Source organism: Streptomyces sp. NPDC033178 (assembly GCF_055577685.1).
The window spans coordinates 413,411-471,081 of sequence record NZ_JBVIPT010000006.1 but is presented as its reverse complement, the minus strand read 5'-3'; the positions used below and the strand labels follow the sequence as shown (position 1 = coordinate 471,081).

General features: G+C 69.5%; 41 protein-coding genes, 1 other RNA gene and 3 pseudogenes (2 of these 45 running past the window's edge). 24 read left to right on the top strand and 21 right to left on the bottom strand.

What is annotated here, in order from left to right:
• The 3 genes in view from ACZ5VQ_RS18360 to ACZ5VQ_RS18350 are tightly spaced (at most 43 nt apart) and all read left to right on the top strand, a layout consistent with a single transcriptional unit that may run on beyond the window.
• Positions 1 to 697, top strand: partial view of a putative T7SS-secreted protein gene (locus tag ACZ5VQ_RS18360; protein WP_469105785.1) — the final stretch only. 881 nt of this gene lie to the left of the window's left edge; only the last 697 of its 1,578 coding nucleotides appear in the window; the start codon falls outside the window, past its left edge; it ends in the stop codon at positions 695 to 697.
• 28 nt (positions 698 to 725) lie between these two features.
• A complete protein-coding gene (locus tag ACZ5VQ_RS18355; RefSeq protein WP_469105784.1) occupies positions 726 to 1,127 on the top strand; it encodes a hypothetical protein in 402 nt (133 codons plus the stop codon).
• 43 nt (positions 1,128 to 1,170) lie between these two features.
• Positions 1,171 to 1,773, top strand: coding sequence for a hypothetical protein (locus ACZ5VQ_RS18350; RefSeq protein WP_469105814.1), 603 nt, complete (start codon positions 1,171 to 1,173; stop codon positions 1,771 to 1,773).
• A 58-nt stretch (positions 1,774 to 1,831) separates the two neighbouring features.
• Here ACZ5VQ_RS18350 and ACZ5VQ_RS18345 read toward each other — a convergent pair whose 3' ends face one another.
• The 3 genes from ACZ5VQ_RS18345 to ACZ5VQ_RS18335 form a co-directional block, all read right to left on the bottom strand.
• Positions 1,832 to 2,089, bottom strand: a complete 258-nt coding sequence (locus ACZ5VQ_RS18345; RefSeq protein WP_469105783.1) for a hypothetical protein — start codon at positions 2,087 to 2,089, stop codon at positions 1,832 to 1,834.
• Positions 2,086 to 3,945 carry a DNA/RNA helicase domain-containing protein gene (locus ACZ5VQ_RS18340; RefSeq protein ID WP_469105813.1) on the bottom strand — a complete coding sequence of 620 codons (1,860 nt, stop codon included), beginning with the start codon at positions 3,943 to 3,945 and terminating at the stop codon, positions 2,086 to 2,088. The genes ACZ5VQ_RS18345 and ACZ5VQ_RS18340 overlap by 4 nt, the downstream gene beginning before the upstream one ends.
• A 111-nt stretch (positions 3,946 to 4,056) precedes the next feature.
• Positions 4,057 to 5,073, bottom strand: coding sequence for a protein NO VEIN domain-containing protein (locus ACZ5VQ_RS18335; protein ID WP_469105782.1), 1,017 nt, complete (start codon positions 5,071 to 5,073; stop codon positions 4,057 to 4,059).
• A gap of 617 nt (positions 5,074 to 5,690) precedes the next feature.
• Between ACZ5VQ_RS18335 and ACZ5VQ_RS18330 the strand changes: the two are divergent.
• The 3 genes and pseudogenes from ACZ5VQ_RS18330 to ACZ5VQ_RS18320 all read left to right on the top strand — a co-directional run.
• Positions 5,691 to 6,212 (top strand): annotated as a pseudogene (locus ACZ5VQ_RS18330) (HD domain-containing protein); the annotation flags it as partial.
• A gap of 270 nt (positions 6,213 to 6,482) precedes the next feature.
• Positions 6,483 to 8,375 carry a DNA/RNA helicase domain-containing protein gene (locus ACZ5VQ_RS18325; RefSeq protein WP_469105781.1) on the top strand — a complete coding sequence of 631 codons (1,893 nt, stop codon included), beginning with the start codon at positions 6,483 to 6,485 and terminating at the stop codon, positions 8,373 to 8,375.
• Between the two features lie 339 nt (positions 8,376 to 8,714).
• Positions 8,715 to 9,077 carry a hypothetical protein gene (locus ACZ5VQ_RS18320; RefSeq protein ID WP_469105780.1) on the top strand — a complete coding sequence of 121 codons (363 nt, stop codon included), beginning with the start codon at positions 8,715 to 8,717 and terminating at the stop codon, positions 9,075 to 9,077.
• A 12-nt stretch (positions 9,078 to 9,089) separates the two neighbouring features.
• Here the strand turns inward: ACZ5VQ_RS18320 and ACZ5VQ_RS18315 are convergent, their stop codons facing one another.
• Positions 9,090 to 10,145 carry a beta family protein gene (locus ACZ5VQ_RS18315; protein ID WP_469105779.1) on the bottom strand — a complete coding sequence of 352 codons (1,056 nt, stop codon included), beginning with the start codon at positions 10,143 to 10,145 and terminating at the stop codon, positions 9,090 to 9,092.
• 268 nt (positions 10,146 to 10,413) lie between these two features.
• On the opposite strand from ACZ5VQ_RS18315, the gene pglW reads away from it, so the two are divergent.
• A complete protein-coding gene (gene pglW, locus ACZ5VQ_RS18310; protein WP_469105778.1) occupies positions 10,414 to 15,138 on the top strand; it encodes a BREX system serine/threonine kinase PglW in 4,725 nt (1,574 codons plus the stop codon).
• Positions 15,139 to 15,250: 112 nt separating this feature from the next.
• A complete protein-coding gene (gene pglX, locus ACZ5VQ_RS18305; protein ID WP_469105777.1) occupies positions 15,251 to 18,931 on the top strand; it encodes a BREX-2 system adenine-specific DNA-methyltransferase PglX in 3,681 nt (1,226 codons plus the stop codon).
• Between the two features lie 249 nt (positions 18,932 to 19,180).
• Here pglX and ACZ5VQ_RS18300 read toward each other — a convergent pair whose 3' ends face one another.
• Positions 19,181 to 19,636 carry an ATP-binding protein gene (locus ACZ5VQ_RS18300; protein WP_469105776.1) on the bottom strand — a complete coding sequence of 152 codons (456 nt, stop codon included), beginning with the start codon at positions 19,634 to 19,636 and terminating at the stop codon, positions 19,181 to 19,183.
• Positions 19,637 to 19,825: 189 nt separating this feature from the next.
• Between ACZ5VQ_RS18300 and ACZ5VQ_RS18295 the strand changes: the two genes are divergently transcribed.
• The 4 genes from ACZ5VQ_RS18295 (at position 19,826) to pglZ (ending at position 28,336) form a co-directional block, all read left to right on the top strand.
• A complete protein-coding gene (locus ACZ5VQ_RS18295; RefSeq protein ID WP_469105775.1) occupies positions 19,826 to 20,698 on the top strand; it encodes a helix-turn-helix domain-containing protein in 873 nt (290 codons plus the stop codon).
• The gene (locus tag ACZ5VQ_RS18290; RefSeq protein WP_469105774.1) at positions 20,695 to 20,898 is read left to right on the top strand and encodes a DUF397 domain-containing protein; all 204 of its coding nucleotides are present in this window, start codon (positions 20,695 to 20,697) and stop codon (positions 20,896 to 20,898) included. Before ACZ5VQ_RS18295 ends, ACZ5VQ_RS18290 begins: the two co-directional genes overlap by 4 nt.
• Positions 20,899 to 21,204: 306 nt before the next feature.
• Complete coding sequence (pglY, locus tag ACZ5VQ_RS18285) at positions 21,205 to 25,194, top strand: BREX-2 system ATPase PglY (protein ID WP_469105773.1); 3,990 nt, start codon at positions 21,205 to 21,207, stop codon at positions 25,192 to 25,194.
• A gap of 94 nt (positions 25,195 to 25,288) precedes the next feature.
• Positions 25,289 to 28,336: a BREX-2 system phosphatase PglZ gene (gene pglZ, locus ACZ5VQ_RS18280; protein ID WP_469105772.1), complete on the top strand. Its 3,048-nt coding sequence runs from the start codon at positions 25,289 to 25,291 to the stop codon at positions 28,334 to 28,336.
• Between the two features lie 79 nt (positions 28,337 to 28,415).
• Here the strand turns inward: pglZ and ACZ5VQ_RS18275 are convergent, their stop codons facing one another.
• Both ACZ5VQ_RS18275 and ACZ5VQ_RS18270 read right to left on the bottom strand, forming a co-directional pair.
• On the bottom strand, positions 28,416 to 29,465 hold the full coding sequence (locus tag ACZ5VQ_RS18275) for a CBS domain-containing protein (RefSeq protein ID WP_469105771.1): 1,050 nt from the start codon (positions 29,463 to 29,465) through the stop codon (positions 28,416 to 28,418).
• The gene (locus ACZ5VQ_RS18270; protein WP_469105770.1) at positions 29,462 to 31,276 is read right to left on the bottom strand and encodes a GmrSD restriction endonuclease domain-containing protein; all 1,815 of its coding nucleotides are present in this window, start codon (positions 31,274 to 31,276) and stop codon (positions 29,462 to 29,464) included. The genes ACZ5VQ_RS18275 and ACZ5VQ_RS18270 overlap by 4 nt, the downstream gene beginning before the upstream one ends.
• Positions 31,277 to 31,512: 236 nt before the next feature.
• Between ACZ5VQ_RS18270 and brxD the strand changes: the two genes are divergently transcribed.
• Positions 31,513 to 32,847 (top strand): BREX system ATP-binding protein BrxD, encoded by a 1,335-nt coding sequence (brxD, locus tag ACZ5VQ_RS18265; protein WP_469105769.1) that lies wholly within the window; start codon positions 31,513 to 31,515, stop codon positions 32,845 to 32,847.
• On the top strand, positions 32,844 to 35,003 hold the full coding sequence (locus tag ACZ5VQ_RS18260) for a DEAD/DEAH box helicase (RefSeq protein ID WP_469105768.1): 2,160 nt from the start codon (positions 32,844 to 32,846) through the stop codon (positions 35,001 to 35,003). The genes brxD and ACZ5VQ_RS18260 overlap by 4 nt, the downstream gene beginning before the upstream one ends.
• A 363-nt stretch (positions 35,004 to 35,366) precedes the next feature.
• Here the strand turns inward: ACZ5VQ_RS18260 and rnpB are convergent.
• The 5 genes and pseudogenes from rnpB to ACZ5VQ_RS18235 all read right to left on the bottom strand — a co-directional run bounded on the left by rnpB (position 35,367) and on the right by ACZ5VQ_RS18235 (position 38,773).
• An RNA gene (gene rnpB / locus ACZ5VQ_RS18255) (RNase P RNA component class A) lies at positions 35,367 to 35,773 on the bottom strand.
• Positions 35,774 to 35,901: 128 nt separating this feature from the next.
• Positions 35,902 to 36,621, bottom strand: a pseudogene (locus ACZ5VQ_RS18250) (DMT family transporter); the annotation flags it as partial.
• A gap of 82 nt (positions 36,622 to 36,703) precedes the next feature.
• Entirely contained in the window at positions 36,704 to 37,528 is an 825-nt protein-coding gene (locus ACZ5VQ_RS18245; protein ID WP_469105812.1) for an AraC family transcriptional regulator, read from the bottom strand.
• Positions 37,529 to 37,695: 167 nt separating this feature from the next.
• Positions 37,696 to 38,205, bottom strand: coding sequence for a TetR/AcrR family transcriptional regulator (locus ACZ5VQ_RS18240; RefSeq protein WP_469105811.1), 510 nt, complete (start codon positions 38,203 to 38,205; stop codon positions 37,696 to 37,698).
• 100 nt (positions 38,206 to 38,305) lie between these two features.
• A complete protein-coding gene (locus ACZ5VQ_RS18235; protein ID WP_469105767.1) occupies positions 38,306 to 38,773 on the bottom strand; it encodes a DUF4260 family protein in 468 nt (155 codons plus the stop codon).
• 231 nt (positions 38,774 to 39,004) lie between these two features.
• Here ACZ5VQ_RS18235 and ACZ5VQ_RS18230 point away from each other — a divergent pair, with 231 nt between their 5' ends.
• Positions 39,005 to 39,784 carry a MerR family transcriptional regulator gene (locus tag ACZ5VQ_RS18230; protein ID WP_469105766.1) on the top strand — a complete coding sequence of 260 codons (780 nt, stop codon included), beginning with the start codon at positions 39,005 to 39,007 and terminating at the stop codon, positions 39,782 to 39,784.
• Complete coding sequence (locus tag ACZ5VQ_RS18225) at positions 39,781 to 40,500, top strand: hypothetical protein (protein WP_469105765.1); 720 nt, start codon at positions 39,781 to 39,783, stop codon at positions 40,498 to 40,500. The genes ACZ5VQ_RS18230 and ACZ5VQ_RS18225 overlap by 4 nt, the downstream gene beginning before the upstream one ends.
• On the opposite strand, the gene ACZ5VQ_RS18220 is transcribed toward ACZ5VQ_RS18225, so the two are convergent.
• Complete coding sequence (locus tag ACZ5VQ_RS18220; protein WP_469105764.1) at positions 40,451 to 41,902, bottom strand: RNB domain-containing ribonuclease; 1,452 nt, start codon at positions 41,900 to 41,902, stop codon at positions 40,451 to 40,453. The genes ACZ5VQ_RS18225 and ACZ5VQ_RS18220 overlap by 50 nt on opposite strands.
• A 126-nt stretch (positions 41,903 to 42,028) precedes the next feature.
• Here ACZ5VQ_RS18220 and yaaA point away from each other — a divergent pair, with 126 nt between their 5' ends.
• Both yaaA and eda read left to right on the top strand, forming a co-directional pair.
• On the top strand, positions 42,029 to 42,811 hold the full coding sequence (yaaA, locus tag ACZ5VQ_RS18215; RefSeq protein ID WP_469105763.1) for a peroxide stress protein YaaA: 783 nt from the start codon (positions 42,029 to 42,031) through the stop codon (positions 42,809 to 42,811).
• 138 nt (positions 42,812 to 42,949) lie between these two features.
• On the top strand, positions 42,950 to 43,606 hold the full coding sequence (gene eda, locus ACZ5VQ_RS18210; protein ID WP_469105762.1) for a bifunctional 4-hydroxy-2-oxoglutarate aldolase/2-dehydro-3-deoxy-phosphogluconate aldolase: 657 nt from the start codon (positions 42,950 to 42,952) through the stop codon (positions 43,604 to 43,606).
• A gap of 111 nt (positions 43,607 to 43,717) precedes the next feature.
• Here the strand turns inward: eda and ACZ5VQ_RS18205 are convergent, their stop codons facing one another.
• The 4 genes from ACZ5VQ_RS18205 to ACZ5VQ_RS18190 all read right to left on the bottom strand — a co-directional run bounded on the left by ACZ5VQ_RS18205 (position 43,718) and on the right by ACZ5VQ_RS18190 (position 47,809).
• Positions 43,718 to 44,965 carry a bifunctional RNase H/acid phosphatase gene (locus ACZ5VQ_RS18205; RefSeq protein ID WP_469105761.1) on the bottom strand — a complete coding sequence of 416 codons (1,248 nt, stop codon included), beginning with the start codon at positions 44,963 to 44,965 and terminating at the stop codon, positions 43,718 to 43,720.
• Between the two features lie 51 nt (positions 44,966 to 45,016).
• Complete coding sequence (locus ACZ5VQ_RS18200; RefSeq protein ID WP_469105810.1) at positions 45,017 to 45,760, bottom strand: zinc ribbon domain-containing protein; 744 nt, start codon at positions 45,758 to 45,760, stop codon at positions 45,017 to 45,019.
• Positions 45,757 to 46,605 carry a Nif3-like dinuclear metal center hexameric protein gene (locus ACZ5VQ_RS18195; RefSeq protein ID WP_469105760.1) on the bottom strand — a complete coding sequence of 283 codons (849 nt, stop codon included), beginning with the start codon at positions 46,603 to 46,605 and terminating at the stop codon, positions 45,757 to 45,759. The genes ACZ5VQ_RS18200 and ACZ5VQ_RS18195 overlap by 4 nt, the downstream gene beginning before the upstream one ends.
• A 160-nt stretch (positions 46,606 to 46,765) precedes the next feature.
• Positions 46,766 to 47,809 carry an ABC transporter substrate-binding protein gene (locus ACZ5VQ_RS18190; RefSeq protein WP_469105759.1) on the bottom strand — a complete coding sequence of 348 codons (1,044 nt, stop codon included), beginning with the start codon at positions 47,807 to 47,809 and terminating at the stop codon, positions 46,766 to 46,768.
• A 287-nt stretch (positions 47,810 to 48,096) separates the two neighbouring features.
• On the opposite strand from ACZ5VQ_RS18190, the pseudogene ACZ5VQ_RS18185 reads away from it, so the two are divergent.
• Together ACZ5VQ_RS18185 and ACZ5VQ_RS18180 are read left to right on the top strand one after the other, a co-directional pair.
• Positions 48,097 to 49,293, top strand: a pseudogene (locus ACZ5VQ_RS18185) (hypothetical protein); the annotation flags it as partial.
• Positions 49,294 to 50,076: 783 nt separating this feature from the next.
• Positions 50,077 to 50,253 carry a hypothetical protein gene (locus ACZ5VQ_RS18180; protein WP_362074999.1) on the top strand — a complete coding sequence of 59 codons (177 nt, stop codon included), beginning with the start codon at positions 50,077 to 50,079 and terminating at the stop codon, positions 50,251 to 50,253.
• Positions 50,254 to 50,335: 82 nt separating this feature from the next.
• Here ACZ5VQ_RS18180 and ACZ5VQ_RS18175 read toward each other — a convergent pair whose 3' ends face one another.
• From ACZ5VQ_RS18175 to ACZ5VQ_RS18165, 3 genes are all read right to left on the bottom strand, one after another.
• Positions 50,336 to 51,289, bottom strand: a complete 954-nt coding sequence (locus tag ACZ5VQ_RS18175) for a 3-oxoacyl-ACP reductase (protein WP_469105758.1) — start codon at positions 51,287 to 51,289, stop codon at positions 50,336 to 50,338.
• A 67-nt stretch (positions 51,290 to 51,356) separates the two neighbouring features.
• Positions 51,357 to 52,433: a Zn-dependent alcohol dehydrogenase gene (locus ACZ5VQ_RS18170; protein ID WP_469105757.1), complete on the bottom strand. Its 1,077-nt coding sequence runs from the start codon at positions 52,431 to 52,433 to the stop codon at positions 51,357 to 51,359.
• 109 nt (positions 52,434 to 52,542) lie between these two features.
• Positions 52,543 to 53,418 (bottom strand): MaoC/PaaZ C-terminal domain-containing protein, encoded by an 876-nt coding sequence (locus ACZ5VQ_RS18165; RefSeq protein WP_469105756.1) that lies wholly within the window; start codon positions 53,416 to 53,418, stop codon positions 52,543 to 52,545.
• 267 nt (positions 53,419 to 53,685) lie between these two features.
• On the opposite strand from ACZ5VQ_RS18165, the gene ACZ5VQ_RS18160 reads away from it, so the two are divergent.
• The 4 genes from ACZ5VQ_RS18160 to ACZ5VQ_RS18145 all read left to right on the top strand — a co-directional run bounded on the left by ACZ5VQ_RS18160 (position 53,686) and on the right by ACZ5VQ_RS18145 (position 57,593).
• Positions 53,686 to 54,711: an ABC transporter ATP-binding protein gene (locus tag ACZ5VQ_RS18160; protein ID WP_469105755.1), complete on the top strand. Its 1,026-nt coding sequence runs from the start codon at positions 53,686 to 53,688 to the stop codon at positions 54,709 to 54,711.
• Positions 54,711 to 55,430 carry an ABC transporter permease gene (locus ACZ5VQ_RS18155; protein WP_469105754.1) on the top strand — a complete coding sequence of 240 codons (720 nt, stop codon included), beginning with the start codon at positions 54,711 to 54,713 and terminating at the stop codon, positions 55,428 to 55,430. Before ACZ5VQ_RS18160 ends, ACZ5VQ_RS18155 begins: the two co-directional genes overlap by 1 nt.
• A 45-nt stretch (positions 55,431 to 55,475) precedes the next feature.
• Entirely contained in the window at positions 55,476 to 56,747 is a 1,272-nt protein-coding gene (locus ACZ5VQ_RS18150; RefSeq protein ID WP_469105753.1) for a sensor histidine kinase, read from the top strand.
• Between the two features lie 213 nt (positions 56,748 to 56,960).
• Entirely contained in the window at positions 56,961 to 57,593 is a 633-nt protein-coding gene (locus ACZ5VQ_RS18145) for a response regulator (RefSeq protein WP_469105809.1), read from the top strand.
• 66 nt (positions 57,594 to 57,659) lie between these two features.
• Here the strand turns inward: ACZ5VQ_RS18145 and ACZ5VQ_RS18140 are convergent, their stop codons facing one another.
• Positions 57,660 to 57,671, bottom strand: partial view of a DHA2 family efflux MFS transporter permease subunit gene (locus ACZ5VQ_RS18140; protein ID WP_469105752.1) — the 3' portion only. Its footprint extends 1,425 nt past the window's final position; only the last 12 of its 1,437 coding nucleotides appear in the window; the start codon falls outside the window, past its right edge — the gene reads right to left on this strand; the stop codon is at positions 57,660 to 57,662.

Genomic DNA, 57,671 nt, shown 5'->3' with positions numbered 1-57,671 from the left:
CTGCATCCCAGCCGCCAAGGGCTTCACCAGCCTGGCAAAGCTGGGCAAGCTCTGGAAAGCGGGCGGGCTGAAAGCCCTCGGAGCCGGCTTCATGGGCGGCATCGGCGGCGGTCTGAAGAATCTTGCCAATGGCATCAGAAATGGCGGCCAGGGCCTCAAATCCCTTTTCCTGCGGACCATGGGTAAAGGGCATCCCGAACGAACCGGCTCCAAGATCCCCGCACCGCCCAAGCACCCTGGTGACGACGCCCTACACTCAGGAATGCCGATCTACCACGGGGACAGAATTTCAGCGATTGGCTACGACGGTGCCACCCTGCGGAACTTCGAAGTGGCGGAGCGACTGCCCGGGCATCACGACGCGGTTATTCACGGAAAGCGGGACGGAACGTTCTTGGCCGGAAACGAGAACCTGTCCGGCTTCAGGGCAGCCGGCGAAACAGTCAACCCCAACCAGGTCGCGGACGCCATCCGCAGGTCGCCTGGGTACGATGGGGGCCCGGTACGCTTGCTATCCTGCCATTCTGGCGCAATACCCCCCAACGGAATCGCCCCCGCTCAAGAGATGGCGAACATACTCGGAACCACAGTGCGGGCACCCACCAATGCCGTAGGAGTTCCCCCTATAGGCAACGGCCCCTTCACCCCGACCATCCGCGGCAACGGAACCTGGCGAACCTTTCTGCCGATTATGTGACGAATCACCCTAGGTGCAAGGAAATTCAATGATTCGGACAGTTGGATTCTTCCGAGAGCAGCCAGCTCAGTGGGGGATCAAGAACGAAGAATCCATCCATGGGTTCGTACGAAAGAGCGGAGAAACCGACGAGAACGAGATCGCCGCGTACCTCGTAAATGGGGCCGACATCTTCAGCGAGATGGGCGCCGAAGCCGATGTCCTTTCGGCAGAAGGGTTTCTGATCGCAGGAGGGGCCTCCCTCAAGACGGATGGGGAGTGGGTCTGGCGATATGACCTCCCTCACTATGTCACCGAATACCATCTCGCCCTTCCGGAGGAATTTCTACGGAGGATCAGAGACCTCAACTATGTCGTTCCACAGCTCGACGAAGACACCTTGTTCACCATTCTTGAGGAAGTGACAGGAATTGACTTCCGGAACCAGTGAGCCGACGACAGAGACCGGATCGGCCGATATCGGTGGCACGCCCATTGGAATCGCCCTGTCGGTACCGGAGTCCTGGTGGGAGTTCGACATCCGCCCCGAGGGGCGTGAATCGACGATCCGCTCCCTCGTCGATGAGCGGACCCACGAGACACCCGAACTCGCGCCGTACCGGGCCGACTTGACGAACATGCTCCGCAAGATGGCCAAGGATGCCCACGACTCCGGCGCAATCTACATGGGCTGTATGGCGGAGAACTTCGACGGCGTGCCGCTGTCCGCGACCGTTACCGTGAGCGTGCTGGGGTCGAAGACCAAGCAGGGAGTGACTCTCTCTACCGACCCGCGCGCCATCGCCAAGAGCCTTCGTGCGATCAAGCCCCGCCGCGAGGGCGACGCCTGGCGAAAGGTGACGACCGTCGACATCCCCGAAGTCGGCCCCGCTGCCCGCACGTTCGGCGTCGAGGACGTACCCGTCGCGAAGGATGACAGCCGCACCCTGCGCATGGCCTTGACCCAGACGTACATCCCCGTCCCCGGAGCCGCCGATCAGGTCGCCCTCGTCTCCGGGGCCAGCCCGGTCCTGGACCTGGCCGAGGCATTCCACGACATCTTCGATGCCGTGACTGGCACGTTCCGCTTCGTATAGGTGCACGCGCAACGACAGGAGCAGAGGCAACAGCGGCCAAAGGCCCGCTCAGTAGGTTTCACGGCTCGGCCACGGCGAGGGCGGTGGGATGTTGCTGGGCGGGAATGACGCCCGTCTGCACGGGCGCCAGCTCGGCAGCTCGGAACAGCTCCGCCGCCGACAGCCCCGCCGCCTGTTCGACACCAATGACCCCACACGTCCACTTGCCCGTTGCCGTGCGATACCGATGCAGCAGCTCTCCTATGCGCAGGTAGGCGTCACCTGGCTCTTTGGGGGGACCGGCGAACCAAGTGGGTGGCGAAGGTCCCCCACTCACGGGCTCTGCTTTATCCCAGCCGGGACCAGGCCAGCCAGCATGGCCCGAGTCTCGGGATCGGTTGAGTAGAGTACGGTACCGACCATCCCCCGCGTGAGTAGCACTTTGTAGGTATTTCGAATAAGGCGACCGAAGGCTTCTGGCTCCGCCTTTTTCACGGCGAGGTCCTTGCTCTCTCCAGGAACGGCACGCCACTCATTTCCGCGCCACACCAGGTCGGGACCGAAGATCATTCCGTTCCAGGCGTACTCGAATCCTTGGGCCGTGTAAATGCACCCGATCTGCCCGAAGCCTGACGGATCAGTGGCCCACAGCGAGGAAACGGGTGCCCCTCCTACAGGCTGCTCACCTCTAAGGTTCCAGGGCCTGCACCATTCCCCAATAACCACGTCGTCGACGAGGCTTCCGTCAATCCGCGGGTCGCTCCACTGCCAGCAGAATCCTGCCGTCATACGAGAGGTGTAGCCGGATTCCTGTCGGCCGCGTAGGTAGCTCTCCATCCCTTGGGGCGATTCGGCGACGAGCAACTCGAAATCTTCCTCGGGCTGCCACTGAATCGGACCACCGGGCTCAAGGCCGAGGAGACGGAGGACCCAATGTTCGTAGGCACGGCTCCCGCCGCACCGGAACTGGCTGTTGAGATCGACATGGCGAACAATGCACCCGCGCGTGTGAGCAGCCTCGTCGATGGTCTCGACACTTCCCATCTCCCCGGGCCTCACGACCTGATGCTCGTCGATCAGAAAGACGGGGACCCTGGCTGCGTCGATGAGTTCCTCCACTTGGCTTCGACCGCTGCGATGCCCGGCGTACGCGCCCTGCCTCGATGACCGCCGGCGAATACGATGGGCTTCATCACAGATCAAGACGTCCAGCCCGTTTCGTTCAGCACTTGTGAAGTCAAAGAAATAACGGAAGAGCTTTGGAATTCGGCCGTTCTTAGTGCCGACGACGTGCCGGAGAGTGGTGGTGAAGGACTTGGATCCGGTGGCGTGGACAACGCTTCGCCCGTTCCTCCCGAGGTGCCCCATCAGGTGCAGCGCAATGATGCTCTTACCCGAACCAGGACCCCCGGATATCACTATGACTTCCTTTTGGTCAGACTGTCGCGACAGGTCCGCCGCCCGCTTCACCAAACGAGCCGCCACCTCTTGCTCATCCATCAGGAGGAACTCACCTCCGTCAATTATCTCGGCAGCAGCGGCACGCATTAGTTGACGACCGGGAGCACGGGGACTGTTCAGAAGATAATCAGCCTCTGATGAGCCATCCAGGGCAGAAAGGCGGGTCTGCAGATACTTGATAAGTTCTCCGCGGGATGTATCCGTGAAGAGTTGCGCCCTCGCGTCGGGTAATCTTAGTAGTTCACTGACATCCCGATCGACTGCGTAGTGCAGATAGGCCACGCCGGCGACTGCGTCTTCCTGATCGCTCAGCACATTGGTGAAGTCCTGCAGGTAGTCGCAGTAGCGGCGCACCTGGGCCACGGGATGCAGAGCCGGCCGATTTCCCATTCTCGCTACTAAACATAAATTGTCAGTGCCAGGAACGAGGCGCGCTTCGCTCCATTGCTTGAGCTCGACGATGACGTAGGACGGTCTGCCCGTCCTGGGATGGGAGCCGGCAAGGACAATATCTGCGCGCAGGCTGGTAAGGGGTAATCGCTGCTCGATCAGCACCTCGATGTCATCCAGCCCCGCGTCGCACAGAACCTCTGCCAGGGCCGGGAGACTGTTCTCCCATGAGCGGCGTTCACTGGACGAAGGGTGCTGGAAAAGCACCGAGCGGTACTTATGGGTGAGCCGCTCGAAGAGGGCTCCATCACTGCACTGATCGAACAGCGCACGTGCGGACATGCGAAGAAGAGGCACGGACCATCTCCATATGGGCTGTGGACTCGGTGGACTCGACGGCAAGGGGGCCAGCGGGGGCTTGCTCCCGGAGACCCTGGAGGTGCGTCTGGGCAGTCAGGCGAGCGGTAGGCGGTACTCGAAGCTCCGCGGCCTCAGGTCCGCCTCAGCCGGCGCCCAGTCATGGAGGTGCAACACCCTGCCGCCACTCGCTGTGTAGTTGTCGGTCCGCAAGTCCACCTTGATGTCACTGACCACAAATAGGTCTACGGTGTTCTGCGGGTCCCGGGCATGCTCGACCTCGTTGATCGTCAGGTCGACGCTCGTGGCCGCTCCCGTTGTCCCCTTCACCTCTACGCGGCGTTCTTCCCTGTCACGGGTGCAGTGGAGGTCGTACGGCTTGCCAAGGCGTTCGACCGTCCAGCCCTCCCCCTCGTAGTGAGCGGCCGCCATGTCCTCCGCGTGCAGTTCGATGGCCTTGCGCTTCTTGGGGTCGGAGACGAAGCCCGCCCCCCTGGAGGGCCGCTTTGGTTGCCTGGGCGGCTTCACCTGCTCCGCGGTGAAGCCGGGCGTGTGGTTCAGGGCCACCGTCTGCTGTTCGGACCAGTTCGCCGGGATCCCGGCCGCATCGAGCAACGGCTGCGGGTCCATGTCGACGACCATGCCTATGCCTCGTTGAGTCCCCGAAACACGGATGGCGTCACTGGCGGCCATTCCAAGCGGCCCGTCCTCATCGAGACGGACGTCATGGAGTACAGCCAATGGCTCGATGCCAAAACGCACCGGGTACTTGATGGTGTTCCCGGCTTCCTCGTCCGGCCAGTGAGGGGCCTCTGCCTCGTAGAAGTTCTCACGTACTTCGAACAAGTACAGAGTGATCTTCCTGGTACTCCATACGTCGAGTTGTACGCGCGGACCCACTCCCGTGGCCAGCACGGCGAAGCGTGGACGCGCGGACCGGTACTCGGGCCTCCACACCGGGAACCCCCACGACCGGGTTTCGATCCCGTACCGCAGGTTGCGCTGGGCTCCGGACGATTGACCTACGTGGACCATCACGAACGAGGCTGTCCGCGAGGGACCGTGGAGGGGAACAGGATCGTCGCCCTTGCGGCTGTCCTCGTGCCTTGCCAAGTGCCTTCCTCCGTGACCGCCGGCCTCTGCGCCGATCGCAAACGATCGACTGAGCGCCATGACCATGGCACATGTCGATCAGATTTTCATACAACTAAAGCCAAGGGTTGGCGAGTTGGCAACACAAATCGGACACAGGTCGGGAGGGCGCCTCAGTGCTCCCCTAATGCCCGCTCAGAGCACGCTGCTCAACAAAATGGCGCCCCGCGTCCACACACGCCCAGTGGCTCAACGGACGACGCCCACCTGCCGGGCAGTGTTAGGGCTGTCCTCAGGCGTTGTGCACGCCTTCGCAGGCGACGACCAAGGCTGCACCTCCTGGCCGTACTGGAACGCGTCGCCGAGCCGAACGTGGCGTGGGATCGGGTCACGACGCTTTCCGTGGCGCCTTCCTGTACGCCGACACAACACCGGACGGAGCGAACGCGGCGTGACGCGATCCGCTGCCCTACTCGACGGCACCCTGGTTCTCGACAGCGAAGGACTCGCCACGGCCGTACGCGAGACCGCGCGGTCACCGAATGACTTGCCCTGGCCCGCGCCGACGTCCGGGTGATCCCCGGCACCGCCACCCGTGTGAATGTGGCCCACTCGCAAAGCAGTCGGCCAGCGTTGGTACCGCTCGCACCGGGTGGTAGATGGCCGCCATACAGAACCCCGAGTAGGTCGCCGAGCACTCGTGGCGCACAGCCCTCATCGCGACGATCATCGCGATGCTGGAAGGCGCCGACCCGGCCCGGGCCGCGTTCCTCGCCGTCTGGCACGACTCCCAGGAGACCGGCACAGGCGACGTCAATCACCTCGGCAAGAAGTACACCGGCGGAGAGGCCGACCCCCGCGACATCACGGCCGACCAAGTCACCGGCATGCCCGAACTCCTCGCCGAAGCGGTACGCGACCTGGTCGCCGAGTGCGAGGCCAAGGAGTCCCCGGAAGCGATCTGCGCACGCGCCGCCGACAAGTTGGAGTGCATGATCCAAGGGATCGAGTACAAGGCACAGGGCTACCAGCACGCACAGCGCTGGATCGACAACAGCCGCAGCCCGCCTACCAAGACCGCCAACGCGCTGGCGGATGCCGTACTGGAGACCGGCTCCCTGGACTGGCTCCGCACGGCTCTCGGCGAGAAGCAGAGCTGACGCCAACTGCCGTGCAGCACGGCCCAGGTGCTGATGGTCGAAGGGCGACCGTCCCGTTGCCAGCAGACCACGCCCAACCTTCGCTTCGCGCGCCGTTGCACCACCTACCCGAACCCTCCCCAGCACCCTCCACGTGATCGACACGCTCACCTAGGATGGCGAACACCATCTCAGCGGCCCGACGGGCTTCCTGATCCGCCTGCCCGGCGGACATCGGAGGACATGCCCCCGCCCGCACGAGTCTTCTTCGTGCTGCCTGGGGGCATTTTCTTGCTGTTCCGTGAGTCCGCGGCGTCCGTGGCCGCCCGCCTCCTCGAAGGGTCGCTGGCGCTGCATCTGACCGAGAACTTCCGTCACCAGCACGGCCGGAGGCCCGCCCCGACGGAGATACGGTCCTGGGAACGCAGCCTTCCGGCGCTCGTCAACGCACTCGTGGAGGCCGGGCTCGACGATGTCGAAGTCCTCATCGAGTACAGCCTGCCTCTCACCAGCAAGCGCGCGGACGCCCTGCTCGCCGGTGTGCACCCGACAACCGGCGAGCCTTCGTACGTCGTCGTCGAACTCAAGCAGTGGAGCGCGGCCCACCCGGAGGAGGACGAGCCGCTGCTGTGCCGCATCGACGCGTACACGCAGCCCGTGCTCAACCCGATCGAGCAGGTGCGGGGCTACTGCGAGTACCTGCTGTCGTTCAACGGGGCGTTGGAGCGGATGCCCAACTCGCTGGCCGGCGTGGCATTCCTGCACAACGCGACCGAGTTCCAGATCGCGGGGCTGAGGGGCGTAGAGGAGAACCAGTACGGTCGGATGTACACGGGAGAGCAGCGCGGCGCCTTCCTGGACTTCCTGCGCTCGCGGCTCGCCGGGAAGCCCGGCGCACACGTGGCCGACGTACTGCTCGACGCCAAGGTACGGCCGTCGAAGCAGCTGATGTCCGTCGCGGCGGCCGAGATCCGCGACCGCGAGCAGTTCGTGCTCATCGCCGAGCAGCGGGTCGCGTACGAGAAGGTGATGTCCGCCGTCCGCAAGGCCAAGCGTGGCAACCACAAGCAGGTGATCGTGGTGACCGGCGGTCCTGGATCCGGCAAGAGCGTGATCGCGCTGTCGGTCCTGGGCGAGTTGTACCGGCGCGGGGTGCCCGCGTTGCACGCGACCGGGTCAGCGTCGTTCACCAAGACGATGCGCAGGATCGCGGGGGCCAAGAAGCGTGAGGTCCAGCAGCTGTTCAAGTACTTCAACAGCTTCATGGACGCAGAGCCGAACGACCTCGACGTACTGATCTGCGACGAGGCCCACCGCCTCCGCAAGACGTCCGCCAACCGCTACACCAAGGCGGCGCTGCGCACCGGACGACCCCAGGTGGCGGAACTGATTGACGCGGCCCGGGTCCCCGTGTTCCTGCTCGACCAGCACCAGGTGGTGCGGCCCGGCGAGATGGGGACCCGGCAGGAGATCGAGCGCGCCGCCGCCGAGCAGGGCCTCGACTGCACAGTGGTGGAACTGAACGGCCAGTTCCGGTGCGGCGGCAGCGACGCGTACGAGAAGTGGGTCATCGACCTTCTCGGCCTGGACGGCGGCACACCCAGCCAGTGGGAGCCCGACGGCAAACTGCAGCTGCTGACCGCCGAAACGCCGCAGGAGTTGGAGGGCTTCCTCATCGCGCGCCGGGAGGAGGATTTCGGCGCCCGCATGTCGGCCGACTACTGCTGGAAATGGACCACGAAGGTCACCCCCGACATGGCGACACTCCCCGCAGACGTCGTGATCGGCCAATGGTCCCGCCCCTGGAACGTGTACGGCGACCGATCCGTGCTCGGCGCACCGCCCGCGCCTCTCTGGGCCACCGACCCGGCCGGCTTCGGCCAGGTCGGCTGCGTCTACACGGCGCAGGGCTTCGAGTACGACTGGTCGGGCGTGATCATCGGCCCCGACCTGGTCTGGCGCACGGACCACTGGGTCGTCGACCGCTCGGCTTCGAAGGACCCGTCCTTCACCAAGGCGACACCCGACGACGACGTCGACCGGCTCATCCGCAACACGTACAAGGTGCTGCTGACACGGGGAATGGTCGGAACGATCCTCTACTCGACGGACGCGGAGACCCGCGAGAAGCTGCGGTCGCTCATTCATCCGGCATCCCGGGCCGAGGTGCCGGCGCCTGTGTAGTCCCACGTGCGCCAGAGGCACTCATGCGGTGTCACCGGGCGGTCCAGCGCCGGGATTGCGTGGTCGCCCGCCGTCCGTGACGTCGTCCGGTGTCATTCCGCCCAATGAGAGCGGTGCGCTTCCGGACGACGCGGCCCTACTCCCCGGACTCGGACGGGTCCCTCAGTTCCACCCTGATTCAGCAGGCACCCGGCAACGCACCTGCTTCCCAATCGCCGATCTCCGCACGTGCCATCCCGGCGCAAGCAGGTCGATCAGGCCCAGCCCGCGCCCGGCTTCGGCCTCCGCACTGTCGAGCGGCGTAGCCCGGCGCCTCGGCAGCGCGCCAGGGTCCGGGTCGTGGACATTCACCGTGACGCCGTACGCCGTCACGTACACCTCCCCGTTCGGATGCTGGAGGCATGGCTGCTGCTCGACCAGTCAGCGATCCGCGAAGTGGCAGGCAACCCCAACGGCAGGATGGCACTCGACCTTCCGAGACCGGCAAGGGCGGAATCGGTGACGGACCCCAAGGCACTGCTCAAACAGGCGATCGCCACAGCCAGCGGGGAAAAGGGGCGCGGTCTACAGAAGCTCCAGACCCGCTTCTCGGCGAATCGCGCGCGGCTCCTGCAGATGCTGGATCGTGAAGGGCCCGTCAGACAGCTCGCGTCCTGGCGGTCGTTCACGAACGACCTGCGCCAGGCGCTGGGCAGTCACTGACCGCTGCCGCCCTCAGGGACGCTCCGCGTCCCCGGCCAAACAGCGGACGATGTACGTCATGTGCTGGACGTTGCCGACCTGGTTCCACGTCCCGGCGTTACCCGTGCCCTTGGAACCCGTGGTCCGGGCGCACTGCTGATACCAGCGGTCGCCCGCGCTCGCCCCCTCGCCCCGGAAGTCCGGGAACTCGGTGATCCACCGCGCCGCTTCCCTCGTGGCACCGGTTTCGCCCCGGTTCTCGGCCCAGAAGCGGGCGAGCAGGAAGGAGCGTTCCGCCGTGTACCGGAGCAGTCCGAACCGCGACCGATCACTGTCGTCCGACGCCCTGCCGAGATTGCGGGCGGGAAGCGTGCCGTAGTCGCCGTAACGAACGAACTCCGCATACGACCTCCCGCTCGCGCGTATCTCGTGCCACGTGTCCCAGTCGGCGCGGTCAGCCTCGCCCCGGTCTCCGTCGAGCAACCTGTCGACTTCGTCCGGGAAGCCACCGGCCAGGGCGGCGATCGTTCGCCAGGAGGCGAGCGGCACCAGCGCGTCGAGCGCTCGCAGCGCTTCTTTGTCGGCGTCGGGACGGCCAGGGAGCACCGTCTGAAGGTCGAGAAGGAGGTCCACTCGCACCTCGCGACCCGTCCTGGCGAGCAGAGCCGCGGTGCGTTCGGCGAGTTCGTCGTTCCAGACGACGGGCAGCCGTATCCGTATGCCGAGGCCGTTGCCGCCGTCGCGGGCGCTGGCCACGGCCACGGCCTGGTGGGCTGTGGGAAGGTCCGGGTCGGTGACCGGCCGGAGCGCTGTGTGGGACCAGTACGAGGGGAGCAGATCCGCGTAGGCACGCTTGCCGAGGTCTGCGTGCGGGGCGTCAAGCCACGCCGGGGTGTATTTCTGTACGGCCGCGACCCGTCGGAGTTCCTTGTCCACCGCCTGTTGGAGTTCCTCTGCGTCCTCGGCGGTCATGGCCGGGAGCGTCCATAGGGGAGCTGTCCGGTCACGTGCTCGTGGGGCGAGATCCTTGACCGCGGCGACGGCGTGAGGGCGCGTGGGCAGGACGGGAACGTACAGCGGTCCGGACATGGTGGCCCCCTCCACATTGCCCCGCGGCAGTCTGGGACCAGAGTGAGACGGGGTGATGCATACCGAAAGGGCGCAATTCCGGTCACCCGGCCGGAACGCGCAGGCCATGGCCCCGTAGGGCCGGGAGCCTCTTCAGCGGTGTCCGAGGGACCGTATGTGGCCAGGGCAGCCGCAGTGACCGTGCACGCCCAGTAGCATGCGAGGGGCGATTTTCGCCGTCCGGGCACCATTGGTCGGGGCGGCTGGGCGAGATGAGCGGGGATCACGTATGCGGGACGGCCGGTGGGTCACGGTCACCGAATCCCAGTTCGAGCACGAGCGGCGCGGCCTGACGGCCATCCGCGAGAAGCTCCGGGACAAGAACAACGAACCTTGGCATGCCTGGTCCAACTTCACCTTCACCGCGGGCACCGGCCACGTCCGTGAGGTGGACCTCCTCGTCATCGCACCCGGCGGGGTGCACCTGATCGAGCTGAAGGACTGGCACGGCTCGGTCGAGTCCCGCAACGGGTCCTGGCTGCAGACCCAGCCCAGTGGCCGGCAGGTCTCCCACGGCAATCCCCTCCATCTGGCGAACCGGAAGGCCAAGGAGCTGGCCTCCCTGCTGCGCCGCGAGGGTGTGTCGGTGTGGGTGTCGGAGGCCGTGTGCTTCACCGACTCCACGCTGCGCAACCGTCTGCCCGCGCACGACCAGCACGGCCTGTTCACGGTGCCCAAGCTCGCCGAGATGCTGGAGCGCCCGCCCCTCGACGAACGCCGCCGGATCGACGCCCCGAAGTCGCGCGCCATCGCGAACGCCCTCCAGCGGATCGGCATCGCGCCCAGTGACGCCGAGTACCGGGTGGGGCCCTACCAGCTCGACCGGAAGTCGTTCGACTCGGGACCTACGTGGGCGGACTACCTGGCCCGGCACAGCGAACTGCCCGAGGCGGCCCGGGTCCGCGTCTATCTGCGCGAACGGGGCTCGGACGCCGAGCAGCGCGCCTCGGTGGAGCGTGCGGCGCGGCGCGAGGCGGCGGTATTGCGGCGGTTCCGGCACCCGGGTGTCGTACAGCTGAAGCAGTACGACCCGTCCGGGCATCCGGCGGGTCCCGCGCTGATCTTCGACTACGATCCGCGGACCCTGCGGCTGGACGAGTATCTGGCGCAGTACGGCGACAAGCTCGACGTGCTGACCAGGATGGCGCTGGTGCGGCAGCTGGCGGAGACGGTGCGTTCGGCGCACGGCCGCCGGATCTACCACCGCACGCTGGCGGCGAGGGCGATCCACGTGATGCCCCGGCCCCGGGGCCGCGTCGCGGGGGCGGACGGCGAGGAGGCGGGCTGGCTCAACCCTTATGTGCAGATCTCGGACTGGCAGGTCGCGGTGCAGCGCGACGCCGCTTCGGGCGGGGTGGGCGGCGGCGAGCGGTTCGCGCCGACGACGTTCTCCCGGGCGGGCGCGCATCTCGCGGAGGGCGCGGACCCCTATCTCGCACCGGAACTGACCGCGCCGAAGGCCGACCCTGTCACGCTCGACGTCTACGGCCTGGGCGTCCTCACCTACCTGCTGGCCACCGGCAGGGCTCCGGCGGCCAGCCAGGCCGAGCTGGTGGCCCGCTTCGAGGCGGGCGAGGGGCTGCGGCCCAGCGCCGTGGTCGACGGCCTGTCCGAGGACATCGACGAACTGGTGCAGCTGGCCACGGCCTACAGCCTCAACGACCGGCTGACCTCGGTGGACGACTTCCTGGACATGCTGGAGGTCGTCGAGGAGACCCTGACCGAGCCCGCCCGCCCGGCCGCACCGCAGGCTCCGACTCCGGTTCCGGCCAAACCCGACCCCGAACCCGAACCTGCGCCCGAACCGGAGAAGGACCCCCTTGAGGCGGTCGCCGGCGACGTACTGGCGGGCCGCTGGGAGGTCAGACGCCGGCTCGGGACGGGCTCGACCAGCCGCGCGTTCCTGGTACGGGATCTGACGGCGGGCCCCGAGGTACGGCTCTCCAAGTCCCTCGCGGTCCTGAAGGTCGCGCTGTCGGACCGCTGCGGCGAGGTGCTGGAGCACGAGGCCGAGGTCATGGGGCGGCTGCGCCCCGACTCCCGCATCATCCGCCTCGTCGAGCCCGAGCCGCAGCGCATCGCGAACCGCACGGTCCTGGTCCTGGAGTACGTCGGTGACGAGCGCGAGGCCGACGCCTCCGCTCCCGGCGCCTCCCGCACCAGGCGGCGCGAGGAGACCGTCGCCCGTCAGCTGCGCGAGTCCGGCCGGTTGACCGTGGACCAGTTGGAGGCGTACGGCGACTACCTCTTCGGCGCCGTCGACTTCCTGGAGGGCGAGGGCGTCTGGCACCGGGACATCAAGCCGGACAACATCGCCATCCGCGTCCGCCCGAACCGCACCCGTGAGCTGGTGCTGATCGACTTCTCGCTGGCCGGTTACCCGGTGAAGGAGACGGGAGCGGGCACGGACGGCTATCTGGACCCGTTCATCGGGGATCTCACCGACCGCTCGGTGTACGACGCCCACGCCGAGCGCTACGCCGTCGCCGTCACCCTGCACGAGATGGCCTCGGGCGAGCTGCCGCTGTGGGGCGGGGGCCGGGTGTCGGCCCGGCAGACCGATCCGGAGAAGGAGCCGCATCCGGCGATCGCCGTCGACGCCTTCGACCCGGCGGTGCGCGACGGGCTGGAGACGTTCTTCCAGCAGGCTCTGCACCGGGACGCGGCGCGGCGCTTCAAGGATCTCAAGCCGATGCGGGACGCCTGGAAGCGGATCTTCCTGGCGATGGACGAGGCGAAGCCCTCGTCGCGGCGCCCGCGTCCGGCGCCGGCCGCACCGGGCAGGGCGGAAGCCGCCGCCGTGGACGGTGTGACAGCGCGCGCGGAGCCGGTGATCGAGGCCGCCGAGGAGGAGACCGCCGAGCAGCAGCGCGACCGGCTGGCCGGTCAGGCGGACCGTGACACGCCGGTCTCGGCCTCGGGTCTGAGCCCGGCCGCCGAGTCGTTCGTGTACGGCCTGCCCGTGAACACGGTCGGGGGGCTGCTCGACTACAGCCAGCGCCAGCTCGTCAACGCCCCCGGCCTGGGCGCCAAGACCCGCAAGGAGGTGCTGGGCCGGATCAAGCAGTGGCGCCGACAGCTCGCCGAGCGGCCCACCGCGCCCCTGACTCCCGAGGGCCGGAAAGCGGCGAAGGAGGAGCTGACGCAGGCCGAGGCGGACGTAGCGCACGCCCTGGCGGCCAGCGGAGGCGCGGGCTCACTGCCCGCCGCCGCCCTGCGCACGGTCAGCCTGGACGCGCTGGCCACGGTCTTCGTCCCCGAGCTGAAGAAGGACGAGGCGAACCGCAACGAGTGCGAGATGGTACGGCTGCTCCTGCGCCTGCCCGACGAGCGCGGCGAGCTGCCCGACATCGGGGTGTGGCCGAAGCAGAAGGACGTGGCGGCGGCACTCGGCCTCTCGGCGGGCCGTATCCCGCAGATGCTGAAGACCCAGCGCGGACGGTGGAAGAAGGACCCTGCGGTCCAGGCCCTGCGCGCCGAGGTCCTCGAACTGCTGCGTGACCTGGGCCGTGTGGCCTCGGCCGCCGAGATCGCCGACGCGCTCGTGGTACGTCGGGGCACCCAGCTGGAGGAACGGGAGCAACGGCGGGCCCTGGCCCTGGCGGCCGTGCGCGCCGTGGTCGAGGTCGAGCAACTCAAGCCGGACGAGAGTGAGTTCCGGCACGCTCCCAACCGCGAGGCGTCCGACGAGGCCATGGGCGCCGGCCTGCTGGCCCTGGAGGTCGGCGAGGAGGACGCCCCCGAGACGCCGTCAGCCCCGGGCCTCCTCGACTACGCCCAGCGCCTGGGCAGGATCGCCGACCGTCTGGCGAAGCAGCCGACGCTGCCGACCGCCACGACGGTCCTGTCCGAGCTGGGCGCCGTCCCGCCGCCGAGCGCGGCCGTCGACTGGGACGAGCGCCGCACGGCGGAGTTGGCGGCGGCGGCCTCCCGCAACGCCGCCGCGACCCCGCGCCTGGAGATCTACCCACGCGACCTGCCGCTCGTACGGGCACTGCGGCTCACCCAGGCGGGCCTGGTACGCGTCATCCCCGACCTGGAACGTGCCCGTCAGCCCGGCCTGACGGTGGAGGAGGTCCACGAGCGCGTTAGGGCCCGCTTCCCGGAGCTGCTCGACCACCGGGGCAGTCACGAACTCCCGAAGGGCGGCCGTCTGACGACCGCTATGCGCGAGGCGGGCTTCGACCTGGAACTGTCGACCCGTTCCGGCACCCGGACGTCCCGCTATCTGCCGCGCAAGCTGGCGGACGCGTCGAGCTTCATGTCCTCCGGCGCCCGCCGCGTGGCCACCGGCACCATCGCCGCGCACCGGTACGCCGACGACACGGAGCTGGCCGGTGCGGTCGCGGCGGAGGAACGGCTGACGTCGTCGTCGCGCCGGGACGGGTTCCGGGTGCTGACGGTGCGGACGGCTCAAGCGGGCGCGGCAGTACGGGAGTTGGACAGCGAACGCTTCGAGGCCGGGGTCGTCTCGGTGACCGAGCTGTTCCTGGCGGCCCTGCACGAACTGGTCGAACAGCGTCCCAAGCCGACGTGGGAGACGCTGGTACGGGCGGACGTGGCGGAGCCGGGGTCTCGGGGGGCGATGAAGTTCGCGGAGTACGCGCGGACTGCTTGGGGAGTGGTGGAGCCGCGGTTGGCTGACCTGTTGCTGGGGACGGGCGTGGGCGCGGGTACGGGCGGCTCGGTGAGTGGTGGCGGACCCCTGCTTCTGACCGACGCCGGGGTGCTGGGCCGGTACGACGCGATGGGCGTCCTCGACCGGCTGGCGGAGCGGTCCCGGCGCGGCGGGCGGGGGCTGTGGCTGCTGTGCCCGCAGAGCGACCCGACGCGTCCGCCTCGGCTGGGGACGACCGCGGTGCCGTATCAGGCGGGGCTGGGCGAGTGGATCGTGCTGCCGGACTCGTGGGTGGGGAATCGGCATCGGGCGGCGGCGGGGCAGTTGGCGGAGTAGTGGTGGGGCCGGTGTGACCGGCGTTGGACTGGCATGACTGGCATGGGTTTTGACGCGGGCGGCGCGGCGGGTGCGGCTCGGTCAGCGGGTGTACGAGTGGGGATGTGGCGAAGTGATCGACCGCGAGGCGAAGGCGTTGTTGGCCGACCTGATCAAGCGGGTCAAGGCGGTCGAGGTGGACCTCACCGAGCAGGTCAGTGCGGTGCACGAGGTGGGCGCCCGACTGCGGGCCGAGTACAACAGGGCGCGGGAGCTGGAGCGTACGGCGGCGACGTGGAACGACTGGCTCAAGGAGCGGGTCACCCAGGTCGCCGTGGCGTGGGTGCTCGGCACGGTGTTCGTACGGTTCTGCGAGGACAACCGGCTGATTCCCGAGCCGTATCTCGCGGGTCCGGATCAGGAGCGCCAGGACTTGGCGGAGGCACGGTACGCGCAGTACGTGGCTGACGACTCCGAGGGCGCCGACCCTACGTACCGGGGCTGGCTGGAGCGGGCGTTCGCGGAACTCGGCGCGGGTCAGGCGGGGAAGCTGCTCTTCGACGGTCGCCACAACCCGCTGTACCAGATTCCGCTGTCGCACGGCGGGGCTCGGACCCTCGTGGAGTTCTGGAAGGAGCGGGACGAGGAGGGGCAGCTGGTCCACGACTTCACCGACCCGCTGAGCCCGGACCGCAAGAAGGGTTGGGACACACGGTTCCTGGGTGACCTGTACCAGGATCTGTCGGAGGCGGCCCGCAAGACGTACGCGCTGCTTCAGACGCCCAGGTTCGTGGAGAAGTTCATCCTCGACCGGACGATGAATCCGGTGGTGCGTGAACTAGGCTCCCGTTTCGGCGAGTTGAAGATGATCGACCCCACGTGTGGGTCCGGTCACTTCGTACTGGGCGCGTTCGAGCGGATGGTGGACTTGTGGACGGAGAAGGTGCCGGGCAAGGACCCGCACGAGCTGGTGCGGGCCGCGCTTGACTCCGTGCACGGGGTTGACCTGAATCCGTTCGCGGTGGCTATCGCTCGGTTCCGGTTGCTGATGGCTGCGATGGCGGCGGCGAACGTGCGGACGCTGGCGGAGGCTGGGCGGTACGACTGGCCTGTGCACCTGGCGGTGGGCGACTCACTGATCAAGGCTCGGCAGCTGGAGTTTGGCGTGCGGGGGGTTGCGGGGCAGGGGGAACTGGAGTTCAGCGCGGAGCAGAAGGACGAGCTGGCGGAGTTCTCTTACGCTACTGAGGATGTGCACGAGGCCGAGTTCAAGGGGATTCTTGACGTTGGGCGGTATGACGTGGTGGTGGGGAATCCGCCGTATATTACCGTCAAGGACAAGAAGCTTAATTCTCTTTATCGAGAGCTTTACAAGTCTTGCGCTGGCAAGTATGCATTGTCGGTCCCTTTCGCCGAGCGGTTTTTCCAGCTGGCGAAGGTTGGGGAGCCTGATGGGCGCGGGTATGGGATGGTCGGGCAGATCACCGCGAACTCTTTCATGAAGCGGGAGTTCGGGACGAAGCTGATCGAGGAGTACTTCGCACATAAGGTGGAGTTGACTGAGGTGATTGACACCTCTGGTGCTTATATTCCTGGGCACGGGACGCCGACTGTAATTTTGGTGGGGCGGCGACGGGCTGGGAGTGCACGAAGGGAGACCATTCGGACTGTTCGTAGCGTTCAGGGCGAGCCACGCGTTCCCAAACAGGATGAAGATGGATTGGTTTGGCATGCCATCAAGAACCTGATTGATGATCCAGGGAAAACAAGCAAATGGGTCTCCGTGGGAGATCTCGATCGGCAGCGATATTTTGGCAATCAACCGTGGGTTCTCGCCGACGGCGGGCGAGAATTGATCGAAATGCTTGACAAAGCCAAAGAATCCACCCTGCAGAGCAGAACCTCTCGCATTGGATTCTATGGAATCATAGGGGCAGACGATGCCATGGTTGCTCCACTACAAGCGTTCAGAAATGCCAACATTGAGGATATTCACGTCAGGCGTCTCGTAGTCGGCGACGAAGTGCGCGACTTCAGCTTTTCCGAGGGTAACTTCGCGATCCACCCGTACACCGAGAAACGTCAGCTGGAAGACGTCCAAGAATTCCCTGAATTGTTCAAATGGATCTGGCCCAACCGCACAGAACTGGGGGGGCGGGCGACATTTTCTGGAGGCACATATTTCGGCGACGGGCGCCCGTGGTGGGAGTGGCATCAGATCCCCAAGGATATCGATTCACATAAATGGTCCATCCCTTTCGCGGAAGTAGCTACACACAATCATTTCGCACTCGATAGAGGGGAATGCGCATTCAAGCAGACTGCACCTCTAATTAAACTCTCCAAGGACGCGGGCGAGTCGGACCACCTGAAGCTTTTTGGGCTACTCAACAGCTCAACCGCCTGCTTCTGGCTTAAGATGATGTGCCACAGTAAAGGCAGTACAGTCGACGCTCGCGGAGCCCGCCAAACTACCATTCCATTCGAAGACTTCTACCAATTCAACGGATCCAGCGTCGCCAAGTTCCCTCTGCCGAAAATGCATCATATCGACCTCGCCGATCAACTCAATCAGTTGAGTGAGCGCTTGACAGAAACTCAACCTTTCACCCTGGTAACTTCTGGGTCGTTTTCCCCATCCGCTAATTTCTTCCTCAGTACCCAAGCCAAGTGGCTCTCTATCCGAGCCCAAATGATCGCCCTCCAAGAGGAACTCGACTGGCAGGTCTACTCCCTCTATAACCTGCACGCCGAAGACCTGCGCGCCCCCGAAACCGAGGTTCCCGGACTCGCCCTCGGCGAGCGAGCCTTCGAGATTGTGCTCGCTCGGCGGGTGAAAAAGGGAGAGGCCTCCGGGGAGTGGTTCAAGCGGCACGGGTCCACGCCCATCACGGAGCTGCCCGCTCACTGGTCCGACGACTACAAGGCCGTCGTACAGAAGCGCATCGACGTCATCGAGTCCAGCCGTGCCATCGGCATGATCGAGCGGCCCGAGTACAAGCGGCGATGGGCGACCGAGGGATGGGACTCCCTTCAGAAGAAAGCCCTTCAGTCCTGGCTGCTCGACCGGATCGAGAAGCGTGACCACTGGTTCGACGAGGACGGGCAGCCCACCATCCGCACCCGGTCCCAGCTCACCGACATCCTCTCCCGCGACGCGGACTTCGCCTCCGTAACCGAGCTGTACGCGCCCCACACCGAGCTGGCCACCGTCGTGTCCGGGCTCCTCGCCGAAGAGCACGTCCCCTTCCTCGCTGCCCTCCGTTACAAGCCCGCCGCCCTGAAGAAGCGCCAGGACTGGGAGAACGTCTGGGAGCTTCAGCGCAAGGAGGACGCTGCCGAGACAGAGTCTGAGAAGCGGAAGATCCGGGACTCCATTCCCGTGCCGCCCAAGTACACCTCGGCCGATTTCCTCAAGCCCTCCTACTGGCGGGCACGCGGCAAGCTTGACGTGCCCAAGGAGCGGTTCATCTCCTACTCGACCGGTGCCGTTTCCGGTACCCCCGAGCTGTTCGGATGGGCTGGCTGGGACCACCGGGAGCAGGCGCAGGCGCTCGCCACGTACTTCACCGTGCACGGGCTGACCAAGGAGGAGATCACCCCGCTCCTCGCTGGCCTGCTCGAACTCCAGCCCTGGCTCGATCAGTGGCACAACGAGTTCGACGCCTTGTACAGCGGCTCCCCCGCCGCCTTCTTCGCCGGGCACCGCTCCGTGTACCAAGGCGAGCACGGTCTCACCGATGACGACCTGCGCGCCTGGCGTCCCGCACCTGCCAAGCGGGGCCGGAGCGGTGGCGCTGCCACGAAGAACTGACGTCCACCCACGCCCTGCTGGGGCCCAGCGCATCAACCGCTGGACGCTCAGCAGGGCGTTCGCAGGAGACGGCCGGGGTCGAGCAGTGCACTCGGGGGCGGTGGCACGGTCGCCGCTGGCCACCACGGGTGAGACTGGTGGATCTGGGCCAGCCCCACCGTTCGCAGCCCACCTTCACCAACGCACCCCCTGGCCCAAATCCACCAATTCCCCGCGCCAGCAAGCCACTTCGAATCCCCGGCCACGCCCTCACCCAGAGGACACCGCACCACCCACCGGCAAGATCGCCGTCTGCGGCGCCTTGAACTGCGCCCACACCGTCTTCCCGATCCCGCCCTCCCTATCGTGCACACCCCACAGGTCGGCCAGCGCGTCCACCAGCAGCAGGCCACGCCCGCAGGTCTCGTCCTCCCCCGGCGACCCCAACTCCGGGCACCCCGCCCCCACATCGCTCACCTCCAGGCGCAGTAGCCCGACCTCGATGTCGTAGACGAAACCCACGCCGACCTGCCGATCTCTCGGCACCGGGACCCGCAGCGCGTTGGTCACCAACTCGGACAGCACGAGTTCTGCCGCCTCCGTGACGCCCTGCTCCATGCCCCAGCCCGCGAGCGCCTCCCGGAGTATCGACCGCGACCAGCCCACGCCCCTGGGGTGGCGGGAAATCCGGAAGTGCACTTCGTTCGAGCTGTCGCGGTCTGCCATGACGCCCCCTGAGGCGGGTCGGTTCCTCGCGGCCAACTCCCTCACCGATCCGAGGGGTTGCCCTTGCTCCGTGCAGCAGAATGCCGCGAGACAAGACGTCCATGCAACGTTGAAGGGAATTTTACGGCTTGATTCACCCTTTCGGGTAACCTCGCCATCACGGGCTCTCGGCCCTGATAGGGAGTGCGTATGCCAAACGTGAAGCCATCCACCGTCCTGGGACGCCAACTTGGCGACGAGCTACGCCGTTTCCGTGAGGCGGCAGGCCTCACCACGCAAGATGCCGCCGAGGTCCTCGACTGCACCAAGGGCAAGATCAGCCGTATCGAGAACGGTCATGTCCCGGTTCGCACACCGGACTTGAACGCCCTCATGGGCGCCTACCGAGTCGATGACGATGACGCGCGCAAGCGCCTCGAAGCGCTGGCCCGCAAGGCCAACCGACGGCGGCGCGAGGGCTGGTGGCACCAGTACGACTCCGTCCTCGGCGATGCGTACCGCGACCAGATCGAGCTGGAGGCGATCTGCGACAGCGTGCGGACGTACCAGGTGCAGTTGGTTCCAGGGCTTCTACAGACACCCGAGTACGGCCGCGCGGTGACCGTCGCTTCGCGTTGCTGGCAGAGTCCAGAGGAGATCGATCAGTTCGTGCAGGTACGGCTCGCCCGACAGGAACGGCTTACCGGCGAAGCCCCGATGGAGTTCTGGGCCGTCCTTTCCGAGGGGGTTCTGCGGCAGCAGGTCGGAGGTCCCGAGGTGATGCGCGGGCAGCTGGAGCAGCTCGCAGCCCTTGCGGATCTACCCAACCTCACCATCCAGGTGCTGCCGTTCTCGCGGGGTGCGTACTCGGGTATGTTCGGCCCATACCTGCTGATGCGCTTTCCGCAGGTGGCATCGCTGGATCTCGTACTCACTGAGACGCCGACCGGCAACATCTGGATCGAGCGGGAACCCGAAGTCGCCCACTATCGGACGCTGTTCGATGACGCCCGCACCTCGGCCTTGCCGCCCACGGAATCGCTCAGGCTGATCCAACACGCCGCCAAGGAGTACAGACCGTGAAGCATGCCCGCGTCGCCCCGTCGGACCTCGCCATAGCTGCATGGCGAGTCAGCAGCTACAGCGGCGGCCAGGGGGATTGCGTCGAGATCGCCGACAACATCCCCCACCTCCTCCCCGTCCGCGACAGCAAGCGCCCCACCGGCCCCGTCATCGGGTTCGGCCGCGACGCCTGGCAGACCTTCGTCGCTCAGCTCAGCTGACCCTTCCCCCGTGACCACCGACCACGGTCGGTCACACGGCCGCAGGAAGAACGGCCCCGGCGAAGGGCCAGGCATCCCAGCCCGCCCCTTCGCCGCCCAGCCACCCCACAAACCGCCCCTCCCCACCCCACGCACCTCCGCCCTGTCATACCCGCCGGTTACGATCTGATACGGCCCTTTGGACCTGGGACCCGAGCAGCACCCCCACCCCCAGCTTCACCCCCACCCCCAGCCCAAGGCGCCCGCCCCAGAACAGCCCCAGATGTGCCACAACATTCCACCGGCCGCAGGAGACGCGAGACACACATGCCCCCGACAGCCGCCCCCGCCCCCCTCCTCCGTGACGTCATCGACATCAAGACGTCGATCTCCACCTCCGACTTCGTCCTGAAGCTCGCCGAGGCGGTCACCGAGGAAGGCGCGGCGAACGCGCTGCGGGATTACGTCGTCACTGAGCGGCTCCTGGACAACTTCGACGAGGCGCTCGGGCTGATCAGGGCCGCGCTCGACGGGAACACGTCGAAAGCCGCGTATCTCCACGGGTCGTTCGGTTCCGGTAAATCCCACTTCATGGCCGTCCTGCACGCCATCCTGCGCCGCGACCCCGCCGCCCTCTCCCGCCGGGACTTCGACCCGATACTGGGCAAGCACGAGTGGCTGAACACCGAGCAGAAGAACTTCCTGCTGGTGCCGTACCACATGCTCGGCGCGAAGTCCCTGGAGCAGCGCGTACTCGGCGGCTACGTCAGTCACGTCAAGGCGCTGCATGGCGACAAGGACATCCCCACCCCGCAGGTCTACCGGACCGACGCCCTCTTCGAGGACATCCGCTCGCACCGCATCCGCATGGGCGACGACAAGTTCATCGAGGGGCTCGCCGGCGCCGACGCGGACACGTCCGACGGCAGTGCCGGTGACGACGAGGACGAGTGGGGCGAGTCCTTCGCCTGGACACCCGAACTGCTCGACACCGCCCTCGCCGCCGAGGAGCTGGACGGCGGCGAGGTCAACCTCGATCTCATCAACCCGAGCACCCCTGCCGAGCTGCGCGCCAAACTCGTACACGACGCCAGTTCGACCTGGTTCCCGGGGTTCGCGAAGAACGCGGCCGAGGACGAGCAGGGGTTCATCTCGCTGGACGCCGGGCTCGCGGTGATCGCTGAGCATGCGAAGTCGCTCGGGTACGACGGTCTGATCCTGTTCATGGACGAGCTGATCCTGTGGCTCGCCAACCGCATCCACGACCAGCGGTTCGTGTCCCGCGAAGCCGACAAGATCACCAACTTCGTCGAAGGCGCCGACTCGCGCCGGGCCATTCCGATCGTGTCGTTCATCGCCCGCCAGCGCGATCTGCGCGAACTGGTCGGTGAGGAGACCTCGGGGGCCGCCGAGACCGCCATCCAAGACAGTCTGAACCTCGCCTCCGGGCGCTTCGACAAGATCACCCTGGAGGACCGCAACCTTCCGCAGATCGCGCACGCCCGGCTGCTGAAGCCCAAGGACGCGGAAGCCGGGGCCAAGCTCGACGCCGCGTTCACCAGGATCAAGCGGGTCGGGCCGCAGGTGTGGGACGTACTCCTCGGGTCGGACGAGGGGACCACCGGCGCGGACGAGGCGTCGTTCCGGCTGACGTATCCCTTCTCGCCGGCCTTCATGGACACGCTCGTCCACATCTCGTCCGCGCTCCAGCGGTCCCGTACCGGTCTCAAGCTCATGGGGCAGCTGCTCGCCACGCACCGCGACGACGCCACCCTCGACCAGCTGATCCCGCTCGGTGATCTGTATCCGGTGATCGCCGATGGGGGCGACAAGCCGTTCGTGGACAGTCTGAAGGTCGAGTTCCAGACCGCCGACAAGCTGTACCGGACCAAGATGCGGCCGTATCTGCTCGGCACCTACGAGGTCACCGAAGAGGACATCGAGCAGTACACGCACCGGCGGGACTCGATCACGGACCCGGCGCTGCTCGGCCGGTGCAAGAGCTTCGTCGGGGACAACCGGCTGATGTGCACACTGCTGCTGTCCGCCCTCGCGCCCAGCGTGCCCGCCTTGCGGGACCTCACCATCCGGCGGCTCGGCGCGCTCAACCACGGCTCGGTCGTCTCCCCGATCCCCGGTGCCGACGTCGGGCTGATCAAGACGAAGGTCAAGGAGTGGGCGGCCCAGTTCGCCGAGATCAAGGCGACCGGCACCGACACCAACCCGGGTGTGCGGCTCGAACTCGCCGGCGTGGACGTGGACTCGGTCATCGCCAACGCCAACGTGAACAACAGCCGGGGCAACCGGCGCACCCTGGCCAAGCGGCTGCTCGCCGAGGAACTGGGCCTCGACCTCCAGGACCGGCTGGTCGCCGACGAGCTGAACCTCGTATGGCGCGGCTCGAACCGCACGGCTGAGGTGGTCTTCGGCACCGTCGCCGATCCTGACGACCTCGCCGACCACGAGTTCCAGCCCAGCCAGGAGGGCATGTGGCGGATCGTCATGGGTCTGCCGTACGCGGAGGGCGAGTGGGGGGCGGTCGACGACGCCAACCGGATGCAGGGGCTGCGGGAACGGCCCGGCACGCATCCGCAGACCGTGGCGTGGATTCCCGCCCGGCTGTCCGCCGCCCGGTACAAGGACTTCCAGCGGCTCGTCGTGATCGACTACGCGCTCGCCGACCAGCGTCGTTTCGACACCCAGTACGCGATGCACCTCAACGCCGACAACCGGGCGCGGGCCAAGGCCCTGCTCGAAGGGCAGCGGGAGTCGCTGGCGCAGACCGTGAAGGACGCCTTCAAGGAGGCATACGGGCTGGCCGACAAGAAGGCGTCCGACGTCGACGTGGCCTTCAACGACCATCTTGAGGCCCTGCCCGAAGTCTCCGACCTGCGTATCTCCATCGGGCAGTCGATGCGGGCCGGGGCCCGGCACATCGTCGCGAAGCTGCTCGCCCACCAGTTCCCCGCCCACCCGGACTTCGACCCGCAGGGCAGCAACACGCCCGTCAGGGCGAGCGAGGCGCGGACCGTGTTCGGGCTGGTCCGGGAGGCTGCGGAGGCCTCCGACCGACAGGTGGAGAACTCGGGCAAGGAGAAGGCCCTGATGGAGCGGATCGCCGTACCGCTCGGGCTGGGACAGCAGAAGGAGGCGTACTTCCGGCTGTCGAACCGGTGGGCCGACCACTTCGCGCTGATGGCGCGGACGGACGGCGGACCCGGTGACCTCAGCGTCGCCAAGCTCACCGAGTGGATCGACCGGCCCGAGCGGATGGGTCTGGAGCCGTTCCTCGCCAACCTGGTCATCGCGTCGTACGCGGAGATGGACGACCGCGTGTGGGTGCGCGCCGGTGCGGTCCTCGACCCGGCGCCCGAGCTTTCGGCGATCAGGCCGCAGGACGCGCTGCGATCCCAGCCGCTGCCCGAGGAGGAGGTCTGGGAGGAAGCGGGGCGACGGTACTGGGACGTCTTCGGGGTGGAGGGGGCGGAGACGAAGCCGCCGACGCTGCGCCGGGGGCGGCTGGTCAGCCAGTTCGCGCGGCAGATCCTCGCCAAGGCGCGGCATTTCCGGCCGCACGCGGACGATCTGCTGCGGCAGCTGGAGAGACACTCGGTGTTCCTCTCGCTCGACGGCGGCGACGAGTCCGGCCGGCTCGCCCTCGCCCGCCGGTCGCGGGATCTCCTCGACGAGCTGGCCGGCTTCGACCAGGGGGCGGCGGGCGGCATCGCCGCGGCCAAGCAGATCATCAGCGCCTTCGCCGCGTTCGACCTCGGCGCGGCCTCGGCCGGCCGCTACGGCGCCTCCGTCAAGCAGGCCGAGGCCGTCGCGGCGGCACTGGCCGGCGCGAGCTGGGACACCTTCGAGCTGGCGGCGAACGTCGGCCCGGAGGGCGAGGCGGTCCTCGCGCAGCTGCGCAGCGCCGCCAACGCCGACCAGCGCACCGTCAATCTCAAGGACGCCCTGGAGAAGGCGCGGGTGGCGGGCGTCGCGGCGCTCAAGCGCAACCAGGCCGCCAACGCGCCCACCCGGCCCGCGGCCGGTCCGTCCACGCCCGCTCCGGGGCCGCTCACCTCGCCCGGCGCCGTGGATCTCACCACCGCGAGCAGTCACCCGCCGGTGCCCACGACGCAGCCGTCTCTTCCGGCCGCCGGGACGGGAACCGGGACCGGCGGCCGGGCCGCCCGGCGCTCGGGCGGGGCGCGCACCAAGGCCTCCCAGGCACCGGCCGAGCTGCGCGCGGAGCTGGCCGAACTGGCCGCTCTGGCGGCGGCGGAGCCCGACGTCACCATCGAGTTCAGCTGGCGGGTCGTGGAGTGACGACGGCGGTTACTGTGGCGCGGGCCATGGATGTGGAAACGGGACTAAGGGCAGGTGCGGCGGTGAACGCCATGGAGACGAGGCGGGCAGGCGCGTGAGTACGGCGACCAGCACGAGCGCGGTGCGGCTCAACGCGGCCACCATCACCCAGTACCTCACCTCCCAGCCCGGCCTCACCCCCGGCAAGCGCCGCTCGGTACTGCTGCGGGCCGCACCTGTATGGGACGGCCTTGCCGAACTTCCGTGGGGTGAGGGACGGAGAGCACGGATCGCGTCGGGGCCCTCACCGCTCGCCGTGTACGAGCTGGTGCTGGCCCACCAGGCGGCCGACGCCACCGGCCTCGGCGCCCCGGTCACCGGCCCCGACGTCCTGGTCGTCCTCACCGACCGCGAGGAGGCCGAACTCGGCCCCGACCTGCTGTCCAAGGTCCACAAGCAGCGGGTCAGCGCCGTCAACATCTGGGACGTGGTCCGCGAGGCGTTCGGCGCCGACGCCCCCGACCACTGGCTGTCCGAGGAGAACTGGGCCGCCGAGGCCCTCCTGGACGCCACCCCTCCGGGCGGCTGGCCACGCCTCGCGGGTGGCACTCTCTCGCGGCGCGAGGCGCTGGCGGCACTGGCGATGCGCCGGCTCGGCATCGGGCGCTACGACCCCGATCGCGTCCCCGGCGGGCCGGCGGGGGCCGACGGACTCGACGTACACGCTCTGCTGCGCTGGACGTTGCAGCCGGGAGGCCCGGACCGCTTCCTCGCGCTGCGGGCACCGGAGCGGGCCGGGCTGGCCCGGTTCCTCGGGGAGGACGACCAGGTAGGGCTGACCGGGCGGGCCCTGCTCGCGCTGATCGGCGCCGAGCACGGGCCGGACGCGGTCGCTTTCGGGCTGGTGTGCGCGGCGCTCTGGCGGGACACCGAGGTTCCGGACGCGGCGGGTGGGCGGCGCGGTCACCGGCGTACGGCACCCCGCGCCCAGGCGGCGGCGGGCGGTGCCGCCGTGGACGCCGAGGACTACCGCGCCCGTGGACGTGCGGAACGGTGGTTCGGCGAAGAGCCGCTCGCGCACGGTGAGGCCCTGGACCGGCTCACGGCTGCCTTCGGCCGGGCCTGCGAGGAGTTCGTCTGCGCTCTGCTGCTGACCGGCCGGTCGGAGTTCGACGAGTCGGCGGCAGCCGCCCGGCGAATGAGCGGCGCCGCCCTGGAGCGGGCGGAGTCGCTGGTACGGCAGTTCGGGGCCGAGCGCGCGGCTCAGTCGAGTTCCGTACTGGCGGCCGGACTTGAGGCCCGCTTCGGTGCGGTCGGGCAGGCACTTCGCGGTGGCGACCCGCTGTCGATCTCCCGGGCCGTCAGCGCACTCGACGACCACAGTCTCTCCGCGGACACCGACGCCCGTACGCGTATCGCGCGCGCCCGTATGGCAGAGCGGCTCACGCGGTGGCTGGCGGGCGATCCACCGGCCTCGTCGGAGAACCTCGCGGCCTCGATCGGCCGTCACGTCTCGGAAACGGGCTGGGTCGATCTGGCCCTCGAACACATCGAGTCCGGTGGTGAGAGCGAGCCGACGCTGCGATCGTCGTACGACACCCTGTGTGCCTCCGTGCGCGCTCGCCGTCGCGAGATCGACCGGCACTTCGCGCAGGCGCTCGCCGTCTGGACCGCGGACGGTGGCCCGCCCGGGACCATGCTGACGGTGGAGACCTTCCTCCCGCGCGTCGTCGCCCCTGTGACGAAGTCCGGGGACCGCCGGGTGCTGTTGCTCGTCCTCGACGGGATGAGCGCGGCGATCGCCTCCGAGCTGGCCGAGGAACTGCGTGAGCACTGGGTCGAGTACGACCCTCTGGCCGACGCCAAGGACCCGGCACGGCGCCGGGCGATGGCAGCCGCGCTGCCCACCCTCACCTCGGTCTCCCGGACCTCGCTCTTCGCCGCCGCGCTGACCTCGGGCACACAGGCCGACGAGAAGCGGACGTTTCCCGCCCACCGCTTCTGGGGGGACTCACAGGCCGCGGTCTTCCACAAGGACGACCTGCGTGCCGACGCCGCCGGAGACTCCTTCGGCCCCGAACTGCTCGCCGCGCTCATGGACGACGGTACGCAGGTCGCCGTGGTCCTCAACACGATCGACGACCGGCTCGCCAAGGAACAGAAACTCGGCGACGGCACCTGGCGGCTCGCCGAGATAGGGCAGCTCCGCGAACTGCTGCGGTACGCCGCGCTCCAGGGCCGGGCGGTGATCCTGACCAGCGACCATGGGCACGTCGTCGACCGGCACGGGTCGCGGGTCGCTTCGGGTGCTCCGCTGTCGGCCCGGCACCGGGAACCGGGCGGGCCTCTCGCCGAGCCGGAGGTTCTGTTGTCCGGGCGCCGGGTCGTCGTGCCCGATGCCGGCGACTCGTCCCGGCGCGCGTCCGGTGGCGAGGTCGTCGCACTTTGGGACACGGACTCGCGCTACACGTCGCAGAAGGCGGGCTACCACGGCGGGGCTTCCCTCGCCGAAGTCGCCATCCCCGTGCTGGCGTTCCTTCCCTTCGGCGCGCAGCCGCCCAAGGGCTGGCGCGAACTCGGTGACCAGCGGCCCTCCTGGTGGCGCCTCGACGCGCCCTCGGCCGAGACCGCCCAGACGACGACCCTGTCAACCGCGCCTTCGACCACGTCACGGCCGACGGGAACCCGGCCCGCACCGGCGGCACCACGCCCGACCGGGAAAGCCGCGGACAAGGCGGTCGAGATCGTGGCGAGCCGGGACTCGCTCTTCGACATGGTGCTCGTCCCCACCGAGGAGGAGGACTCACTGCTGTCCGTCACGGCCGTCGTGCCGGACGAGACCGCCTCGCCGAACGACGCGCTGATGACCGCTCTGCTCGGCTCCGAGATCTACCAGGCCCAGGTGGAGGTGCTGTCCCGCAAGCGCGAGCTGCCGAGGATGGAGGAGGCGGTCCGGGTGCTGCTGGACATCGGGGGCACGCTTCCGATGACGGCGCTGGCGCAGCGCGTCGGGCTTCCGGCCGGCCGCAGCGCGGAGGGTTTCTGCGCCGTACTGCGGCAACTGCTCAACTACGACGGCGCCCAGGTCCTGGAGACCCTGCCGGACGGCCGCACCTTGCGGCTGAACGCCGGACTACTGAAGGGGCAGTTCGAGCTGGAGTGACAGTCCTGACCCGGTACCGGCCCGGGAATCACCGGCCGGTACCAGGTGGCGGTACCAGATGCCGCTTCTGTCCGCGCCGTCAGACGAGCTGTCGCATGATCCGCACGAACTGCCCCAACTCGTCGAGGAGTTGCTGCTCCAGCGGCTCAGGGGCAAAGTGCGCAATCTTGTTACGGATCTTGCGGACCTGATCGAGCTGGTACACGAACTGAACGCGGTTCACCATGGCCCAGCCGAGTGCCTGCCAGTTCTGATCCGCCTTGGCGCGCAGTGCGTCCTTGGTCTGCTGGCCGTCGAGCAACGTCACGTAGTCACCGAACATCAGGTCCGAGATCTTGCCGGTCTGCCGCTCCGGCCTCCTCGGCTGCACGGCCTTGATGGCCTCGGGGTCGATCGCGGCACCCAGGCACTTGCGCAGCAGGAACTCGATCTCCCCGACCATGAAGAACGGCCTCGCCGTCGCGTCGAAGCGTTCCGTGATGTCCGCGGAGGTCACGATCCCGCTGAACCGGCCGTCGTTGCGGCGGACAAGCACGTACCCCCTCTCGCTGACCAGGGGCAGTACGGCGAAGAAGTTCTGGTGCTCCTCGGCCACCGGCACATCGTCGACCAGGGCGTTCGCCAGAACCCGCTCGACACCTGCCTTCTCGTACATCCTGGCCACCGAACTCCAGGTGACGGCACCGCACAGCGTGGTCGTCCCGTCGATGACGGGCAACTGGGAGTAGTCCTTGGTACGCATCAGGTGCGTGGCCTCGGAGAGCTGTGCGGTCGGCGGAAGGGACTCAAGGCCCGCCCTGGCCGCCGCGATGTCCCCGATCCGCAGTGGGTGCTGCGGAAGCAGACCTGGCGCCTGCTCCTCCCCCGGCTCCTCGTCATGCGCCTCGTCATGCGCCTCGTCCGCCGCGACGACCGTCTCCAGGGCGACGACGTGGACGGAGCTGCCATGGCCGCAGGTGGCGAAGGACGGAACGGTGGACAGGCCCACATCCTTCAGTGCCTGCGAGATCGCCAGGACGGACTGGTCGTCGCGTCGACGTGTCCCGAAGAGCGCGAGCAGTTCCTGTACCGGGATCTTCGTACCCTTGAGCGCCAGCAGATTTTCGTCGGAGGGCATGATGGCGCTCACCCGCCCAGCTTCTCGGCGAAGCCGCGGTGCACGGTGTGCTTGCGCATGGCGGACCGCACCAGGTCGAGGAGCTGCCGGGAACGGTCCGTGTAGAAGCGTTCGAAATCCCCCTCGTGCAGCGTGGCCGGATCGATGAGGTGCGTCGCGACGACATCGTCGAACCACTCGGGGCGCATGCCCGATTCCAGCATCAGTGACTTGAGGTAAGCGGTGGGCGGACCGGTCATGCTCCGGCTCGCCCGGTACGACAGCGGGGTCTTGTTGACGATCGAGTTGACGCGCGACGCGTAGCCGGGGTGCGACTTGGCCACCCAGGACTTGGGGAAGATCACCCGTACGTCGACGCCGTGCGCGGCCAGTTGGCCAGGGCTCAGCGGTGCCTCGGTGTAGTACCAGTCCACAGCGCCCTGTTTGACGAGCAGTGCGTAGATTCCCTTGTAGGCAGCGCTGTTGCGCGTGGTCAGAGTGTCGAGCCTGTCGGAGACGAACACGGCTTCCGCCACCGTGTCCGGCTCTCCGCCCTGCCCACGGATCCACGCGACGAGCTGCTCCACGTCACGGGGGAAACGGCTCTCGATCGACCCGCCGTACATCTCGCCGAGCACGCCGTTCCAGAACCACTGGGCGATGCGCTCCTCTCCGTCCGCGGTGTCCGTCTCGTCGCCCATGACCGCGCGTACGGCGGCCAGCGGCACGAGTTGGGTGCGGTACGGAAGGTCCGCCGAATTGACGATGCACTGCCGCTCCAGGAACGCTCCGACCCAGGCGAAGGCCTCCGCCAGCCTTGGGGCCAGCCGCCTGAAGTCGCCCAGTGGAAGCTCCAGCAGATCGCGGCGCTTGCAGGAGAGCGAGTTGCGAAGACCGTCCTGCTTGTGCTCCCACGTGCGGACGAGGGCGATCGCCTGAAGGAAGTCGCTGCTGCTCAGCCCGTCCTCGACTCCGGCCTCCATCCTGCCGAACACGGGATGGGCGGCGGTCAGGTCCGACTTGATCTGCAGCCACGCGTCGGGAAGCCGGTAGTACTCCCCGAACTCCGCCACATGGGCCCGGTCGCCCGCGTAGGTGGCGGTGAGCAGCTCGAAGACGTTCAGCGGGACGCCACCCGCGTTCACCCGCTCGAAGACCGCGCACACCGCGTCCATTTCGGTGGAGGCGGGCAAGTTGATCATGGGCACGTCGAACGACTGAACGTGGTTGAGTACGTGTTCCTCGAACCGCGACCAGACATCCCAGTTCGCTTCGTCCAGTTTCACGAATTCCCGGTGCCAGGCATTCATGCGCTGGGTGTCGAACACGAGATTGAGCGGGAAATGGCCTGCGGCGCACTCAAGCTGTGTCGTACTCAGATCGAGGACGACTCGCCGCGCGAAGTCCGTCCTGAGGGTCCGGTCCTCGGGTACCGACACGATCGCGTCGTCCCGGTCCGAGGGCGAGCCGATCGCCTTGGTGATGTCGATGTAGTACCAGCGCCTCAGGTCCTTGCCGCGGGTGTCGACGGTGTCCACCGGCTGGTCGCGTCGCAGAGCCTGGTACAGCGAGGTCATTCGCTGCTGGCCGTCGAGGAGCAGGAGGTCGGGCACCCTGTCCTCGGAGACCTGCGCACCGCTCAGCGGCCTGGGCCTGAAGGGCGTGTTGCCGCCGGTCTGGAGCGACATGACGACGCCGAGCGGGTAGTTGAGCGTGACCGTCGCGATCAGCGCCCGGATGTGCTCGTCGTTCCATTTCCACTCACGCTGGAAATCAGGTAGTTGCAAGGAGCCTGACTCAACCTGCTTGAGCAGATCTCTGAGCTTCGGACTGTCCAGCGACACTCTGCGGTCTCCCCCGCTTTGAACCCCAATGGTGGATACCGTATTGCATCAAGCCATTCTGAGCGCCGTCAAGGAATGCAGGAATCGAGACACCTGCGCCTCGTTGCCATTCAGCCATCACGAACGTATTCGGACACCCGTGATGTCACGGAGGAGCCGGTGCCGCCGTCCCCGGCTGCCGGATGCCTGCTCCCGGCCCCGCCGCACCGTCCTCCAGGGGATGGAAGACTGACGAGGTGAGTACAGACCAGCCGTCCCGGATCTCCCCCGTCAGTGCGACGCGCCGACGTGAGGTGATCGACGCCCTGCGGCGAGGGGCCGTGCCCGAGAGCGGTCTTGACCTGCTGGCGACCGGCCTGGACCGCTTCGAGACCGCGCTGGACGCGGAGCTTTCGGCGGTGGCGTCGGGCGCGTCGGTGTTCAAAGCGGTCCGCGGTGAGTACGGCTCCGGCAAGACCTTCTTCACACGGTGGCTCGGCGAGCGCGCCAAGCGCCGGAATTTCGCCGTGGCCGAGATCCAGATCTCGGAGACCGAGACTCCGTTGCACCGGCTGGAAACCGTCTACCGGCGACTCACGGAACGGCTGGCCACATCCGGGTTTCCACCGAGCGCGCTCCGTCCCGTCGTCGACGCGTGGTTCTACGCGCTGGAAGAGGACGCCCTGGCAGACGGGGCCACCGTAGAGAGCCTCGCAGAGTCGGTCGAGAGGCTCATGGCCGCGCGTCTCGCCGAGGTGTCCCGGCATGCCCCGTCCTTCGCCGCCGCACTCCGTGGGTACCGCACCGCGCTCACCGCGGGCGACGAGACCACCGCGGCGGCTGTCATGGCCTGGCTCGGCGGACAGCCTCACGTGGCCGCCGCCGCCCGCAGAGCCGCGGGGGTTCGGGGAGATCTCGACCACTTCGGCGCACTGGGCTTCGTCCAGGGCCTGCTCACGGTGTTGCGGGACAGCGGACACGCGGGTCTGTTCCTGGTGCTCGACGAGGTGGAAACCCTCCAGCGGGTCCGTTCGGACGCCCGCGACAAGGCGCTCAACGCTCTGCGCCAGCTCATCGACGAGGTGCACTCCGGTCGTTTTCCCGGGCTCTATCTCATCATCACGGGCACACCCGCGTTCTACGACGGCCAGCAGGGCGTGCAGCGGCTGGCACCCCTGGCTCAGCGACTGGCGACCGACTTCACCACCGAACCGCGCTTCGACAACCCACGCGCGGTACAGCTGAGGCTTCCGGGCTTCACGGAGGAGTCGCTGATCGCTCTCGGGCAGACCATCCGGGACCTGTACGCGGACGGGTCCGCGAGTCCGGGACGCATCGCGGCGATGGCCGACAACGCCTATGTCGCGGACCTGGCACGTGCCGTCGGCGGCACTCTTGGGGGCAAGGTCGGAGTGGCCCCCAGGCTGTTCCTGAAGAAGCTGGTGAGTGATGTCCTCGACCGCGTCGACCAGTTCGACGACTTCGATCCGCGCAGGCACTACTCGTTGACGGTGAAGACCTCCGAACTCACCGAAGTCGAAAGGAACGCCGCGGCAGCCGGGGCGGACGACGTGGAACTGGAGCTTCCGTGACGGGAGACGCCCAGGCCCCCGACCCACTGGACCGGCTGCACCCGGGTCTGGTCCATCACATCGTCAACTCGCTTGGCTGGCCTGCTCTTCGGCCCCTCCAGGAGGAATCGATCACCCCCCTCCTCGACGGGGCCGACGCGGTGCTGCTGGCGCCCACGGCCGGCGGAAAGACAGAGGCGGCGGCCTTTCCGTTGCTTTCAAAAATGGCTCTGGAGGGTTGGACAGGCACATCCCTGCTCTACGTCTGCCCCCTCAAAGCACTGCTCAACAACCTCCTGCCACGTCTTGAGACATACACCTCGTGGCTGGGGCGTACCGCCGCGCTCTGGCACGGGGACGTGACGCACTCACGCCGCAGACGCATCCTCAGCGACCGGCCCGACGTGCTGCTCACCACCCCCGAGTCCCTGGAAGCCATGCTGGTCAGCACCAACGTCGACCATCGTGCCTTCTTCTCGGGCCTGCGGGCGATCGTGGTCGACGAGGTACACGCGTTCGCCGGGGACGACCGGGGATGGCATCTGCTCGCCGTACTGGAGCGACTGGAACGGGTGGCGGGGCATCCTGTACAGCGCGTAGGTCTCTCCGCGACGGTCGGCAACCCGGAGCAGTTGCTGCACTGGCTGCAGGGTTCAGGGGCCGAAGAACGCGCGGCTCATGTCGTCGCTCCCCACCTGCGTGATGTCTCCGCGACGCTCCCCCCACCGGGGGAGGTCGAACTCGACCATGTCGGCTCCCTCGACAACGCGGCCCGGGTGATCGCGGCCCTCCACCACGGCGAGAAGCGGCTCGTGTTCTGCGAGTCCCGCAGGGAGGTGGAGGAACTCGGCGCCAGTCTGCGCGCGAAGGGCGTCACCACGTTCCTGTCCCACGCCTCGCTCTCCGTGGACGAGCGGGCCCGTGCCGAGGAGGCGTTCGCCGAGGCCCGCGACTGCGTGATCGTCTCCACCAGCACACTGGAACTCGGCATCGACGTGGGTGACTTGGACCGGGTCCTGCAGATCGGCGCGCCGGGCACCGTGGCGTCGTTTCTGCAGCGCATCGGGCGCACGGGCCGACGGCCGGGATCCGTACGCAACTGCCTCTTCCTCGCCATCGACGAAGACGACCTGCTGTCCGCCGCCGCTCTTCTCCTGCTGTGGTCGCGTGGCTGGGTGGAACCGATCACGCCACCTCCCGAGCCCCGGCACATCGCCGCTCAGCAGATCCTCGCGCTGTGCCTTCAGGAGCACCGGGTCGGGGACCGGCTGTGGCAGGAGTGGTGGGGCGGCATCGGCCCCTTCGGTCCTGCCGCGGAACCCGTGATGCGCCATCTGGTCACGCAGGGCTATCTGGACCAGGACGGAGGCATGCTGTTCATCGGTCCCGAAGCCGAACAACGCTTCGGATTCCGGCATTTCATGGATCTGACGGCGGTGTTCACCGCGGCCCCCGAATTCACCGTACTGTCCGGCCGCACGGAAATCGGCACCACGGATCCAGCGCTGCTCACCGATGAGGTCGTAGGGCCGCGTCGGCTGCTTCTCGCCGGACGCAGTTGGCAGGTGACCTACATCGACTGGTCACGACGACGCTGCTTCGTGGAACCTGTCGAAGACGGCGGCAGGGCGCGCTGGGGTGGCATGGGGTTCACCCGTTCCGCATCGTTCGAACTCGCCCGCGCCGCACGGGAGATCCTGCTCGGCTCGACGCCTCCGGTCAGTCTGACCCGGCGCGCCGAATCCGCGCTGGCGCGGACTCGGGAACGGTACGGCGAGATGGTGCACGTCGGCAGCACCATCGTGACCCGCGGTGGACCGGACACAAACGTGCGCTGGTGGACCTGGGCGGGCAGTCGTGCGAACGCCACACTCGCCGCCACGCTCACCTCGGTTGCCGACCCACTGCAGCGCCCGACAGACACGTATCTGCGGCTGCGCGAGGACATTACGGCTCAGGAGTGGAGGAAGGCCGCCGCAGAGGCCGCCGAACACCTCTGTCTACCCGCCGTGGACCCTCGCGCGGTGGCCGGGCTGAAATTCAGCGCCGCCCTGCCGCCTCGTCTGGCGGAAGCAACCGTCGCATCACGCCTGGCCGATCTGGACGGGGCGGCCGCCGTCCTGCGGGAACCTGTCAGATTCATGCACCGAACTGCGGCTAGCGACGCCTGGGAGTGACGTGCTTAGCGCTCCTCGGCCCACACACGCAGCTCAGCGGCAATGAAGGGGGGCATCTCTCCCTTTGGCCGCGTGCCTGTCAGAGTGAACCGCTCCGGGTCTGATGGAGGCTCGGGAGTGCCCTGAGTTGGGTGGAGGGTGCTTTGCGTTCAGCCAGCCGGGCTGAAGTGCGCGGAGAATCACCGCAGCCCATTGGTCAGGACGAGTGCCCGCAGTGGCCGCGTGGGTGGCTACCCTGGTGGCTATGTTCACAGCCACGTGTACCGGTTTGAACCGGTACGGACCGGGGTCTGATGAGGCCCTTCAACTTACGAAAAAAGGGCACCTGACCAGCAGTTTCCCTGGCCATAGGGCCCTTGGCGGCAGACGAGTCGGGCTGTACGCCGGGTTCTGTCGCCGGTCGACCTCGCGGTCGGCCGGGAGACGGCCATCCATCTAGGGTCGGCGTTGCCGCCGGCCTCGTGCGGTCTACCCGCGGACTCGGGCGAGCCGCCCTCGAACGTCCGCGCAGGGCACGTGTTACCGCGCCCCTCTTGACCTTGCTCCGGGTGGGGTTTACCTAGCCGCCTGAGTCGCCTCAGGCGCTGGTGGTCTCTTACACCACCGTTTCACCCTTACCTGGGACCGAGGTCCCTGGCGGTTTGCTTTCTGTGGCACTGTCCCGCGGGTCACCCCGGGTGGCCGTTAGCCACCACCCTGCCCTGTGGAGCCCGGACGTTCCTCGGGAAGCGCCCCCGAAGGGGACTCCACGCGGCCGTCCGCCCGGCTCGTCTGCCGTGTCGACCATGGTACCGGGCTCGCGGCCCGGCCCGGAACGCGAGCGGCCGGAGCCCGCCGTCGCCAGGAACGAGCCCAGCAGGATCAGGGTGAACGCCGCCACCACTCCCGCCGTCAGTTCCTCGTCCAGGAACAGCACGCCCGCCGTCACCGCCACCGCCGGGTTGACGTACGTGAAGACCATCGCCCTCGTCGGCCCCGCCTCCCTGATCAGTTCCAGGAAGACCACGAAGGCCAGCGCCGTGCAGATCACTCCCAGGCCCGAGAGGGATGCCAGGACCGAGGGGGACGGGAGCGACGACGGTCGTGTCAGGGCCGCCGCCGGGGCGTACACCAGCGCCGCCAGGAGCAGGCAGGGGGCTATCAGTTGCAGGGTCGGGACCGGCTTCAGGTAGCGGGCCATGATCAGCGGGGCCGTGGCGTAGCCCACTACCGTCACCAGCATCTCCGTCAGGGCGCGGGCGTTTCCGCCTGTCAGGTGTGGGGCCGTCAGGACTGCCACGCCGGCCAGGCCCAGCGCCAGGCCGGACATGCGGCGGGTGCCCAGGCGTTCCGTGTCTCCGAAGTAGCGGGCCAGGAGTATGCCGACGATGGGTACGCCCGCGATCAGCAGGCCCGCCGTCGAGCTGGAGAGGTGGCGTTCCGCGTCGGTCAGGGTCCACCAGGGGCCGATGATCTCTATGCACGCGAAGGCCAGCATGGGGCGCCAGTGCGTTCGTACGACTCCGATCAGGTTTCCCTGGCGGATGGCGAACGGGAGGAGCAGGGCCGCGCCCAGCGCACATCGTGTGAACACCACCGTGGACGCGGACATGCCACCGTCCACCGCCACTTTGATCATCAGGTAGGGGATGCCCCAGAGCACTCCCATCAGGGAGAAGAGAAACCAGCCGCGTGCACTCATGCGCGCAGTTTCGGTCGGGTCAGCGGCGAGTGTCTTGAACGCTGTTGCGGTACGCCGCCGGGGTCACGCCCAGTACTCGGCGGAACCAGCGCGTCAGGTGCGCCTGGTCCGCGAAGCCAACCAGGGCCGCTGTCTCGGCCGGGCGGTGGCCCTTCTCCAGTAGGCAGCGGGCTCGGTTCACGCGGTGCTGGGCCAGCCAGGCGTACGGCGGCATCCCCGTGCTCGTACGGAAGGCTCGGAGCAGTTGGTAGCGGGACAGGTCCAGGTCCGCGGCCAGGGCGGAGAGGGAGGGTGGGGAGAGGAGTTCGTCCGTCAGGCGGGCTCGGACCGTCTCAGCTATTCGGTCCGCGCCCGGGATTCTGTCGCACACCGGGCGGGCCGTGGAGTGGCGGCGGGAGAGGGCCGTGAGCAGCCACGGGATGCGGGACTCCGCCTCCAACGGGTCCGGGCAGACGCTCAGTTCGGTGTGCGTGAGGCGGAGGGCGGTGGCCAGTTCGGGGTCGTCGAGGACGGGGTCGCGGAAGTGCGGGATGCCGTACGTGCCTTCGGTGAGCAGGGGGACCTCGGCGTACAGGGCGCGGTAGGCGTAGCCGTCGGATGCCGCCGGGCCGCCGGTGTGCGTCTCGCCGGGGGCGAGAACGACTATCGAGCCGGGGCTCGTCTCGATCCGGCCGCCTCGGTAGTCGATGAACTCTGAGCCGCCGACGCAGACACCGATGGTGAACTCGTCGTGGGCGTGGGGCGCGTAGCGGTGACGGTCGAAGCGGGCGGTGAGGAGGTCGAGGGGGCGGCCACTCCGGCCTAGGGTCGCCCTGGTCCAGACCGCCTGCTCGCGCCCGCCCATCGGCTCGCGCCCAGTCGCCTGCTCACGCCCATTCACGGGCTTACGGCCAGTCGCCTGCTCACGGCCTCCCACCGGCTCGCGGCCAGCCGCCTGCCCGTACCCGCCCGGCCGGCGAAGGCCATCCGCCCGCTCACCGTCACCCCGTGCCCCCATGGCGCCGCACCTCCTCAGGGGTGCAACGCCCGCGTGCCCTTCTTCCATGCCCCGGCCAGGTCGGCGTCGTCCGGAAATCGGCCGTGGATCTCCAGGATCACCATCCCGTGGGCGAACGCCCAGGTCGCCCGGGCCAGGTCCATGTCGCCGCCGCAGGCCCGGACGAGCGGCGCGGCGGCGCGGTCCTCCAGGCCGGGCGGGAGGAAGGCGCGGGGCAGCGGGCGCTCGGTGGCGAGGCAGTAGAGGTGGGGGTGTTCGAGGGCGTACGCGCGATACGCCTCGGCCAGGGCCGGGATCGAGCCCGGGGCCTGGGCCTCGGCCTCCTCCAGCGCCGCCGCGGACTCGGCGAGCATCTGCGCGATCAGCTCGACCTCTACGGCCGACTTGTCGGGGAAGTGCTTGTAGAGGGACGGGGCCTTGATGCCCAGGTGGTCGGCGAGGGCCCGCATGGTCAGCGCGGCGGGGCCCGCCTCCTCCAGGAGCGCTCGGGCCGCCGCCACGATCGAACGGGCCCGCGGCGACAGCCCACCGCCCTGGGCACCCTGGGCGCCTTGAGCGCCGTGGGCCTCCTGCCGGTCACCGACTTGAGTGCCCCGCCCGTCGGCACCCTGGTTGCCCCGCCGGTCAGTCACGCTGGAAGCCCTCCTTCGTCCGCAGGCCGTAGCCGAAGGCGCGATCGTACGAGATGTGGGCCAGCCAGCCGCACAGGGCCGCGAAGGCCGGGGCCCAGGTGACCGGGCCGAAGGCGTAGAGCGTCATGAGGGCGAGTGGGACGAGCGCGCGGTGGGCGGTGTTGTAGTACGGGACCGCGCGGGGCTGGAGCCGGCCCTTTGCCATCCCGCGCGCCTCGCCGATGCCGACCAGGAACGTCAGGTCTGGCGCTATGAAGAACGCGACGGCCAGGAGTCCCGCGAGCCAGCCGTGGTTCACGGCTTCGAGTACGGCGAAGGCCGACCAGAAGAGCGCGTTCAGCAACCAGGCGGTGCGGCGGGTGACCGAGAGGGCGCGGCGGCCTCGGGGAGCGGTGGCCGCGCCGTCGACGTCCGCGGTGCCTGCGGGGACGGCAGTGCTGGGCGCGGCGATCGTACTCATCGTGCTCCTCGTGCTCATTTCCTGCCTCCTGCGGCTGGGCGGTCGTTCGGTCGGGATTTCCGTCGCGGGCTGCCCGTTGCGTTGTCCGCGGACAGATGGCTAACGTCGTTAGCCTCGACCGTACGGCTAACATCGTTAGCCGTCAAGAGGCGACCCGCGACGCCCACCCCCCGACCCGCAGGGAAGGCCATCGCTTGACCTTGCCGCAACGTCAACGTTTCTACTGAGGGCATGCGGATCGGAGAACTCGCCGCGACCGTCGGCGTCACGACGCGGACCGTCCGGCACTACCACCACCTCGGGCTGCTGCCCGAACCCGAGCGGCGCTCCAACGGCTACCGCGACTACGGCCTGCGCCACGCGGTCATGCTCGCCCGGATCAAACGGCTGACCGAGCTGGGGCTCGGTCTCGCCGAGGTGCGGGACGCCCTCGCGGACGACGCGGGGCGCGATCTCGCCGAGGTGCTCGCGGAGCTCGACGACGACCTGGCGCGCCAGGAGGCGGCCATCCGGGAGCGGCGGCTGCGGCTGCGCGCACTGCTGGACGGGGGCGGAATGCCCGCCGAGGGGCCCGTGTCTCCCGAACTGGCCGCGATCTTTGGGGAGTTGACCCGCCACCCGGAACCGGCGATGGCCGCCAAGGACCGCGAGATGATCGCCTTCCTCGAAACGGTCGCGGCCCCGGAGGACCGTGAGCGCCTGCTGTCCGCGATGCGCGCCGCCGCGGACGTGCCCGGCGCCCTGGAGCGGACGCACGAGGCGTACGCCCAACTCGACGCGCTCGTCGACGTCGATCCGGCCGACCCGCGCGTCGAGGAGGCCGCCCGTGCCCTCGCCGACTGCCTGCCCGACGAGGCCCTGGAAGGCATGGGCCTCGGCCAACTCGACCTGGAGGGAACCGACATGACCGGCAACGGCAGCTTCTTCCGCGCCTTTCTCGACGACTTCGCCCTCGCGCAGGCCGCGGCGGTCCGCCGGACGATCGAACTGCTCGTGGAGCGTGCGCGATGAGCGCGGCGGCGGACACGGTGACGACGGCGGGCAGCACCCCGGCCAGCGGTGTGCCGGCGACCGGCGCCGTGCGGACCCTTCGGACCGTGCGGCACCTCGTCGCCCACGAGGTGCGGCTGCTGGCGAGCATCGCCCGGTGGATGGCCCGGCGGCCGCACGGCATCGGGCGCGGGCGGGCCTTCTCGTACGGGCGCGGCCAGGGCGCGATGATGTTCGGCTTCGGGTTCGTGAGCGTCCTCGAAAGTGCCTGTATGGCGGTGCTCCTGCGGAACCATCCCGCCGTCCACCGGGTCGTGTTCACGCTCGACGTCTACACGCTGCTCCTGATCGTCGGCATGCACGCGGCATCCGTGACCCGCCCGCACGTGCTGGACGACACGGGGGACGAGGACGAGGCCTTCCTGCGTATCCGCCGCGCCGCCCACGTCGACGTTCGCGTCCCGCTCGCCGCGATCACCTCCGTACGCCGCGAGTTGGTCACCACGCATGAGAAGCGCGACGACCGGCTCGACCTGGCCATCGGCGCGCAGACCACGATCACGCTCGAACTCTCCTCGCCCGTAAGGCACTTCACCTTCCTCGGGCGCCCCAAGGACGTAACCATGATCCGCTTCCACGCCGACGAACCCGAGGCGCTGGTACGGGAGATACGCACAGCTCTGGAGCTCACGCGGGAGCGAACAGCACCTTCGCCGAGCCTGGGTCGGCCTGTGTGAGCCGTACCCGCAGCCGCTCCCCCAGGGGCAGCGGCAGCGTCCCCGCCCCCTCCTCGCTCCTGATGCGGGCGACGACGGCGGGGGACTCCAACTGGACGGTTCCCACGGTGGGTTCGCGTTCCTGTACGTCGACGACGGTGCCGTCGAAGAGTTCGCCGACGCGGTCCTTGAGCAGCGCCGCCTCGACGATGTCGACGCACTCGCGCTCGACCGTGCCCGCGCGGCGGGTGCCCTCGGCCATCCGCTTCGGCAGGTCGTCGAGGGCGGCGAGCACCCACTCCGGCGGTTCCTCCCCGGCTGCCGCCGCCAGGCACAGTTCCGAGGCGTAACGGTCGACCAGGCGGCGGAGCGGGGCCGTGCAGTGGGTGTAGGGCGCGGCCACGGCGGCGTGGGTGGTGAGGTCCGGGGTGACACCGCCCCGGAAGACCGTGTAGCCCGCGCCGCGCAGCAGCGTCGTGCACTCCTGGAGGAAGGCCGCGTGGTGGGGCAGGTGGGGGTCGAGGGAACGGATCAGGTCGGCGTACGAGACATGGTGCGGCCAGTCGATGCGCAGCGCCCGCGCGGTACGACGCAGTCGGCCGACCGCGCCGTCGGGCGCGGCCGGGAGCGTCCGCAGCACCCCCGTGCCGTACGCCAGCATCAGCTCGGCCGCGGCCATGCCCGTGAGGAGGGAGATCTGCGCGTTCCAGCCGTCGGCGGGGAGCGGGGCGCGGTAGCCGAGTTCGTACGCGCCGCCGCGTTCGGCGATCTCCTGCTCGGGGACGTTGAGGGAGATGCCGCCGCGGGCCACTTCCTGTTGTTCGCGCAGGAGCCCGATGTCCTTGAGGAGGGCGAGCGGTTCCTCGGGGGTGCCCGCGTCGAGCTGCTTCTGGACGGACTCGTAGTCGAGCTTGGCGCGGCTGCGGACGAGGGCGCGGCTGACGTCGGTGGCTGTGGGGCGGCCGTCCGCGTCCAGGTCGATGGTCCACAGGACGGCCGGGCAGGTCTGGTCGGGAAGCAGGCTCGCGGCGCCCTCGCTCAGTACCGGCGGGTGGAGGGGGATCTTGCCGTCCGGGAAGTAGAGGGTGGTCACCCTGCGGTGTGCCTCCGCGTCCAGGAGACCGCCGGGTACGACGAAAGCCGCGACGTCGGCGATGGCGTACCGCACGCGGTAGCCGTCCGGGCGGCGGGACAGGTGCATCGCCTGGTCGAGGTCGGTGGACGTCGGCGGGTCGATGGTGAAGAGGGGGATCTCCGTCGCGTCGTACGCCGGAAGCGTCGGTTCGCGGGCGGCTCTCTCCGCCTCGGCGAGCACCTCCGGCCCGAACGCCTCGGGCACGTCGAGTTCGGTGCGCAGTGCGCGCAGCGCGGCCCGCAGGGGCGCCTCGGCTGCGCCGGTCACACGAATCTGGCGGCGGGGCATAGGGCGAGCGTATGGCGGGGTGGGGCGAGCGGCACCCCGTAGGCTTGCGCGTACCCCTCTCACGTACCGAACGCCGTACCGAATGCCGTACCGAACGCCGTACCGAACGCCCCAGGGAGAACCGCCGTGCTTGTGCTGCTGCCGCCGTCCGAAGGAAAGGCTCCCTCCGGGCGGGGCGCGCCGTTGAAGCCGGAGTCGCTGTCGTTGCCGGGGCTCGCCGAGGCGCGGCAGGCGGTGTTCGAGGAGCTCGTCGAACTCTGCGCGGGCGACGAGGAGAAGGCCCGCGAGGTGCTCGGGCTGAGCGAGGGCCTGCGCGGCGAGGTCGCCAAGAACACGGAGCTGCGGACCGCGGGGGCGCGGCCCGCCGGGGAGATCTACACGGGGGTGCTGTACGACGCCCTCGACCTGGCCTCGCTCGACACGGCCGCCAAGCGGCGGGCGGCGCGCTCGCTGCTCGTCTTCTCGGGGCTGTGGGGTGCGGTCCGGGTGACGGACCGGATTCCCTCGTACCGCTGCTCGATGGGTGTGAAGCTGCCGGGCCTCGGGGCGCTGGGCGCGCACTGGCGGGCGCCGATGGCCTCCGTGCTGCCCGAGGCGGCGGGGAGCGGCCTCGTGCTCGACCTGCGGTCCTCGGCGTACGCGGCCGCGTGGAAGCCGAAGGGGGAGGTCGCGGGGCGCACGGCGAGCGTACGGGTGCTGCACGCGCCGACCCGGAAGGTCGTCAGCCACTTCAACAAGGCGACCAAGGGGCGGATCGTCCGCAGCCTCATGCAGTCCGGTGCCGTGCCTTCGGGGCCCGCGGAGCTGGTGGAGGCGCTGCGGGATCTCGGGTACGTGGTGGAGGCTGCGGCTCCTGCGGGGGCGGGGCGGGCGTGGATGCTGGACGTGCTGGTGGACGAGATTCACTGAGTACGAGGGAGACCTCCTCGGCATTCAGAGGCTTGCTGGGCACGCGGGGTTCGCCGGGCGCGCCGGGCGCGCAAGCCTCCTGTTGCAGCATGCGCAACGGGCTTTGCGCATGCTGAGTGGCGCGGGCAGGATGAACGCATGGCTTCGCCCCTGCCCTCCTCACCGCTGCCCCCGTCCGTGCTCGAACTGGCGCCCGTCGTCCCCGTGGTCGTCGTCGACGACGTCGCGGACGCCGTGCCGCTGGCCCGCGCGCTCGTCGCGGGCGGGCTGCCCGCGATCGAGGTGACGCTGCGGACGCCGGTGGCACTCGACGCGATCCGGGCGATCGCCGACGGGGTCCCGGAGGCGGTGGTCGGGGCCGGCACGGTCATCTCGCCGGAACAGGTCGCCCAGTCGGTGGCCGCCGGGGCGCGCTTCCTGGTGAGCCCGGGCTGGACGGACGTACTGCTCGATGCCATGAAGGCGTCCGGGGTGCCGTTCCTGCCGGGGGTCTCCACGACGTCGGAGGTCGTGGCGCTGCTGGAACGGGGCGTGAGCGACATGAAGTTCTTCCCGGCCCAGGCCGCCGGCGGCACGGCGTACCTCAAGTCCCTGGCGGGGCCGCTTCCCCAGGCCCGCTTCTGCCCGACGGGGGGCATCGGCCCGGCCGTCGCACCGGAGTATCTCGCCCTGCCGAACGTCCTGTGCGTGGGCGGCAGTTGGATGCTCCCAGCGGACGCGATCGCGGCCGGGGACTGGGCACGGGTGGAGTCCTTGGCGAGGGAGGCCGCGAGGTTGGGACACGCCCCGAGCTGAGGTGCGCCCCGTAAGGGGCGCGGGGAACTGCGCAATCACCCCCGCCGACCCGCAGCCAACTCACCACCCGAACCCAACCCGAGCCCACCCCGAGCCCAACCCCCGCTCAGCTCAGCGCAGCGCAGACGTCTCGTTCAGGAGCCGCACGCTCGCGTTCCCATCCCCGTAGTACGCCACCACCGACAGCGACGCCGCCGACAGTTCCATGCGGAACAGGGCCTCCGGCGGGGCGCCCAGGGCCAGTCGTACGAGGGTCTTGACGGGCGTGACGTGGGAGACGAGGAGTACGGTGCGGCCGGTGTGCGCCGCGAGCAGCTTGTCGCGGGTCGCGGCCACCCGGTGGGCCACCGCTTCGAAACTCTCGCCGCCGCCGGTGGGTTCGGCGTCCGGGGAGCTCAGCCAGGCGCTCATGTCGTCCGGGTACCGCTCGCGGACCTCGGCGAACGTCAGTCCCTCCCATGCCGCGAAGTCCGTCTCGCGGAGCCCGTCCTCGATCCGTACGTCAAGTCCGAGCCGGGCCCCGACGATCGCTGCGGTTTCGCGGCAGCGGGCGAGGGGGGACGACACGATGTCCTGTACGGTCCCGCGTGCGGCGAGCACGGTCGCGACGCGCTCGGCCTGGTGGCGGCCCGTGTCCGACAGCGCGGGGTCGCTGCCGCCGCTTCCGGAGAACCGCTTCTGGGGCGTCAGGGGGGTCTCGCCGTGCCGGAGCAGTACGAGGGTGGTGGGGGTGCCGAGGTCCGGGGGCGCGGCTCCTGCGGCGGCCGGTGCCTCGGAGGCGACGTTCCGTGCGGCGCGTACGTCGTCGGTGTTGGGCGTGGTGCCGGTGGTCGTCCGAGTGCGGGCCGTCCGGAGCTGATCGCGCAGTTCCCCGCGCCCCTTGCGGGGCGCCGACCTCGCGGCGCCCGCGTCCAGGTCCGCCGTCGACTGCGACGGTGACCACTGTTCGCCGCGCTTGCCCGCGTCCATCGCCTCGTTGGCCAGGCGGTCCGCGTGCTTGTTCTCGGCGCGGGGGATCCACTCGTACGTGACCCGGTCGGCCGGGAGGATGGAGCGGGCCTCGGCTGCCAGGGGGCGCATCGCGGGGTGTTTGATCTGCCAGCGGCCCGACATCTGCTCGACCACGAGCTTGGAGTCCATGCGGACCCGCACAGTGGCCGTCGGGTCCAGTTCGCGGGCCGCGCGGAGGCCCGCGACCAGGCCGCTGTACTCGGCGACGTTGTTCGTGGTGACGCCGAGGTACTCCGCCGCCTCGGCCAGGGTCTCCCCCGTCGCCGCGTCGATGACCACGGCTCCGTAGCCCGCGGGCCCCGGGTTTCCCCGGGAACCCCCGTCCGCCTCGACGATCAACTCGCGCAAGCCGGAAGCTCCTTACAGACCGAAGGCAATACCGAAGGCCATGCCGAACGCCTACAGACCCGACTCCGACGTACGGATCAGGATGCGGCGGCAGTTCTCGCAGCGCAGGACCGCGTCCGGAGCCGCCGCCTTCACGTCGTTCACCTCGGTGATGTTGAGCTCCAGGCGGCAGCCCTCGCAGCGGCGCTGGTAGAGGCGGGCCGCGCCGACGCCGCCCTGCTGCTCGCGGAGCTTCTCGTAGAGCTTGAGCAGGTCGGCGGGGACGGAGCCCGCGATGACCTCGCGCTCCTTCGTCGCCGAGGCGGCCTCGCCGTCGAGGGACTCCTCCGCGGCGTCCCGGCGGGCCGTCGCGTCGTCAATCTTCGACTGGACGGACGAGACCCTCTCGGTCAGTTCGGCGACCCGCTCCTGCGCGGACTCGCGGCGCTCCATGATCTCCAGTACGACGTCCTCCAGGTCACCCTGGCGCTTGGCGAGGGAGGCGATCTCGCGCTGGAGGTTCTCCAGGTCCTTGGGGGACGTGGCGGCGCCGGAGTCGAGGCGCTGCTGGTCGCGGGAGGCGCGCTGGCGCACCTGGTCGACGTCCTGCTCCGCCTTGGTCTGCTCGCGGGAGCAGTCGCTCTCCTCGGTCTGCGAGGCGACGAGCAGGTCGCGCAGCTGCGTGAGGTCCTTGGTCAGCGACTCGATCTCGGCGTGCTCGGGCAGCGACCTCCGCTTGTGCGCGAGCTGCTGCAGGCGGGCGTCGAGGGACTGGACGTCGAGAAGTCGGATCTGGTCGGCGGGCGCGGCGTTCAGTTGGGGGCTCCAGGTGAAGGGGAGTGGGAGTTCCACGGGTCGGTGACCGTCTTCGAGACATGGACCCGCAGGTCCCAGCCGTGACGGTCGGAAATCTCGTCGAGCTGGGCGGCGGCCAGCTCGCACCAGGGCCACTCGGTGGCCCAGTGCGCCGCGTCGAGCAGCGCGAGGGGACTGTGGGCGTGATCCGCAATGAACTCTGACGCCGGGTGGTGGCGCAGGTCCGCGGTGAGGAAGGCGTCCACGCCGGCGGCGCGTACGTCGGCGAAGAGGCTGTCGCCGGAGCCGCCGCTGACCGCGACGGTCCGTACGAGCGCCTCGGGGTCGCCCGCGACGCGGATGCCCTGCGCGGTGGCGGGCAGCCGCTCGGCGGCGCGGGCGGCGAACTCGCGGACGGTCAGCGGATGGTCCAGCTCGCAGACCCGGCCGAGGCCCCGGCGGCCGTCGGCGTCGGCGGGGTCCGGCACGAGGGGGCGTACGACGCGGAGGTCCAGGGCTCCGGCGAGGGCGTCGCTCACGCCCGGGTCGGCGCGGTCGGCGTTCGTGTGGGCGACGTGCAGCGCGATGTCGTTCTTGATGAGGGTGTGCACGACGCGGCCCTTGAAGGTCGAGGCCGCGACCGTCGTCGTACCGCGCAGATAGAGCGGGTGGTGGGTGACCAGCAGGTCGGCGTCCAGCTTCACCGCCTCGTCCACGATCTCCTGGACCGGGTCGACGGCGAAGAGTACGCGGGAGACCTCCTGGTCGGGGTCTCCGCAGACCGTCCCGACCGCGTCCCAGTCCTCCGCGCTCGCGGGGGGCCAGAGAGCGTCGAGCGCGGCGATGACTTCAGACAGACGGGGCACGAACAAAAGGCTACCTGCCTTGTGTCCGTGCCCCACCGGTCGCGGGCTACTTGACCAGCTGTGACCGGGCGACCCCGCTTCGACCGACCGATGGCACGTACCGTCCTGTCCCGCCCGCCCCGCTCCGGGCGCTCGGCGAGGTGGCCGTGCAGTCGTCGTCCTACTTGGCGAGGAAGCCCTTGAGGTCGTCGAGGACCTCGTCGGCCGCGGTGACACCGAGGCCGAGGTACCAGGTCTCGTCGGGTACGTCCTTGGCCCGGCCGTCCTCGACCGCGCCGAGCTTCTTCCACAGCGGGTTGTCCTCGGCGGTGGCGCGGTCGGTCTTCTTCGCGTCGCCGTAGACGCCGGTGAAGATCCAGTCGGCGTCCGCGTCGTCGATCTTCTCCGGGCTGATCTCCGCCGCGAGGTCGTTGATCTGCTGGTTCTTGGGGCGCGGGATGCCGACGTCCTCAAGGATCGTGCCGATGAAGGAAGCCTTCGCGTAGAGGCGGATCATGCCCGGCAGGTAGCGGAGCATGGTGACGGTCGGCTTGTCGGGGCCGAGTTCGTCGCCGAGGGCCTTGGCCTTCTTCTCGTACGCGGCGAGCTGGGTCTTCGCCTCGGCCGTCCTGTCCAGCGCGGCCGCGTTGAGGAGGTAGTTCTCCTTCCAGGTGAAGCCCGGACGGATGGAGAACACGGTGGGGGCGATCTTGGAGAGCTGCGGGTAGAGCTTGGCGGCGCGCAGCTCGCTGCCGAGGATCAGGTCGGGCTTCAGGCCCGCGATCGCCTCCAGGTTGAGGGCGTTGATCGTGCCGACGTCCTTGGGGCTGCCCGCGTCCTTCTTCAGGTACGAGGGGATCCCGGCCGAGCCCTCGGTGGGCGCCCAGCCGACGGGCTTCACGCCGAGGGAGACGACATTGTCGAGCTCGCCGACGTCGAGGACGACGACCCGCTTGGGCCTGGCCTTCAGCTCCGTCTCGCCCATGGCGTGCTCGATGGTGCGCGGGAACTCGCCGGCTTTGGCCGTCGTCCCCATCCTGGCCGTCTCCTCGGCCGCCTTCGCGAAGTCCTCGCCGCCGGTGGCGACGGACTTGCTGCCGGCGCCGTTGTCGGACTTTCCGGAGCCGGAACCCGAGTCCGAGTCGCCCGACCCGCAGGCGGCGAGCGAGAGAGCGGCCGCCACGGCGAGGGCGACGGCGGCGGAACCGCGGCGTCGTAGGGACATCAGGCACACTCCGGTGGTTCATGATCTGGTTCAGGATCGGGGCCGGGACGGACCCGGACCCCGGTGGCGCGCGAGGGCACGGCGGGGAACCCAGAAACCCCACAGGCAGCACTCAGGCGCCACTTAGGCAGCCCTAACCATAAACCGCCCCACCCCCGCTCAGCACACCCGCCCCCGTTCCCTCAGGCGAATCAGAAACGGGCCACTCTTATGTGTGAAGCGGTCACCTGCCGGTCCCACGCCTGTGCGTGCGAAAACTAGGTTTCGTGGCCGGAGGTGACCGAACGATGACGGCCTGTGCCTCCCCCGAGGTCTCGACTTCGCTCGAGCAGGGGGGAACCCCATCGTCCGCGGCGGTGAACGAGAACGAGTGGGCCGCGCGAACAGGGTGCGTGATCACCGTCGACGGGTCGTACGCGGCCCGCCTGGCCCGAAGCGGCGACTCCTGGTTCCCGGAGCGCTGGACACTGGACGGCCCCGAGCCGTACGCCGTGCCACTGCCCGGCAACCAGCCCGAGGAGCCCGGCACGGAGGTGCTGCCGATGGCGGACGGGCGGGTGCTCATCCACCGTCTGGTCGACGGACGGCACACGTTCTCGCTGCTGTATCCGACGGGCCCGGGGACGGGTGAGGTACTGCTCGGCGCGGTCGAATGCCCGGACGGGGGCACGGAGTTGCGACTGCTGCCGCCCGCTCCGGCCGGCACGCGTGCGTACGCCCTTGCCGTGGGCCGGAGTTCGACGGCCGTGTGGCTGGTCGCGGGCGGCGCCTTCGGGCCCGAGCATCTGGCGGAGGTACCGGGCCGCTGCTCGGGTGGGGTGTGGCTGGGCGGCGGGGACCGACTGCTCGCGCTGGACCGGGAGTTGGACGGCCGGACCAAGACGGTCGTGGTCGATCTGGAGCGCGGGGGCGAGGTGTCGCCGCTGCTGCAGATCTCCGAGCAGAGCAACGACCGGCTGCTGCTCGCGGACGCCGACAGCGGGCTGCTCCTGATCCGCTCGGACGCGCCGTCTCCCGGCCAGGAGCGGCTCGGCTGGGGCGTGTTGGGGAGCACGCTCCCGGTGCGCTTCCCGGAGTACCTGCAACTGCCCGGCCGCGCGGTCGCTCCGTTCGCGATCCAGCCGGGTCAGGTGCTCACCCCGGAGAGCTGCGCGGTCGCCCTGCGGATCGGCGGCCCCTCGGGCAGCTGGCTCGGCGTGTGGCGACCCGCCGAGCGGCACGTCCACCAACTGCCCGCGCCCAGCGGATGGTTGACGGGTTCGGGCCAGTGGACCAGGGACGGGGTGCTCCATCTGCCGTACGCGACGGGGGCGGTGCCGTGCGGCGTGTCACGGGTGGGAGCACCCACGGGGGCGGGGGACGGGGGCCCGGGGGATCCGGACCGTACGGCCGAGGCGCGGGGGGACGCGTCACGGGGGCCGTCGGTCACGGGTCCCCCGGAGCCCGCGGCAGCCCGTCCCGTACCCCTCCAACAGGCACCGCTGACGGGACGCCCGATGGCGAACGCGTTCGCGGGCCGCCGGTTGGCACAGGCGGCGGGAGCGGGAGCGGAACGGCCAACCGGCCCGGGCGCGGGGCCGGTTGGCACGTCGGGCGGTGCGACGGGCGGTGCGGCGGGCGGTGCGGACTGGGCCGCCGCCCGGGCCGCGGAGCCGGTCCGCAGGGAGGGCACGGGATGGACTGCCGTCGAGGGAGCGGGGCAGGTGGGTGCGGGATGGACAGCCGTCGAGGGCACGGGGCAGGTGAGTGCGGAGGGCGTCGGCCACCCGGTGGCCGAGCATGCGAGCCGTGCACCCGGCGAAGGCGTCAGTGACGCAGCTGCCGGAAGCCCCCTCTGCATGGTCCCGGCGGACACGGAGAGCACCCTTCTCCTGGCTCCGATCGACCCGGAGAGCCCCAGTCCCGTGGCCGCCGATGGGACCGGCGGAGCTCCCGCTGAAAGCATTCGCCCGGCAGTCCGGGCGGCGGTCCAGGCGGCGGTCCGGCCGTCAGTCCAGACGACGGCCCAGCCGCCGGTTCAGGCGCCGGTTCAGGCACCGGTTCAGGCGCCGGTTCAGGCGGTGAACCCCCTCCACATCGAGCAGGTGAGTACCGAGTGCCCGCCGGCCCTCCGCGCTCTCCGGGTGAGTGCCGAAACGACGCCCCCTCCCACCCCCCTCAAAGTGACCACCGAGTAGCCCCAACCACCCCTCGGCACTGTCACACCCGCCCGTTAGACTCGCCCGCGCTGTACAGAAGGATCATGTTGACACGGGGTGATTTTGCACATGAGCGACACGAACACCATGGAGACGACGGCCACCGACCCGCGGGCGACGGTGACCCAGGCAGCAGACGACGGTGGCCACGGCCGGCACCGGGGGCCCGTCTCCGCGCAGGAGGGCGAGGCGACCCCTCGCGGCCGGCACCGTAAGCCCGCCGAGCACGGCGACATGGGGGCCTGACGACCTCAGGTCCGGAGCGTCACACGGCCCCGCCCGACACTCGTCGGGCGGGGCCTTTCCGTGCGAGCGGCGCCAAACCCGTTCACCCGTGCTTGAGCCCCAGCACCTCCGCCGCCGCGAACGTCTCCCCCGTCGGCCGGTCCGCGTAGTGCGGTGTGAGCAGCGCGTCGAGTTCGTCGTACGTGAAGGCGTCCTGCTTGGTGTCGAACTTGGCGGCCACCCGCGGGCGTTCGACGACCGCGACCATTCCGCCGTGCACGACGAGGAGCTGGCCGTTGACATGTGCGGCGGCGGGCGAGGCCAAGTAGCCGACGAGCGGGGCGACATGCTCGGGAGCGAGCGGGTCGAGCCGCTCCCCGGACCCGTCGCCCGCCGGTTCCTGGAAGCCCGCGAAGACGTCCGCCGTCATCCGGGTCCGGGCGCGCGGGCAGATGACGTTCGCCGTGACGCCGTACTTCGCGAGCGCCAGTGCAGTCGAGGTGGTGAGCCCGACGATTCCGCCTTTCGCGGCGGCGTAGTTGGGCTGTCCCGCGGAGCCCGCGAGGAACGCCTCCGAAGAGGTGTTCACGATCCGCCCGTACACCGGCGCGTCAGCCGCCTTGGACCGGGCCCGCCAGTGCGCGGCCGCGAAGTGGGTGGTGTTGAAGTGGCCCTTGAGATGGACCCGGATCACCGAGTCCCACTCGTCCTCGGACATCGAGAAGACCATCCGGTCGCGCAGGATGCCCGCGTTGTTGACGAGGATGTCCAGCTGTCCGAACTCGGCGACCGCCAACTCGACCAGTTCCCGGGCCTGTTGGTGGTCGGCCACGTCCCCGGTGTGCGCGACGGCGCGACCGCCCGCTGCCCGGATCCCGGCGGCGACCTCCTCGGCGGGTGTGGCGGACGCGGCGCCCGATCCGTCCCGGCCGGGCTGTCCGAAGTCGTTGACGACGACGGCGGCGCCGAGCCGGGCGAGCTCCAGCGCCTCCGCCCGGCCCAGGCCGCGGCCCGCACCCGTGACGACCGCGGACCGGCCCTCAAGTGGCAGTGACATCAAGGTCCTTTCAGGGATCGGCAGTTGGAGGTCCCGTGTCGATCGACGGGCGCTCGACGGACGGGCGTCAGATCTCGATGCACGTACGCAGCGCCACACCCGTACGCATCTGGTCGAGCGCCTCGTTGATGTCGCTCAACGGCACCCGGTGGGTGATCAGCCCCTCCAGGTCGATGCGCCCGGCGCGCCACAGCGCGATGGTCCGCTCGTACGACCGCAGGACGTCCCCGCCGCCGTACATGGACGGCAGGATCCGCTTCTCGTCGAAGAACAGCTCGAACATGTTGAGCTGGAGGTGGTCGTCCATGGCGCCCGCGCCGACGACAACGAGCGTGCCGCCGCGGCGGGTGTTGTCGTACGCCGTGCGGGCGGTGGCGGAGCGGCCGACGACCTCGAAGACGTAGTCGAAGCCCTCGCCCGCGGTCACCAACTGCTTGACGTCGGGGAGTTCGTCGGGCGACACGGCCCTGGTGGCGCCGAACTTCAGCGCGGCCTCGCGGCGGGAGGCGACCGGGTCGACGGCGACGATCTCGGCGGCGCCCTTGAGCCGGGCGCCCTGGATCGCGGAGATGCCGACGCCTCCGCAGCCGATGACGGCGACCGACGAACCGGCCTCCACGTCGGCGGTGTTGAGGGCGGCGCCGAGTCCGGTGGTGACGCCGCAGCCGATGAGGGCGGCGATGTCGAAGGGCACGTCGTCCGGGATCGGCACGGCGCAGCCCGCGTCGACGACGACCTCCTCGGTGAAGGTCCCGGTGCCCGCGAAGCCGAACACATCGCCGCCGGGGCGCTTGAAGTTGGGCGTGCCCGCGTTCATGAACCCGGCGAGACACAGCTCGGTCTGGCCGCGCTTGCAGGCGGGACAGGCGCCGCAGGCGGGCAGCCAGCAGACGACGACCCGGTCGCCGGGCTTGACGTTGGTGACGCCCTCGCCGACCTCCAGGATCTCGCCCGCCCCCTCGTGCCCGGGCACGAACGGCGCGGGCTGCGGCAGCACCCCGGCCATCGCGGAGAGGTCTGAGTGGCACAGGCCGGTGGCCCGCACCCGGATCCTCACCCGGCCGGGGCCGAAGCCCGTCGCCTCGACGTCGTCGAGTATCTCCAGCTTGTCCTGGCCTATCTCGTGCAGTACGGCTGCGCGCATGGTGCGGCTCCCCTCGGAAACGTACGTACGACACTCAGGTGTGCCGACACTCGGATGCGGGACTTGCGGCTCACGTGCGGGACAGACGGCGCAGGTGCAGGTGCAGGGCTCAGTTGTGCTCCACGACGGTGTCGGCGAGGACCGGTGCGTCGTCCCGGTCGGCCGCGCCCACCGTCACGCGGACCGTGCCGTCCCCCTGCCACATACGGATGCGCAGGGTCTCGCCCGGGTAGACGACCCCGGCGAAGCGCGTGGCGTAGGAGCGGACCCGGCCGACGTCGCCGCCGAGTGCCGTGTCCACGACGGCCTTCAGTGTCATCCCGTACGTGCACAGCCCGTGCAGGATCGGCCGGTCGAAGCCGGCGAGCTTGGCGAACTCGGGGTCGGCGTGCAGCGGGTTCCAGTCGCCGGAGAGCCGGTACAGGAGCGCCTGGTCCTCACGGATCGCGCGCTCGACCGTTCTGTCGGGCTCGCCGGTCGGCGGTTCGGGGCGCGTGGAGGGGCCGCGGTCGCCGCCGAAGCCCCCTTCACCGCGTACGAAGATCTGGGCGTCGTTGGTCCACAACGGGCCCTCGTCGTCGGCGACTTCGGTGCGCATGACGAGGATGGCGGCCTTGCCCTTGTCGTAGACGGCCGCGATCCGTCCGGTGGCGGTCGCCCGGCCCTCGACGGGGATCGGGCGGTGCAGCGTGATGGTCTGGCCGCCGTGCAGCACGTGCGCGAGGTTGACGTCGATACCCGGCATGGAAAGGCTGTTGATCACGCCCGGAGAGCCGGCGCCCGCGACCGTGGCGAAGCTCGGCAGCACGTGCAGCCGCGACTCCAGGGTGTAGCGCAGCTCGTCGGGGTCCGTCGCGGGGCTGTCCTTGTCGGGGTTCGCGCCGGCGCCGAGGCCGAGGTGGTAGAGCTGGACGTCCTTGTGACCCCAGGCGATCCCGGCGGACCGGGGCTCGGCCGCGAGAGCCTGGGCAACGTCGATGGGCATGGGGCTCCTGACTGCTGGCGGGGAAGACCCCGGTGCGGCCGTCCGCACCGTCGGCCGCACCGAGGTCGACACTGAGCCGAGGAACCCGCCTGTTCTAGAACGCGTTCCAGTCCGGCGACCCCCTGTATAGCTCAGGGCCCGGCACATGTGAAGACTCCTGACGGCATGTCAGATGGGTGGCGCGGGCCCGGCAGTGACATTTGTCCTGCCCGAGTCCGTACATTGCGCATCTGCCCCGCCGGCCCCCGGATTCGTAGCGTCGTACCCATGACGAGGACGGGGACGAGGGCGGGGACGGGGACGATGGCCGACACGACGGAGACGGCGGAGACGGCGGAGACGGCGGCGGACACGAGGGCGGGCGGGGCCGCGGACCAGGCCGTTTCCTTCGCGGGGGCGGTGAAGGCCTTCGGTGCGGTGCGGGCCGTGGACGGGGTCGACCTGGAGATCGCCCGTGGCGAGACGGTCGCGCTGCTGGGCCGCAACGGCGCGGGCAAGTCCAGCACGATCTCACTCCTGCTGGGCCTGGACGAGCCCGACGAGGGCGTCGTACGGCTCTTCGGCGGCACCCCGGAGGAGGCCGTACGGGCGGGGCGCGTGGGCGCGATGCTCCAGGACAGCCGGCCGGTGCCACGGGTGACGGTGGGTGAACTGGTCGGGTTCGTGGCCGGTACGTATCCCGCGCCCATGCCCGTGGCCGAGGCGCTGGAGCTCGCGGGCATCGCCGAGTTGGCCGGGCGGCGCGTGGACCGGCTCTCCGGGGGCCAGACGCAGCGGGTGCGGTTCGCGGTCGCGCTGGTCGGGAACCCCGCGCTGCTCGTGCTCGACGAGCCGACCGCGGCGCTGGACGTGGAGGCGCGGTACGCCTTCTGGGACTCGATGCGGGCGTACACGCGGCGCGGTCACACCGTCCTCTTCTCCACCCACTATCTGGAGGAGGCGGACGCCAACGCCGACCGGATCGTCGTCATCGACCACGGGCGGATCGTCGCCGACGGCACCGGCGAGCAGCTGAAGCGGGCCGCGGGCGGCAGCCTGGTCGCCTTCGACCTGACCGACGGTGGCACGGACGGACTGGCGGCGCTGCCCGGTGTGGTCTCCGTGGAGGTGCGCGGGGACCGGGCGCGGCTGCGGACCGACGACTCGGACGCGACGGTGATCGCGCTGGCCGAGCGCGGCGCGATACGCGCCCTGGAGGTCGCGCCGGCCTCGCTGGACGACGCGTTCCTCGCCCTGACCTCCTCCGACGCCCCTGCCACGGCCCCTGCCCGTACCTTCCTGGAGACGGTGTGATGCTCGACTACCTGCGGCTCGAAGTGCGCCGGACGCTGCGGGACGTCGGCTTCATGATCGGCGGCGTCCTGATGCCGACGGTGATGTATCTGCTGTTCACGAACCTCGGTGACGGCGCCGAAGGCGACTGGCGGACCGTCTCGATGATCGGCATGGCCGCGTACGGCGCTATGGGCTCGGCCCTCAACACCGGCGGCGGGGTCGCCGAGGACCGGAGCATCGGCTGGCTGCGGCAGCTGCGGATCACGCCGATGAGCCCGCGCCAGGTCGTGATGGGCCGGGCGCTCACGGGAGCGGTGACGGTGCTGCCGGCGATCGTCGCGGTCCTCGTGGCGGGCGGCCTGGTCAACGGCGTACGGCTCGACGTCTGGAAGTGGGCGGCGATCGCGCTGCTGCTGTGGCTCGGCTCGATCCCCTTCACCCTGCTCGGCCTCGGCAACGGCTACCGGCTGACCGCGCAGGCCACGGGCGTGATGAACATGGTGTGCAACCTGACGCTCGCGGTGGTCGGCGGCCTGTGGTTCCCGCTGAGCCTGTTCCCCGGGTGGCTGCAGTCGCTGTCCTCCTACACACCCACGAACCGGTTCGCGCAGCTCGGCACGTCGGTCGCCGACGGACACGCGCCCGCCCTCGGGGCGGTGCTGGTGCTGACCGGTTGGCTGCTGGCCTTCGGCTCGTACGCTGTGGTCTCGTACCGCAGGACCGCGCGGACCGTCTGAACGGGGGCTGGAGACATGTCCTGGATGCGAAGGACCATCTGCCAGATGTCCGCGTGGCAGGAGAAGCGGACGGACTGGAAGGCCGACCGGGACGCGTTCGTCGCCGACCAGAAGGCCGTACGGAAGACCGGGAAGCTGCCGGAGCATCTGGGCCCGCCGCCCAGTGGGTTCGCGCTCCTCCCCTGGCTGCTCATGGGCATGGGCGCCTTCTCCAACCTCTTCCAGGGCAAGACCCCGAACCCGTGGATCGGCGGCATCGGCCTCCTCGTCTTCAACTCCCTCTACATCCATGTGGTGTTCCGGGCCTTCACCAAGGAGGCCCGCGAGGCCCGCTCCACCCGGGGCGCGCTGCTCGCCCTCGGCGTGGTGACCTGTCTCCTCGGCGGCCTGTACGGCGGCAGCTGGCTGCTCTTCTTCCCGCTGCTCGGCCTGGCCGCGGGCGCGATCGTCCGTGGGCGGTGGCTCGGCAGGACAGGCATCGGGCTGAGCGCGCTCGCGGGTGTCGTGGCCGGGCTGCGGGACGGCTGGGGCGCGGTGAACGTCGCGTACGGCACGTTCCTGTCCACCATGGTGACCGCGGCGATCCTGTCCCTGTCGGACGCCGTACGTGAACTGCGCGCGGCCCGCGAGGAGTTGGCCCGCCAGGCTGTCGAGAAGGAACGGCTGCGCTTCTCCCGTGACCTGCACGACCTCCTCGGCCACACGCTCTCCGTCATCGTCGTGAAGTCGGAGGCGGCCCGTCGGCTCGCGCCCCGCGACATGGACGCGGCGCTGGTCCAGGTCTCCGACATCGAGTCCGTCGGCCGCCAGGCGCTCACGGAGATCCGCGAGGCGGTCACCGGCTACCGCGAGGGCAGCCTGGCCGCGGATCTCGACCGGGCGGGATCGGCCCTACGTGCCGCCGGCATCGAGCCGGTCGTCCGCCAGTCCGGGCCGCCGCTCGCCGCCCAGACCGAGATCCTGCTCGGCTGGGTCGTCCGCGAGGCGGTCACCAACGCGGTGCGCCACAGTGGCGCGGGGCGCTGCGAGATCACGGTGGACGGTTCGGCGGAGCATGTTCGGCTGCGTGTCACGGACGACGGCCGCGGGGTGGCGCCGCCGGCCGCGCCGGAATCGCCCGTGCCCGGCATCGGCGGTACGGGTATCGGCGGTACCGGCCTGAAGGGGCTGACCGAGCGGCTCGCGGCGGCCGGGGGGTCGTTGGAGGCGGGGCCCGGGGTGCGGAACGGGTTCACTGTGACGGCGGAGCTTCCGGTGGACCCGGTGGATCCTGGGGAGCGGTTTGGGGTGCCGGAGCCGGCGGAGGCCGCTCGGTAGGTGCGGACCCGCTCCGCCGGGGGGGTGTGCTGTCTGGCTGCGGGTGAGTGGGAGTCGCTCCCGCCGTTCCCCGCGCCCCTGAAGACCGGCGGTACACGCGACCCCCTGCCTTTGGGGGCGCGGGGAACTGCGCACCAGCCACGACGAACCCGCGGCCCAGAAACGCACCCCCGGCGGAGCGCTTCCCCGGCCTACTCTGAGCCCGTGAACGAGATGCCCCGGGATCACCGGCCCGCCAAGTCCATCCGCGTTCTGCTCGCCGAGGACCAGGGGATGATGCGGGGCGCCCTCGCCCTCCTCCTCGGTCTGGAGGCGGACATCGAGGTGGTGGCTCAGGTCGGGAGGGGGGACGCGATCGTGGGGGCGGCCCTGGAATCGCGGCCGGAAGTGGCACTCCTGGACATCGAACTGCCCGGGATCAGCGGTCTGGACGCCGCCGCGCTGCTCCGGGACGAGGTGCCCGACTGCCGGGTGCTGATCCTCACCACCTTCGGCCGGCCGGGGTATCTGCGGCGGGCCATGGAGGCGGGCGCCGCGGGGTTCCTCGTCAAGGACGGGCCCGTGGAGGAGCTGGCCGAGGCGATCCGCCGGGTGCTGACCGGCGAGACGGTCATCGATCCCGCGCTCGCGGCGGCCGCGCTGAGTGCCGGGCCCAATCCGCTCACCGCCCGTGAGTGCGACGTGCTGAAGGCCTCGGCGGACGGCGCGACGGTCGCCGACATCGCGTCGAAGCTCCACCTCTCCGAGTCGACCGTCCGCAACTACCTCTCGTCGGCGATCGGCAAGACGGCCACGCGCAACCGCATGGAGGCCATGCGGGAGGCTCGCCAGCAGGGGTGGTTGTGAGAGGGCCCCGTCGTAAGCAGGGTTCGTTGTCTCGGGTGGGATGTGGCGACGCGCCCGCACCGAACCTCACCCCCGCCC

Bases quoted from the DNA above. Each gene is read 5' to 3' on its own strand.
- ACZ5VQ_RS18355 (WP_469105784.1), top strand. From the start codon at position 726: ATGATTCGGACAGTTGGATTCTTCCGAGAGCAGCCAGCTCAGTGGGGG.
- ACZ5VQ_RS18340 (WP_469105813.1), bottom strand. From the start codon at position 3,945: ATGTCCGCACGTGCGCTGTTCGATCAGTGCAGTGATGGAGCCCTCTTC.
- ACZ5VQ_RS18315 (WP_469105779.1), bottom strand. From the start codon at position 10,145: ATGTCCGGACCGCTGTACGTTCCCGTCCTGCCCACGCGCCCTCACGCC.
- pglW (WP_469105778.1), top strand. From the start codon at position 10,414: ATGCGGGACGGCCGGTGGGTCACGGTCACCGAATCCCAGTTCGAGCAC.
- ACZ5VQ_RS18300 (WP_469105776.1), bottom strand. From the start codon at position 19,636: ATGGCAGACCGCGACAGCTCGAACGAAGTGCACTTCCGGATTTCCCGC.
- ACZ5VQ_RS18295 (WP_469105775.1), top strand. From the start codon at position 19,826: ATGCCAAACGTGAAGCCATCCACCGTCCTGGGACGCCAACTTGGCGAC.
- pglY (WP_469105773.1), top strand. From the start codon at position 21,205: ATGCCCCCGACAGCCGCCCCCGCCCCCCTCCTCCGTGACGTCATCGAC.
- ACZ5VQ_RS18245 (WP_469105812.1), bottom strand. From the start codon at position 37,528: ATGGGCGGGCGCGAGCAGGCGGTCTGGACCAGGGCGACCCTAGGCCGG.
- ACZ5VQ_RS18235 (WP_469105767.1), bottom strand. From the start codon at position 38,773: ATGAGTACGATCGCCGCGCCCAGCACTGCCGTCCCCGCAGGCACCGCG.
- ACZ5VQ_RS18230 (WP_469105766.1), top strand. From the start codon at position 39,005: ATGCGGATCGGAGAACTCGCCGCGACCGTCGGCGTCACGACGCGGACC.
- ACZ5VQ_RS18225 (WP_469105765.1), top strand. From the start codon at position 39,781: ATGAGCGCGGCGGCGGACACGGTGACGACGGCGGGCAGCACCCCGGCC.
- ACZ5VQ_RS18220 (WP_469105764.1), bottom strand. From the start codon at position 41,902: ATGCCCCGCCGCCAGATTCGTGTGACCGGCGCAGCCGAGGCGCCCCTG.
- eda (WP_469105762.1), top strand. From the start codon at position 42,950: ATGGCTTCGCCCCTGCCCTCCTCACCGCTGCCCCCGTCCGTGCTCGAA.
- ACZ5VQ_RS18190 (WP_469105759.1), bottom strand. From the start codon at position 47,809: ATGTCCCTACGACGCCGCGGTTCCGCCGCCGTCGCCCTCGCCGTGGCG.
- ACZ5VQ_RS18180 (WP_362074999.1), top strand. From the start codon at position 50,077: ATGAGCGACACGAACACCATGGAGACGACGGCCACCGACCCGCGGGCG.
- ACZ5VQ_RS18175 (WP_469105758.1), bottom strand. From the start codon at position 51,289: ATGTCACTGCCACTTGAGGGCCGGTCCGCGGTCGTCACGGGTGCGGGC.
- ACZ5VQ_RS18170 (WP_469105757.1), bottom strand. From the start codon at position 52,433: ATGCGCGCAGCCGTACTGCACGAGATAGGCCAGGACAAGCTGGAGATA.
- ACZ5VQ_RS18165 (WP_469105756.1), bottom strand. From the start codon at position 53,418: ATGCCCATCGACGTTGCCCAGGCTCTCGCGGCCGAGCCCCGGTCCGCC.
- ACZ5VQ_RS18160 (WP_469105755.1), top strand. From the start codon at position 53,686: ATGACGAGGACGGGGACGAGGGCGGGGACGGGGACGATGGCCGACACG.
- ACZ5VQ_RS18155 (WP_469105754.1), top strand. From the start codon at position 54,711: ATGCTCGACTACCTGCGGCTCGAAGTGCGCCGGACGCTGCGGGACGTC.
- ACZ5VQ_RS18150 (WP_469105753.1), top strand. From the start codon at position 55,476: ATGTCCGCGTGGCAGGAGAAGCGGACGGACTGGAAGGCCGACCGGGAC.
- ACZ5VQ_RS18145 (WP_469105809.1), top strand. From the start codon at position 56,961: ATGCCCCGGGATCACCGGCCCGCCAAGTCCATCCGCGTTCTGCTCGCC.